Source organism: Pseudomonas sp. WC1, from assembly GCF_050586565.1.
Taxonomy (GTDB): Bacteria; Pseudomonadota; Gammaproteobacteria; order Pseudomonadales; family Pseudomonadaceae; genus Aquipseudomonas.
The window spans coordinates 1-55,815 of record NZ_JBOBDQ010000022.1 but is presented as its reverse complement, the minus strand read 5'-3'; the positions used below and the strand labels follow the sequence as shown (position 1 = coordinate 55,815).

Here is a 55,815-nt window from a genome sequence, read left to right as displayed (position 1 = left end):
AAGTACTCCGACCACATCGCCCTGCCGATCGAGCTGCCCAAGGAGCAGGCCGAGGCCGCCGAAGGCGAGGAAAAACCGGCGCAGGAATGGGAAACCGTCAACCGCGCCAGCGCCCTGTGGACCCGTTCGCGCACCGAGGTGAAGGACGAGGAGTACCAGGAGTTCTACAAGCACATCGGCCATGACTTCGAGAACCCGCTGGCCTGGAGCCACAACAAGGTCGAAGGCAAGCTGGAGTACAACTCGCTGCTGTACGTGCCGGCCCGCGCGCCGTTCGACCTGTACCAGCGCGAAGCGCCACGCGGCCTGAAGCTGTACGTGCAGCGCGTGTTCATCATGGATCAGGCAGAGTCGTTCCTGCCGCTGTACCTGCGCTTCATCAAGGGCGTGGTCGACTCCAACGACCTGTCGCTGAACGTTTCCCGCGAGATTCTGCAGAAAGACCCGATCATCGACTCGATGAAGACCGCGCTGACCAAGCGCGTGCTGGACATGCTGGAGAAACTGGCGAAGAACGAGCCCGAGCAGTACAAGGGCTTCTGGAAGAACTTCGGCCAGGTGCTGAAGGAAGGCCCGGCCGAAGACTTCGCCAACAAGGAGAAGATCGCCAGCCTGCTGCGCTTCGCCTCCACCCATGACGACAGCGGCGAACAGAGCGTCGCCCTGGCCGACTACCTGGCCCGCGCCAAGGAAGGCCAGGACAAGATCTACTTCCTGACCGGCGAATCCTACGCCCAGGTCAAGAACAGCCCGCACCTGGAAGTCTTCCGCAAGAAAGGCATCGAAGTGCTGCTGCTGACCGACCGCATCGACGAGTGGCTGATGAGCTACCTCAACGAGTTCGACGGCAAGGCCTTCGTCGACGTCGCCCGCGGCGACCTGGACCTGGGCAAGCTGGACTCCGAAGAGGACAAGAAGGCCCAGGAAGAAGTCGCCAAGGACAAGGAAGGCCTGGTCGAGCGTCTCAAGGGCGCGCTGGGTGACAGCGTTGCCGAGGTGCGTGTCTCGCACCGCCTGACCGACTCGCCGGCGATCCTCGCCATCGGCGAACAGGACCTGGGCCTGCAGATGCGCCAGATCCTCGAGGCCAGCGGGCAGAAGGTGCCGGAGTCCAAGCCGATCTTCGAGTTCAACCCGAGCCACCCGCTGATCGAGAAGCTCGATGGCGAGCAGAGCGAAGACCGCTTCGCCGAGCTTTCGCACATCCTGTTCGACCAGGCGGCCCTGGCGGCCGGTGACAGCTTGAAGGATCCGGCGGCCTACGTGCGTCGCCTGAACAAGCTGCTGGTCGAGCTGTCGGCTTGACCTGAGGCAAGAAAAGCCCGCTTCGGCGGGCTTTTTCATGTCTGCTGATCCCACGAATACATCTATCCTGTCCTGACCCGTGAACGCCCAAGGAGAGCTGAATGAGCAAGGTCATCGTCGAGTCGTTGGTCTATCACCTGTCAGGAAAGGCTTACGAAAGCCGCCTGGTCTACGCCCCGGGCGCGCTGCCGCAGCCGGGCCTGGTGATGGCGCCGAACTGGATGGGTATCGGCGAGGGCGCCGAACGTATCGCCAAGGAAGTGGCCGAGCAAGGTTATGTGGTGCTGATTGCCGACTTGTATGGCCAGTCGGTGCGGCCGTCCAATGCTGACGAAGCCGGTACGGCGATGATGCCGCTGAAGAACGACCGCGCCGAACTGCGCAAGCGCATGCAGGAAGCGCTGGCGCAGTTGGTGGGGCAATCGAAGGCCTTGTTGGAGCCTGGCAAGGTGGCCACCTTCGGCTTCTGCTTCGGCGGCTGCTGTGCCCTGGAGCTTGCCCGCACCGGCGCCGATCTGAGGGCGGCGGTGTCGTTCCACGGCACGCTGGATACTCCGAACCCCGAGGATGCCAAGCGCATCAAGGGTTCGGTGCTGGTGCTGCATGGTGCCTCCGATCCACTGGTGCCACGGGAGCAGGTGCCAGCCTTCGAAGAAGAGATGAATGCTGCCAAGGTTGACTGGCAGTTGCTCAGCTATGGCGGAGCAGTGCACTCGTTCACCGACCCGAACGCCAATGTGCCGGGCAAGATGCAGTATGACCGGCGCACCTCGGAGCGGGCATTCCGTTCGATGCATAACTTGCTCAAGGAAGTGTTCGCAGGCTGAGCGCTCAAGGGCCTGCTGCGCAGGCCCATCGCCGGCAAGCCGGCTCCCACAGAAGCAATGCAAATCCCTGTGGGAGCCGGCTTGCCGGCGATGGGTCGCGAAGCGGCCCCCGTTAACGCGGCAATTCGATCCGTTCGCTTTCTCCCGGCACCATTGGCCAATCCCCGGCCGCCCAGCGCGCCCGGGCTTGTTCTATCAATCCCGGGTCACTGGCCACGAAGTTCCAGTTCATCCGCCGCGGCCCATCCAGCGGCGCGCCGCCGATCAGCACCAGCTGGCTCGTTTCTTCGGCATGCAACACCACCTCTTCGCCCTCGGGCAGCACGATAAGGCTGCATGGCTCGACCTCCTCGTCATCCAGCATCAACTCGCCTTCGAGCAGATACAGCGCGCGCTGTGCGTGTTCCGTCGGCACGATCAGGGTGGTGGCCGCCTGCATGTGCACATGAGCGTAGAGCGTGGGGGAGAGCACCGGTACCGGTGAGGCCAGGCAGAAACCTGTGCCGGCGATCATGCGGATCCGTACGCCGAGGCTGTCACTGGCCGGCAGGCTGTCGGCCGGATGATGGCTGTAGCTTGCCGGGCCCTGCTCATCGGACTTCGGCGAGGCCAGCCAGACCTGCAGCCCATGCAGTCGCGAGCCGCGCTCGAATACCTCGGCCGGCGTGCGCTCGACATGCGCCACGCCCGCTCCGGCGGTCATCCAGCTGACGTCTCCCGGGCGCACGCGCTGGTCCGAGCCGAGGCTGTCCTTGTGCTGGATTTCACCCTCGAACAGGTAGGTGAGGGTGGAAAGGCCAATATGCGGGTGCTGACGAATGTCCATGCCATGACCCGGTGCATAGTCGGTTTCCAGCATATGGTCGAAGAACACGAAAGGCCCTACGCTGCGGCACTGCGCCGAGGGCAGCGGACGCAGGATCGGCTGGCCCTCGACCGATTCGGCGCGTGGGCGGATGACCAGGGGGCTGCTCATGGCGACACTCCTTGAGGGATGCCTGCAAGCATAGCGTTTTGCCGTCCGTGGCTGAACCGTCGCGCGCGCTGCCCGGTCTACTCTTGCGGTACCGGCAAAGGAGCCTGAGATGATTGCCCGCACATTGGCCTGCCTGCTGTTGAGCGCAAGCCTGTTCGACACTGCGCAAGCCCGCGACTACCGCTACAGCGACGCCCATCTGCACTATGTGGATTTCTTCCAGGAAACCGAGGGCATGCCGGCTTTACTCAAGGCCATGGACGAGGCCGGGGTGGAACAGTCGATGATCTCCGGCATTCCGGTGGCGAAGAAATGGCACGAGGACGAGCCCAAGCGTCCGCGCTACTACGCAGGCGACGATGCCGATGCCTACTGGTACAGCGCCACCGACCTGTACGTCGCCGCCGCGCTGGAGAAACTGCCTGCCGAGCAGCGCAGGCGCTTTCATCCGTTCCTTACCGGCTTCAACCCGGTGGACAAGAATGCGGTCAACCATATCGAGCGCATGCTCGAGCTTTATCCGGGGCTGTGGCAGGGCATCGGCGAGGTGTTCACCCGTCATGACGATCTCACCGCCCTGACCAGCGGCGATACGCCGCGGGCCAACAACGAGGCCATGACCCGTATCTACCACCTCGCGGCCGAGCGCGACCTGCCGGTGCTGCTGCATTCGAACATCACCTCCAAGCGCGAGCGCAACCCGCTGTACCTGGCGGAAATCGAAGAGCCGTTGCGCAACCATCCGCATACCCGCTTCATCTGGGCTCATGCTGGCAGCAGCATGGAGATCCACCGACACCAGGAACGCATGGACTTTCTCCTGCCGGTGCTCACACGATTGCTAGAGGATTATCCCAACCTATACGTGGACCTGTCCTGGAGCGTGCTCGAGCCCTACCTGCTGGATGAGAAGGGCGTGCCACGCAAGGCCTGGGTCGAGTTGGTCCAACGCTTTCCCCAGCGCTTCATGCTCGGTTCCGATGTGGTGGGGCGCTTCGGCAGCATCGGCGAACAGATGCACGCTTTCGATCCATTCCTCGATGCGTTGCCAGAAGCGGTGGCAGAGCGGGTGAGCCGCAGGAATTTTGTCGATTTGCTGCCAAAAAGCGCGAAATAACGAGTTTCATGCGCAGATAGCGATTTGATATCGCCTTTTCGTCTTACGCAATTTCCAGGCGGCCCGATACCTTTTTTAAGCAACGGAATATCACGCTTGGGAGGGATCCTGGAAATGAGCCTGAGACGCTTGAATATCGCGCCGCGCGCCGGCCTTGGCTTTGGCATCATGGCGCTGCTGGTAGTGGCGCTGGGCGGCTTCGCGCTGCAACAGATGACCAACATGCGCCAGCAGTCCGAGCAGGTGGACAACAACTGGTTGCCGAGCGTGATCTCGGTGGGCCGCATGACTCAGGACATGCTACGCATCCGCGCCTTGACCTTGCGCCTGCTGGTCAACACTGACCCGGTCGCCCAGCAGCAGAACCGTGCCCGCATCGACGAGGTCAAAGGCGGCCTGAGCAAGGCTCAGAGTCACTACGATGCCTTGATCGTGCTTCCTGAGGAGCGCACGTTGTTCGACCGCTACCAGGGCCTTGAGCGTCAATACATGACCTTGCAGGGGCAGGTGGTGCAACTGGCCACCGATGGGCATGTCCAGGCAGCGGCGGCGCTGGTCAACGGCGAGATGAACCAGTTGGCCGACCAGATGACGACGACCCTCAACGAGCTGATCGAGCTGAACAACCATCAGGCCAACTCAGCCACCGACCTGGCCGAGGCCGTGTACAACGGTGCGAAGGTATGGGTCGGCGTGTTGCTGGTGATCGCCCTGAGCCTCACCGTGGTGCTCGCCCTGGCCTTGACCCGTAGCATCGTGCGACCGCTCGGCCAGTCGCTGAAGGTCGCCGAGACGGTCGCCACGGGCGACCTGACCCCGCAGATCACCGTACAGGGCGACGATGAGCCAGCGCGCCTGCTGGCGGCCCTCAAGAGCATGCAGCAGAGCCTGCGCGAGACCATCGGGCGGATTTCCGACTCGGCCAGCCAGCTGGCCTCGGCCTCCGAAGAGCTGAGTGCGGTCACCGAAGACGCCACCCGTGGCCTGCAGCAACAGAGCATGGAAATCGAGCAGGCCGCCACGGCGGTCAATCAGATGACGGCGGCGGTGGAGGAGGTGGCGAGCAACGCGGTGGCTACCTCCGAGGCTTCGCGTGAGTCAGACCAGATCGCCCGCCGTGGGCGCGAGCAGGTGCAGGCCACGGTCACCGCCATCGAGGCATTGGCCAGTGGCGTGGCGGGCAACGCCGAGGAGGTCGGGCAACTGGCCCAGCAGGTGCACGACATCAGCAAGGTGCTGGATGTGATCGGTTCGATCGCCGAGCAAACCAACCTGCTGGCGCTCAACGCGGCCATCGAGGCGGCGCGGGCCGGCGAAGCCGGACGCGGGTTCGCCGTGGTCGCCGACGAGGTGCGGGCGCTGGCTCACCGTACGCAGAGTTCGACCCAGGAGATCGAACAGATGATCGTGGCCATCCGCAGCGGCGCCGAACGGGCCGTGCAGGGCATGCAGCACAGCGACGCCCAGGCCCGTTCGACCCTGGACGGCGCCCATGCTGCCGGTCAGGCGTTGGAGGCGATCGCCGCAGCCATCGGCCAGATCAACGAACGCAACCTGGTGATCGCCAGTGCGTCGGAGCAGCAGGCCCAGGTGGCGCGCGAGGTGGACCGCAACCTCACCACCATCCGCGACTTGGCGCACCAGTCCTCGGCCGGGGCCGAGGAGACGTCGGCCGCGAGCCAGGCGCTGTCGCGGCTGGCGGTGGACCTCAATACCCTGGTGCAGCGGTTTTCGGTGTAAGGACCATCACGGGGGCACAAACAAAAACGCCCGGACCAAGGTCCGGGCGTTCTCGTTCAGCGGATCAGCCGATCACTTGCCAGTCCAGCGCTTGAGCACCAGGGTGGCGTTGGTGCCACCGAAGCCGAAGCTGTTGCTCATGACCGTGTCGATCTTGGCGTTCTCTTCGGTCTTGCGCAGTACCGGCAGGTCGGCGACCTCCGGGTCCAACTCGTCGATGTTGGCCGAGCCGGCGATGAAGTTGTTCTCCATCATCAGCAGGCAGTAGATCGCCTCGTGCACGCCCGCGGCGCCCAGCGAGTGACCCGACAGGCTCTTGGTCGAGCTGATTTTCGGTGCCTTGTCGCCGAACACTTCACGCACGCCTTTCATCTCGGCGACGTCGCCGACCGGGGTGGAGGTGCCGTGGGTGTTCAGGTAGTCGATCGGGGTGTCGACGGTGGACAGCGCCTGCTGCATGCAGCGGATCGCGCCTTCGCCGCTTGGGGCGACCATGTCGTAGCCGTCCGAAGTTGCGCCGTAGCCAACGATTTCGGCGTAGATCTTGGCGCCACGGGCCAGGGCGTGCTCGAGTTCTTCGACCACGACCATGCCGCCGCCGCCGGCGATGACGAAACCGTCACGGTCAGCGTCGTAGGCGCGCGAGGCCAGCTCGGGGGTTTCGTTGCGCTTGGTCGACAGGGCGCCCATGGCGTCGAACAGGAACGACTGGCTCCAGTGCTCTTCTTCACCGCCGCCGGCGAAGACGATGTCCTGCTTGCCCCACTGGATCTGCTCCATGGCGGTGCCGATGCAGTGTGCGGAGGTGGCGCAGGCCGATGAGATCGAGTAGTTGATGCCCTTGATCTTGAACGGGGTGGCCAGGCACGCCGACACGGTGCTGCCCATGGTGCGGGTGACACGGTAGGGGCCGACGCGCTTGACGCCTTTCTCGCGAAGGGTGTCCAGGGCTTCCATCTGGTTCAGGGTGGAGGCGCCGCCGGAACCGGCAACCAGGCCGGTGCGAGGGCTGGAAACCTGCTCTTCGGTCAGGCCGGCGTCCTTGATCGCGTCCTGCATGGCGAGGTACGCATAGGCGGCGGCGTGGCCGACGAAGCGATAGACCTTGCGGTCGATCAGCTCTTCGAGGTTCAGGTCGATGGAACCGGAAACCTGGCTACGCAGCCCCATTTCCTTGTATTCCGGGTTGTAACGGATACCCGGACGGCTGTTGCGCAGGTTTTCGGTGACGGTCTCTTTGTCATTGCCCAGGCACGATACGATGCCCAGACCAGTGATAACGACGCGGCGCATGCGAATAACCCTTAGAAATTGTCAGTGGAGGTGAACACGCCGACCCGCAGGCCTTCGGCGGTGTAGATCTCGCGCCCGTCGACGCTGACCGAGCCATCGGCGATGGCCATGTTCAGCTTGCCCTTGAGGACGCGCTTGATGTGAATGTTGTAGGTGACTTTCTTGGCGGTGGGTAGTACCTGGCCGAAGAATTTCACTTCGCCCGAACCCAGCGCACGGCCACGGCCTGGCAGGCCCTGCCAACCGAGGAAGAAGCCGACCAGTTGCCACATGGCATCGAGGCCCAGGCAGCCTGGCATCACCGGGTCGCCTTCGAAGTGGCAGGCGAAGAACCACAGGTCCGGATTGATATCCAGCTCGGCGACCAATTCACCTTTGCCGAACTTGCCGCCTTCCTCGCTGATATGAGTGATGCGATCGACCATCAGCATGTTCGGGGCGGGCAGTTGCGCATTACCGGGGCCGAACAGCTCACCGCGACTGCAGCGCAGCAGGTCTTCCCGAGTAAAGGCGTGTTGTTTGGTCATGCGAGCTCCTCAATAACCCCCTGCGGCAGGGGACGAATCTTCCCGGCCGGCCCGAAGCGCGTTGCATTCGAGGCGGCAGCCTACAGGTAGACTATTGCGTTGTGGTGAAAGTCACAGCGCACCTGGCAAAAGAAGTACAGGTGTGCACTGAAATGTTATTTTCCGGCCCTGGGGCGGTCCTGTCCAGTCTTTAAGACTGCCGCACTTTAGCATTTATCGCCAGTCGCAACTGCCTGACCGGGCAACCAGCGGCGCAGGATGCGCTGCAGATCGGTACGTTTGAACGGCTTGCTCAGGTAATCGTTCATTCCGGCGGCCAGGCAGCGTTCGCGGTCGCCCTGCAGCGCGCTGGCGGTCAGGGCGATGATTGGCAGTCCTTCGCCGTGGGGCAGCAGGCGGATGCGACGGGTAGCCTCGTATCCGTCCACCTGGGGCAGGCGGCAATCCATCAGCACCGCGGCGAAGCGTTGCTGGTCGACCAGATCGATCGCCTGGGTGCCGTCCATGGCCAGGCTGACCTCGAAGCCCAGGCTGCGCAGCATGGCCTCGATGACGCTCTGGTTGACCGGATTGTCCTCCACCAGCAGGATCCGCCCGCCGCCCTCAGCCGTCGCCTGGTCTTGTGTGGCGACACCGGGCAGGGCGCTGGGTGTGCTGGCCAGTGCCAGTGGCATTTCCAGGGTGAAGGTCGAGCCCAGGCCTTCGCGGCTCTCGCCGCGCAGCTGGCCACCCATGCGTTCCGCCAGGGTGCGGGCGATCGACAGGCCCAGGCCGGTACCGCCGTAGCGGCGGGAGATGGTGTTGTCGGCTTGCTGGAAGGCCACGAACATCATCTCCAGGCGGTTGCTGTCGATGCCGATGCCGGTGTCGCGCACGGTGCAGGTCAGCCAGATCAGCTGGCGGTCGAGCACTTGCCAGCGCGCCTCGATCGCCACTTCGCCACGCTCGGTGAATTTCAGGGCGTTGCCCACCAGGTTGAGCAGGATCTGGCGGATCCGCGTCGGGTCGCCCACCACCTGCAGTTGGTGCATGCCGGGGGGCAGTTGCAGGCGCAGGTCGAGGTTGCGCTGCTGGGCGGTGTGCTGGAACGACTGCACGCTGCTGGTGATGAGCTCGCCGAGGTTGAAATCGATGAGCTCCAGTTCGAGGGTGGTGCGCTCGATCCGCGAGAAATCGAGGATGTCGTTGATCACCTTGAGCAGGTGCCCGGTGGATTCGCTGGCCACCGCGGTGTATTCGGCCTGCTCGCCGGTCAGTTCGGTGGTCTCGAGCAACTGCAGCATGCCCAGCACACCGTTCATGGGTGTGCGCAGCTCGTGGCTCATCATCGCCAGGAAGTCCGACTTGGCGCGGTTGGCCTGCTCGGCCTCTTCGCGAGCCTGGATCAGTTGGCCCATGGCCTGTTGTTGTTCATGAGCGGCCTGGTCCAGGGCGCTGGCCAGGTTGTTGATGTGCCGGGCCAGGTGGCCCAGTTCGCTGTCGTCGACTACCGGCAGGGGCGCGTTGAAGTCGCCTTGCTGGATGGCGCGGACCGCATGGCCCATTTCGCTGATCGGCCTGGACAGGCTGGTGGCCAGGCGCCGGGCGAGCAGGAAAGTGAACAGCAGGGCGAACAGTGCGAGGATTGCGGCCTTGATCACGATCTCCTGTTGGCGCTGGCTGAAGGCATCGTCGGACATGCCGACGATCACCCGCCCCAGGTAGTCGTCGCCGATGTTTGGCGGCGGGCTCTTGCCTTGCAGGAAGTCGTTGTCCAGGCGGATCTGCTGCAGGCGGATCGGCGCCTGGAACACCTCGACCCGCTGGGCGCGGCTGAGGCTTTCATCGGGCTGCTCGACGTACACCAGGATATGGTTGCGGCTGTCCTGCACCTCGAGGAAACGCACGTGGGGAATGCTCAAGGTGGCGCGCATCAGGCTTTCGAGCACTTCGTTGTTGCCCGAGATCACCCCGTACTCGGACGCCGGCGCCAGCTGGTTGGCGATCAGCTGCCCGGTGTGGTTGAGCTCCTGGCGCAAGTCCTGGATGCGTACGAAGGTGAAGAAACTGATCAGCAGCAGGGTCAGCAACAGCGCGGGGCCCAGGCTGATGATCTGAGTGCGGGTGTGGATGTCCCAGCTCAGGCGCTTGCTCATGGGGTGGGGGTTCCTTCGGCAAGGGCCAGGGCGGCGGCTTCCGGGTCGATCGCTTCCAGGCCCAGGGCCCGGGCCACCTGCTGGTTGCCGCTGACACCAAAGTGCGTGGGGTAGAGGCTACGCGGCCAGCGGGCCGGTGGCTGGTCGAGCAACTGCTCGAGCACCGCCAGCCAATCGTCCTGGTCGCTGTAGGTGCTGGCCAGGGCGCCGGCGCGGACGAAGCCGACGTTCGGGCCGATCAGCGCCATTTGCCGGCCATAGCTGCTGAGCAGCACGTTCTTGGCCGACTTGGAGTTGTACAGCTCGGGGTCGTCCAGCCCCAGCAGCACATCACTGTTGTTCAGCAACTGCTGCAAGGGGCGGCTGTCGCGCACGTCGGGCCAGTCCTGGGCGACGATCTCCAAGCCCAGCGGGCGGGCTGCCTGGCGCAGCTCGTCGAGCAGGAAGCGGCTGTGTTCGCCATACAGCACGCCGATGCGCCGCGCCTGCGGCAGCAGGTAGCGGGCCAGGCGCAGTTGCCGGGCCAGGGGCGGGTCGCTCCACAGCAGGGTGAGGTAGGCGGGGCGCGACACCCCCAGGCGTTGCTCGGCCTGGACCCGGCTGATGCGCAGCGCCAGTGCCAATGGCCCGGTTGCCTCCGTCAGTCGCCACTCCAAGGCCGGGATGTCGAGCAGCACCAGGCGGGTGTCGGCCTTGAGCTTGCCCGGGGCAGGCAGCTGCTCGACGGTCTGGAACCGCACCTGGTCATGGGGCCTGCGCTTTTCCAGGGCTGCGACGAAGCCGCGGATGCCGGGCTGGTCTTCGCCGCCCACCAGCAGGATCTCGCTGGCCGACAGTGATCCCAAGGGCCATAGGCACAGCAGCAGCAGGCGCAGCAGGCGCAGCATCAGAATTCCAGCTCCGCGCTGACACTCAGGCGGTGGCGGCTGTCATAACGGTTCTGTTCGAGAGTGACCGGTTCGTCATCCAGGCGCTGCTGCCACAGCGCGGCCAGTTCCAGATTGCTGCCCTGGATCTTGAAGCGCTTGGCCACGCGCAGGTCGACCCGCTCGTAGCGGTACCGGTTGAGGGCATCGTCGCCGTAATAGAAGAGGGCGCTGGACCAGCCCTCGCCCCAATCGCGTAGCCAGCCGGCCGAGCCGCTGTTGCGGGCACTCAGGCGGCGATCGGCCGAGTTGCTGGCCCAGGCGTCGACATAGGCATAGGTCAGGCGCAGGCGGTCGCGCTGGGTGGCGCGCCAGTCGAACTGCGCCTCGCTGCCGCTGAAACGGGCTTTGTTGGCATTGCTGGCGATGAACTGGTTGTTCTTCAACGGCTCGCTGATCATGCCGGTGATTTCGTCGTAGAACAGTTTCACGTCGACATTCAGGTCGATGTCGCTGAAGGCGCCGTTGTAGCCGAGCTCTCGTGAACGCATGCGCTCCTGGTCGAGGTTGCCGGGGCCGCTGGTCTTGACGAAATACTCGCCGTTCTGCAAGCCGTACAGGTTGGGCGAGAGGCCCTTGACCGTGTAGCTCCAGTTGACGTTGTTCTCGAACATGTCCGGCGAGCGAATGGCCTCGGAATACACCGCGCGCAGGCCGTGGCGAGGGGTGATCAGGTAGTTCACCGCCATGCGCGGGGTGAGCGAATTGCCCGACAATTGCGAATGTTCGTACATCGCGCCGCCCTGGACGATCCAGTGCTCGTCGGCGCGCCATTCGAGCTGGCCGAACAGGCGCCAGGTCTGGTCGTCGATGCTGCCGTTGAAGTAGGTCTGCGAATCGGCGCGATCGTAGCGGTAGTTCATGCCGCTGACCAGGCGCAGGCTGTCGGTGAGGCTCAGGGTGTCCTGGATTTCCAGGTCATAGCGGGTTTCACGGGTGCTCTGGTCGACGTCGCCGCAGATCGTGTTGCTGCCACCGCTGGCCCATTGGTTCTGCACCTGGCCCGTCAGCGAACCGAGCACGGGGTCGCTGGTGCTGGGCAGGTTGCCGGTGTACAGGTTGCGCGCGACCTTCTCGGCGAAGTTCGGGTCGAGCTGCCACAGGCGTGTCAGCTCGGGGCTGAAGGCAATTGCCGCATCGCAGGCGCGCCATACCTGCTGGCGGTCGAAGCGCTGCGCCGAACCCTGCACGTACAGGCTGTGCTCGGGGTTGAGGTCGAGGTTCCAGCGCACCGAGCCTGCGTAGTCCTTGGCGTTGACGTCGGCGTTGTCGCCGGCCCGGTAATTGCCGAACACTGGCTGGTAGGTATAAGGCCGCTGGTTGCTGCCTTCCTTGGCCGCCAGTTGCCATTCCAGCGTCTGGTTCGGCGCCAGGGTGTGGCTGGCACTGATGTTGATGCGGTTTAGCCGGCGGCTGTCGCGGTAGTCGCGGCCGAACTGGTCCTGGTCGAAGCCGTCGTCCTGCTGGCCGGAGAGCGACAGGCGCAGGTCACCGGTGTCCCAGCCGAAGCCTTGGCTGGCGTAGTAGTCGTTGATGCCATCCTGGCCGCGGGTCAGCTTGACCCGCGTGCCATGGCTGTCGGCCGGGTTGCGGGTGAGGATGTTGACCACCGCCATCAGTGCGTTGGCGCCGTAGCTGACGGTGTTCGGGCCGCGGAACACCTCGATGCGCTCGATATCCTCGATGGCCACGGGGATGTCGCTCCAGTCCACCGTGGCCAGGCCGGCGCGGTACACCGAGCGGCCATCGATCAGCACCTGCATGCGCCGGGCGTCGCTGACGTTGCTGCCATGGTAGTTGACCGTCGGCTGGTTGCCGGCGCCGTAGCCGATCATCATGCCCGGCACCAGGCGCAGCAGCTCGGGGATGTCGCGGGCACCGCTGGCACGGATCAGCTCGTTGTCGAGCACGGTCATGCTGCCCGGAACCGCCGCCGGGGATTGTTTCAGGCGCGTGGCGGTCAGAACCTGCGGCAGGTCCTGGTTGTCGATGAACAGGTCATCGGCCACGGCCGGGCCGCCCAGCAGGGCAGTCAGCAACAGCAGGCGAGGGTACGGGGGCGTGCCAGGGAACACGAAACGGCCTTGTTTCAGAGATCAATCAGGCATGTTAACCGACCGTGCGGCTTTTGCCAGTGACCGCGACACCATGACAGGCCTGCCCTGCGAAAGGGCGGGTACTGCCACTGGCTCTGGCGCATGCGCGCCGTATAATGCGCACGTCGCCACTTACTTTATTGGTTAACGGATTGGATATGACTGAACAGCAACCTGTTGCAGTTCTTGGAGGCGGCAGCTTCGGCACCGCCGTGGCGAACCTCTTGGCACAGAACGGCCATCCGGTACGGCAGTGGATGCGCGACCCGGCGCAAGCCGAGGCAATGCGTGTCGACCGCGAGAATCCGCGTTACCTCAAGGGCATCCGCCTGCATGATGGCGTCGAACCGGTCAACGACCTGCTCGCCACCCTGCAGGGCAGCGCGCTGATCTTCGTCGCCTTGCCCTCCAGCGCCTTGCGCAGCGTGCTGGCACCCCACGCCGAGCTGCTGCGCGGCAAGGGCCTGGTCAGCCTGACCAAGGGTATCGAGGCGAACACCTTCAAGCTGATGAGCCAGATCCTCGAAGAGATCGCCCCCCAGGCACGCATCGGCGTGCTGTCAGGCCCCAACCTGGCCCGCGAGATCGCCGAGCACGCGTTGACCGCCACCGTGGTCGCCAGCGAGGACGAAGCGCTGTGCCAGCAGGTGCAGGCCGTGCTGCATGGCCGCACGTTCCGTGTCTACGCCAGCAGCGATCGCTTCGGCGTCGAGCTGGGCGGCGCGTTGAAGAACGTCTACGCCATCATCGCCGGCATGGCCGTGGCCTTGGGGATGGGCGAGAACACCAAGAGCATGCTGATTACCCGGGCCCTGGCCGAGATGACCCGCTTCGCCGTGAGCCAGGGCGCCAACCCCATGACCTTCCTCGGCCTGGCCGGGGTTGGCGACCTGATCGTCACCTGTTCCTCGCCCAAGAGCCGCAACTACCAGGTTGGCCATGCGCTTGGCCAGGGCCTGAGCCTCGAGCAGGCGGTCAGCCGCCTGGGCGAGGTGGCCGAAGGCGTCAACACCCTCAAGGTGCTCAAGGCCAAGGCCCAGGAAGTGGGCGTGTACATGCCGCTGGTGGCGGGGCTGCACGCGATCCTGTTCGAAGGCCGCACGCTCAACCAGGTGATCGAGCACCTGATGCGCGCCGAGCCCAAGACCGATGTCGATTTCATTTCCACCAGCGGTTTCAACTGAGGGAGAAACGTATGAACGATACCCCGGAGCGCGCCCAGCGCGAGTCGATCATCCTGCGCGTGCTGTGGATGCTGGTGTTCCTGGTGGCCTGGCAACTGGCCGAGCTGCTGCTTGGCGGCCTGGTGCTGGTGCAACTGATCTACCGCCTGATCTACGGCGCGCCCAGCGCCAGCCTGATGAACTTCGGTGACAGCCTGAGCCAGTACCTGGCACAGATCGGCCGTTTCGGCACTTTCCATAGCGACCAGAAACCCTGGCCGTTCGCCGACTGGCCGACCCCGCGCACCCCGGAAGGCGAAGCGCCCCACGCCGTCGCCCCGGCGCCACAACCGGTGCGTGACGAGGAGCCCAAGCTGTGAAGCTCTGGGTGCTGCGTCACGGCGAGGCCGAGCCAAGGGCCAACAGCGACGCCGAGCGGCGCCTGACCGCCCACGGTCGCGAGCAGGTGCTGCGCAGCGCCGCGCACCTGTTGGGCCAGCCGTTGCAGGCAATCATCGCCAGCCCCTATGTGCGTGCCCAGCAGACCGCCGCCCTGGTGCACGGCGCCCTCGGTTTTTCTGAGCCGGTGCGTACCGTGCCGTGGCTGACGCCAGAGAGCGACGTGCAGCAGGTGATCGGCGAGATCGAGCGCCTGGGGCTCGAGCATGTCCTGCTGGTCAGCCACCAACCCCTGGTGGGCAACCTGGTTGGTCAGCTTGAGCACGGCCATGGCCAGCAACCTGCACCGTTGAGCACGGCCAGCCTGGCCGAGCTGGAGGGCGACTGGCCACTGGCCGGCCTGATGACCCTGCGCAGCCTCAACCACGCTGGCTGACACCTGGCAACTGGCATTTATGCCAGTTGCCGTTCGGGTGGTGCGGGCCTTAGCGTGGCGGCGTGCATGATCGCAACGCCGCGCAAGGAATCATGGATGAGCAGGCAACGCCTGGAGCTGGTGCGCTCCGTCAATCCCCAGAGCGTGATCGACAAGCTGGACAGCCCCGCTGCGCTGGACTTCGCCGAGTACTGCCTGTTGCGCGACTGTGCCGATGCCAAGCTTGACCAGCTGCTGCGCCGCTTCGAAGGCCAGTACGAGCTCGAGCAACTGCGCCAGTCCGGCATCCGCATGGCGCACCTGCTGCAATCCAGTTGCCTGGCGCTGCGCCGGCTGGTGGAAACCCAGCAGGACCGCCAGCTGGCCCGCGAAGCCCTCGAGTGGCAACTGGCCTACATGCGTGCCTGCCTGCACCGTTCGATGGCCAGCTTCTAGTCGTGATGACCTGATCGTCACTGGCGATGACCGTTCAGGACGTTGCCGCCAGCCGATCGCTTGCCGACAATGGGCCATCCATCCCCGTGCAGAGCAGGCGGCCATGTCGCAGCAGATCTTCTTCGCCCACGCCAACGGCTTCCCTTCGGCCACCTACGGCAAGCTGTTTGCCGCGCTGGCGCCGGACTACCAGGTGCATCACCTGGACCAGCACGCCCACGATCCGCGCTTTCCGGTCAACGACAACTGGCAGAACCTGGTGGACGAGCTGCTGCATCACCTTGAGCAGCAGGATGCGCCGGTCTGGGGCGTCGGCCACTCCCTGGGCGGCGTGCTGCACCTGCATGCGGCGCTGCGTTGCCCGGAGTTCTACCGCGGGGTGGTGATGCTCGATTCTCCGGTGCTGACCCGCGCCGACGAATGGCTGATCCAGGCCGCCAAGCGCCTGGGCTTCATCGACCGCATCACTCCGGCCGGGCGTACCCTGGGCCGGCGCGAGGCTTTTCCCGACCGCGACAGTGCCCGCCGTTACTTTACCGGCAAGACCCTGTTCCGCCACTTCGACCCGGAGTGCCTTGAAGCCTACCTGGAGCATGGCCTGGCGCAGGACGAGGACGGTCTGCGCCTGCGCTTCGACCCGGCCACCGAAATCAGCATTTACCGCAGCATTCCGCATGTCAGCCCAGCCAGGCCTCGCCAGTTGCAGGTGCCCTTGGCGATGGTGCGTGGCGCCCAGAGCCGGGTGATCCGCAAACACCACGCCCTGGCCGTGCGCGGCATGGCCATGGGCGAGTATCACAGCCTGCCGGGCGGGCACATGTTCCCGCTGGAGCGGCCCACCGACACCGCCAGCCTGATCAAGGGCCTGTTCGAGCGCTGGAGCCAGGCATGAGCGCCCAGGTCGAGGAGATCCGCCTGACGCTGGGCCATATCGAACTGGCCGCGCACCTGTTCGGCCCGGCCGACGGCCTGCCGGTGATCGCCCTGCATGGCTGGCTGGACAACGCCAACAGCTTCGCGCGCCTGGCGCCGCAGCTGCAGGGGCTGCGCATCGTCGCCCTGGACCTGGCCGGGCACGGCTATTCCGGGCATCGACCGGTCGGTGCCGGCTACGCCCTGGCCGACTATGCCCATGACGTGTTGCGGGTTGCCGAACAGCTCGGCTGGGAGCGCTTTGGCCTGCTCGGCCATTCGCTGGGCGCGATTATTTCGGTGCAACTAGCCGGGGCCTTGCCCGAACGAGTCAGCCATCTGGCATTGATCGACGGGGTGATCCCGCCAACGCTCAGCGAACAGGATGCCGCCGAGCGGCTGGGGCAGGCCTTGCAGTCGCAAATGCGCCTGGAGGGCAAGCGCAAGTCGGTGTACGCGACCCTGGAGGAGGGCGTCGAAGCGCGCATGAAGGGCATGGTCGCGGTCAGTCGCGAAGCCGCCGAGCTGCTGGCCCAGCGCGGCCTGATGCCGGTGCCCGGCGGCTACAGCTGGCGCAGCGACAGTCGCCTCACCTTGCCTTCGCCCATCCGGCTGAACCACGACCAGGCCATGGCCTTCGTCAAGCGTATCGCCTGCCCGGCCTGCCTGGTGGTGGCCGCCGACGGCATGCTGGCGCGCCACACGGATCTGCTGGAGCAGCTACCCTTCGGGCAGGTGATCCTGCCGGGCGGGCACCATCTGCACCTGAACGACGCCGAGGGCGCGGCCCTTGTCGCAGACTGTTTCAATCGCTTCTTTGGCATTCCTTGACTTGCACCGGACAAGTGTCGAGGCTTGGCGGGTTGAAAGGGAGACAACCATGTACATGCCAGACATCCACGCACCTTGCCCCGCCACCTGCGAGGGCGGTCGATGAGCGCACCTGTTTTCGTTCGCGGCGCCGTCGCCGCCTGCCTCGCCATCGCCAGCCCCTTGCTCTGGGCCGGCAGCCTGCCGGTACCGCCCGACGCCAAGGTGGTCGACCAACGCCCGGCAGTGGAACAGGAGCGTGTCTACCCCATGGGTCCGCTGCGCAAGATCAGCGGCCGGCTACGGGTCGAGGACAAAGTCGAAAGTCGCGGCCAGGTGAGTTCCGTGACCTACGAGCTGCCGGTTGAGCGCAGCGCCCGCGAAGCCTTCACCAGTGCCCGTGAGGCGTTGCAGCAGGACGGTGGCTACCCGTTGTTCTGGTGCCAGGGCCGCGATTGCGGCGAGGCCAGCCTGTGGGCCAACGACGTGTTCGCCAACGCCCGCCTCAATGGTGGTGACGAACAGCAGGCATTCATCCTGTTGCGCCGCTCCGCCGAAGAAGCCGACACCCTGGTGGCGCTGTACAGCGTGACGCGCGGCAACCGCCGCGCCTACCTGCATGTCGAGGAGTTCGTCGCCGGCAACCCGCTGGGCGAGCTGCTGCCCACCGCCGCCACGGTGCTGCGCGAACTGCGCGACACCGGCAAGCTCGACTACCCTGACCTGGCCGAGCCCCAGGCCGCCTGGGCGACGCTGCTGGCCCGCAGCCTGAACCTCGACAGCACCCTGCGCGCCAGCCTCAGTGGCAAGGGCGCCGAAGCCTGGCGCGAGCAACTGGTCAAGGCCGGCGTGCGCAGCGCCCGGCTGGAGGTGGGCGATGCTCCGACCGAAGGCCTGCACCTGGAACTGATCCGTTGAGTGAGGGCCACCATGGCCAACAATGACCGCCTGTTGATCCAGATCCTGCTGCTCACCTTGCTGGGCGCCGCGCTGTGGGTGATGGCGCCGTTCATCTCGGCGCTGCTGTGGGGCGCCATCCTGGCCTTCGCCAGCTGGCCGCTGATGCGCCTGTTGACCCGCGTGCTGGGCGGCCGGGAAACCCTTGCCGCGAGTCTGCTGACCACGGTGTGGATCCTGCTGGTGGCCATGCCGCTGGTGTGGCTGGGTTTCAACCTGGCCGACCATGTGCGTGATGCCACCGCGTTCATTCGCGATGTGCAGGTCGATGGCCTGCCGGACGCGCCCGCCTGGGTGGCCGGTATCCCATTCGTGGGCGAGCGCCTGGTTGGTTGGTGGGAGTCCTTCGACCAGCAAGGGGCGGCCTTGCTGGCCTCGGCCAAGCCGTACCTTGGGCAGGTCGGCAACTGGTTGCTGGCCCGCAGCGCGCAGATCGGCGGTGGGGTGCTCGAGCTGACCCTGAGCCTGGTGTTCGTGTTCTTCTTCTACCGCGACGGGCCACGCCTGGCGGCGTTCGTGCACCGCCTGCTGCAACGGCTGGTGGGCGAGCGCGCCGAGTACTACGTCGACCTGGTCGCCGGCACCGTGCAGCGGGTGGTCAATGGTGTGATCGGTACTGCGGCGGCTCAGGCCCTGCTGGCGCTGATCGGCTTCCTGATCGCCGGCGTGCCGGGAGCCATTGTGCTGGGCCTGGTGACTTTCATGCTCAGCCTGATTCCCATGGGCCCACCACTGGCATGGATACCGGCCACCGCCTGGCTGGTCTGGAAGGGCGACTACGGCATGGCGGTGTTCCTGGGCATCTGGGGCACCTTCATCATCAGTGGCGTGGACAACGTGCTCAAGCCATACCTGATCAGCCGCGGCGGTAACCTGCCGCTGGTCATCGTGCTGCTCGGGGTGTTCGGTGGCCTGATCGCGTTCGGCTTCATCGGGCTGTTCATCGGGCCGACCTTGCTGGCAGTGGGGTACAGCCTGCTGCTGGACTGGAGCCGCAATACCGCGCAGCACACGCCGCAGCGTTGATCTCCATCGCGGGCTTGCCCCGCGATACATCAGCGATCTTTACGCTTTCTTTATGTCCTGACCCGCCCCCCCATCTCGCCCCTTTACGCCCCTCCCTCGGACAATTTCCCCAAAGCGGCCTTCACGCCGCAACTAGGGGAGATTGCACATGTACATGCTCGACGGGCTGTCACTGCTTCTGGCGGTGGCGTTGGCGGTTTACCTGCTGGTGGCGCTGCTGCGCGCCGATCGCGGCTAAGGGGCGACCATGCACAGTTACGATTACCTGCTGCTGCTGGCGTTCTTCGCCATCGTGCTGCTGCCGGCACCCTGGCTTGGGCGCTTCTACTTCAAGGTCATGGAGGGCCAGCGTACCTGGCTGTCGCCGCTCCTGGGCCCGGTGGAGCGGGGCTGTTACCGTGTGGCCGGCGTGCGCGCCGACCAGGAGCAGAGCTGGAAGCAGTACACCCTGGCCCTGCTGGCCTTCAACCTGGCCGGTTTTTCGATGGTGTTCGGCGTCCTGCAACTGCAGGGCAGCCTGCCGCTCAACCCGCAGCACTTGCCGGGCCAGGAATGGTCCCTGGCGTTCAACACCGCGGTCAGCTTCATGACCAACACCAACTGGCAGGCCTACAGCGGTGAAGCCTCGGTCAGCTACCTGAGCCAGATGATCGGCCTTACCGTGCAGAACTTCGTCAGCGCCGCCACGGGCCTTGCCGTGCTGGTTGCCCTGTGCCGGGGCATCGCCCGCCGTTCGGCCAGCACCCTGGGCAACTTCTGGGTCGACCTGACCCGCGCCACCCTCTACGGCCTGCTGCCGCTTTGCCTGGTGCTGGCGCTGCTGCTGGTGTGGCAGGGCGTGCCGCAAACCTTCGCCGACTACGTCCACGCCGTGACCCTGCAAGGCGTTGACCAGACCATCCCGCTGGGCCCAGCCGCCAGCCAGATCGCCATCAAGCAGTTGGGCACCAACGGCGGTGGTTTCTTCGGCGTCAACTCGGCTCACCCGTTCGAGAACCCCACGGCCTGGAGCAACCTGTTCGAAGTGGCTTCGATCATCCTGATCCCGGTGGCTCTGGTATTCACCTTTGGCCACTACGTGAAGGACCTGCGCCAGAGCCGCGCGATCATCGCCTGCATGCTCGCGCTGTTCCTGATCGGCGGCAGCACCGCGCTGTGGTCGGAGCACCAGCCCAACCCGGCCCTGGAAAGCGCCCAGGTGCAGCAGAGCGCGCCACTCGAAGGCAAGGAGAGCCGTTTCGGCACTACCGGCTCCGTACTGTGGACGGTGACCACCACCTCGGCCTCCAACGGTTCGGTCAACGCCATGCACGACAGCCTCAACCCGCTGACCGGCATGGTGGCGATGGTCAACATGATGCTTGGCGAGGTGATCTTCGGCGGCGTCGGCGCCGGCCTCTACGGCATGCTGCTGTTCGTGCTGATCGCCGTGTTCCTGGCGGGCCTGATGATCGGCCGCACGCCGGAGTACCTGGGCAAGAAGCTGCAGGCCCGTGAAGTACAGCTGTTGGTGGCGACCCTGCTGGTGATGCCGGTGGGCGTGCTGGTACTCGGCGCCATCGCCGCCAGCCTGCCCGGGCCTGCCGGCGCGGTGACCAACCCCGGGGCCCATGGCTTCAGCCAACTGTTGTACGCCTATACCTCCGGTACCGCCAACAATGGCTCGGCCTTCGCCGGCTTCGGCGCCAACACGCCGTTCCACAACGTGATGATTGGCCTGGCCATGTTGATTGGCCGCTTCGGCTACATCCTGCCGGTGCTGGCCCTGGCCGGCAGCCTGGCCGCCAAGAAGAGCGCGCCGCAAGGCCTGAACAGCTTCCCCACCCACGGCCCGCTGTTCACCACGCTGCTGCTGGTGACCATCCTGCTGGTGGGTGGCCTGACCTTCCTGCCGACCCTGGCCCTGGGGCCGATTGCCGAACACCTGAGCCTGGGTTTCTGAGGAACACACCATGAACATGCCCATTCCCGAAGTGAAGGCGCGTCATAGCGCCAAGGACCAGACCCGTTTCGCCGCCCTGTGGCGCCCGGCGCTGGTGCAGGCCTTCGTCAAGCTCGACCCGCGTCAGCTCAAACGCGCCCCGGTGATGCTGGTGGTGGCCCTCACTGCCATGCTGACCACCGTGCTTTGCTTCGCCCCTGAAAGTGGCGTGAGCACTTCAGTGGCCGTGCAGATCACCGTATGGCTATGGTTCACCGTGCTGTTCGCCAACTTCGCCGAAGCCCTTGCCGAAGGCCGTGGCAAGGCCCGCGCCGACAGCCTCAAGGCCGGCAGCCAGGGCCTGGCCGCCAAGCGCCGCAAGAGTGACGGTACGTTCGAGACCGTCGCCGCCACCCAGTTGCGCAAGGACGACGTGGTGCGCGTGGTGGCCGGTGAGCTGATCCCCGGCGACGGCGAGGTGCTCGAGGGTATCGCCGCGGTCAACGAGGCGGCCATCACCGGCGAGTCCGCGCCGGTGATCCGCGAGTCCGGCGGCGATCGTTCGGCCGTTACCGGCAACACCCGGCTGGTCTCCGACTGGCTGCTGATCCGCATCACCAGCAACCCCGGTGAATCGACCCTGGACCGCATGATCGCCCTGGTCGAAGGCGCCAAGCGGCAGAAGACCCCCAACGAGATCGCCCTCGACATCCTATTGATCGGCCTGACCCTGATCTTCCTGATCGTGGTGGTGACCCTGCAGCCGTTCGCCCGCTTCGCCGGCGGCGAGCTGCCGCTGATCTTCCTCGCCGCGCTGCTGGTGACGCTGATCCCCACCACCATCGGCGGCTTGTTGTCGGCCATCGGCATTGCCGGCATGGATCGCCTGGTACGTCTGAACGTGATCGCCCGCTCCGGCCGCGCCGTTGAAGCGGCAGGCGACGTGCACACGCTGATGCTCGACAAGACCGGCACCATCACCTTCGGCAACCGTCGCTGCAGCGCACTGCACGCAGCCTCCGGCGTGACCGCCAAGGAGCTGGGGGAGGGCGCCTTGCTCGCCTCGCTGGCCGATGACACTGCCGAAGGCAAGTCGATCGTCGAGTACCTGCGCCAGTTGCACGACTTCGCGGAACCGGCGAGCAACCAGTACGAAGCCATCGCCTTCAGCGCCGAGACGCGCCTGTCGGGTATCGACTTCCAGCAGCGCCGCTACCGCAAGGGCGCCGTCGACGCGGTACTGGCCTTCTGCGGCCTGCAACGCCTGGAGCTGCCCACCGCGCTGGCCCGTGAAGTGGAGCGCATCGCCCAGAGCGGCGGCACCCCGCTGCTGGTGTGCGTCGACAAGCACCTGCTCGGCGTAATCCACCTCAAGGACGTGGTCAAGCCCGGTATCCGCGAGCGTTTCGCCGAACTGCGCAAGCTCGGTATCCGCACCGTGATGGTCACCGGCGACAACCCGCTGACCGCCGCCGCCATTGCTGCCGAGGCGGGTGTGGACGACGTGCTCGCCGAAGCCACCCCGGAGAAGAAGCTGGCGCGCATCCGCCAGGAGCAGAACGACGGCCGCCTGGTGGCCATGTGCGGTGACGGTGCCAACGACGCCCCAGCCCTGGCCCAGGCCGACGTGGGCATGGCCATGAACGATGGCACCCAGGCGGCCCGCGAGGCGGCCAACATGGTCGACCTGGACAGCGACCCGACCAAGCTGCTGGACGTGGTACAGGTGGGCAAGGAGCTGCTGGTCACCCGTGGCGCGCTGACCACCTTCTCCATTGCCAACGACGTGGCTAAGTACTTCGCCATCCTGCCGGCGCTGTTCGCCGCCATCTACCCACAGTTGGGCGTGCTCAACCTGATGCACCTGGCCAGCCCGCAAAGCGCGATCCTCTCGGCCATTGTGTTCAACGCGCTGATCATCATCGTGCTGATCCCCCTGGCGCTGCGCGGGGTGCGGGTGCAGGCCGCCAGCGCCGCCCATTTGCTGCGGCGCAACCTGCTGATCTACGGCCTGGGCGGCATTGTCGTGCCGTTCGCCGGGATCAAGCTGATTGACATGCTGCTCACTGCGTTGCACCTGGTCTGAGGAGAGACTGACATGACCGCTTATGTACGCCCGGCCCTGAGCCTGATCCTGCTGATGACCGTGGTCACCGGCGCGCTGTATCCCCTGGCGGTGACCGGCATCGCCCAGGTCGCCTTCCCTGAGCAGGCCAACGGTAGCCTGTTGCGCGATGATCGGGGCGAGGTGCGCGGTTCGGCGTTGATCGCCCAGGAATTCAAGGGTGACGCTTGGTTCCAGTCGCGGCCTTCGGCGGGGGCCTATGCCACCGTGGCCAGCGGCGCCAGCAACCTGGCGCCGAGCAACCCGGCGCTGGTCGAGCGGGTCAAGACCGATGCCGCTGCGCAGTACCAGGCGCAGCAGGGGCCGGTGCCCCAGGCGCTGCTGACCACCTCGGGCAGCGGGCTGGACCCGCACCTGCCGCCCGAGGCGATCGCCTACCAGCTGCCGCGCGTGGCGGCGGCGCGGCAGGTCTCTGAGGAGCGCTTGCAAGTGCTGGTGAATGACGCCACCCTGCGTCCACTGATCGGGCCACCGGTGGTGAATGTGTTGGCATTGAACCAGGCGCTTGAGCGGTTGGCGCCGCTAGCCGCGCGCTGACGGTGGGATTTGTTCGCCGGCAAGCCGGCTCCTACGGGATTTGTGCCGTCCTGGCATGTGTCTGTAGGAGCCGGCTTGCCGGCGAACAGCTGATCCTTGAACAACCAAAGGATGAAACATGAGTGACTCCGCCCGCGCCGACGCGCTGTTGGCGGGCCTGCCCCGGGAAGGCCGGGGCAGGCTCAAGGTATTTCTCGGCGCCGCGCCCGGGGTCGGCAAGACTTTCTCCATGCTGCAGGCCGCCCACGCCCAGCAACGCCAGGGCGTGCGCGTGGTGGCCGGGGTGGTCGAGACCCACGGCCGGGCCGAGACCGAGGCCTTGCTCGGCGGCCTGACCCAGCAACCCCTGCTGCGCAGCGAGTACCGTGGCGTGATGCTCGAGGAAATGGATCTCGACGGCCTGCTCAAGGCCACGCCGCCGCTGGTGCTGGTCGACGAACTGGCCCACACCAACGCCCCTGGTAGCCGCCACGCCAAACGCTGGCAAGACGTGCAGGATCTGCTCGCCGCCGGCATCGACGTATACACCACGGTCAACGTCCAGCACCTGGAAAGCCTCAACGACAAGGTCCGCGACATCACCGGCGTGCAGGTGCGCGAGACGCTGCCCGACTGGGTGTTGCAGGAAGCCTTCGAACTGGTGCTGATCGACCTGCCGCCGCGTGAACTGCTCGAGCGCTTGCGCGAGGGCAAGGTTTACGTACCCGAACAGGCACGGGCGGCCATCGAGGCCTATTTCTCCCAGACCAACCTCACCGCCCTGCGCGAACTGGCCATGCAGACCGCCGCCGCCCAGGTGGACGCGGACCTGGCCAGCGGCTATCGCCAGCGCGGTCAGGAAGCCCCGGCCCTGCGCGGCCGGCTGCTGGTGGGCATCGATGGCGACGAGCAGGCCGAACGCCTGGTGCGCCATGCCTGTCGCGTCGCCCAGCGTCGCCATCTGCCATGGAGCGTGGTCCACGTCGACAACGGCCGCCTGCGTGACGAGACGGCCCGCCATCGCTTGCAGGCTGCCCAGCAACTGGCCGAGCGCCTCGGCGGCGAAGTGGTGCTGCTGCGCGCCGGCGAAGTGGCGCGCACGTTGATCCAGCACGCCGCCGAGCGCCGCGCCAGCCTGGTGCTGGTGGGCCAGTCCCGTGATCTGTTGCGTCGGCGCCTGTTCGGCGCCGGTGTGGCGGCCCGCCTGCTGCGTGAGAGCCACGGCCTGGAGATCAACGTGCTCGACCGCGACGCCCAGCCGCCAGCGGCGCGTACGGCGGTAAAGCGCGTATGGGTGTGGCGCCACTACCTGCTCGCGCTACTCGCCACCGCGCTGGCGGCGGGCTTGTCCTGGGCGGTTTCGAGCGTGCTGGCGCTGCCCAACATCTCCCTGGTGTTCCTCGCCGCCGTGCTGCTGGTGGCAGTGCGCAGCAGCCTGGGGCCGGCCCTGGCGTGCGCGGCGCTGTCGTTCCTCACCTACGACTTCCTGTTCATCCCGCCGAACTTCTCCTTCGCCATCCAGCGCGAAGAGGACGTGCTGACCCTGGTGTTCTTCCTGCTGATGGCCGCGCTCACCGGCAACCTCGCCGCTCGCCAGCGTCGCCAACTGCAGGCCTTGCGCGAAACCCAGGCGCAGACCAACCAGCTGCTCGACCTGTCGCGCCGCCTGACCGTTGCCACCGACCGCCAAGCGGTGTTCAGCGCTGCCGGCCAGCATATGGATGGCTGGCAGGGCGTGCAGGTGTGTCTGCTCGAACGCAGCGCCGAGGGCCTGTTGCAGGTGGCCAGCGGTGGCGCTCCCGCCTTCACCGACAATGAACGCGCCGCCGCCGAATGGGCCTGGCAACATGGCCAGGCCGCGGGCTTCGGCAGTGACACATTGCCCCACGGCCGCTGGTGGTGGTGGCCGCTGGCCGTGGAGGAACAGCCCCTGGCACTGCTCGGCATACGCCCACGCGACGGCGAGCCCTTGAGCGACCAGCGCCGTCGGCTGTTGATGGCCCTGGCGCAACCCCTGGCCCAGGCCCTGGCCCGTGCCCGCCTGGGCGAGCAACTGGAAGCCGCCCGCCTGCACGGCGAAACAGAGCAACTGCGCAGCGCCTTGCTCGCCTCGGTGTCCCACGACCTGCGCACTCCGCTGACGTCGATGCGCGGCAGTATCGACAGCCTGCTGGCGCTGGGCGACGCCATCCCCCCGGATGACCGCCGCGAACTGCTCGAAGGCACCCGAAACGAAGCCGAGCGTCTGGACCGCTACATCCAGAACCTGCTGGACATGACCCGCCTGGGCCATGGCACGCTCAAGCTGGCCCGCGACTGGGTTGCCCCGGCCGATATCGTCGGCAGCGCCCTCAACCGCCTGCGCGTGGTACTGGCCCCCCTGCGCGTGCACACCGAAGTCCCGCCGGAACTGCCGCTGCTGTTCGTGCACGCGGCGTTGATCGAGCAGGCGCTGATCAACGTGCTGGAAAACGCCGCGCGTTTCTCTCCAACGCAAGGCCGCCTGGAACTTCAGGTCTCGGTGCGCGATGAGCAACTGTGCTTCGCCGTGGCCGATGAAGGCCCCGGCATCCCCCAGGATGAACGCGAGAAGATCTTCGACATGTTCTACACCGCCGCCCGCGGCGATCGGGGCGGGCAGGGCACCGGCCTGGGCCTGGCGATCTGCCAGGGCATGATCGGTGCCCATGGTGGGCGGATCCTGGTCGACGACGGCATCGATGGTCACGGCACCCGCATCACTCTATGCTTGCCGCTGCCGACCCAACCCGATACTGAAAGTGAAGCCCCATGAGCCAAGCCGCCACCCTGCTGGTGATCGACGACGAGCCGCAAATCCGCAAGTTCCTGCGCATCAGCCTGGCGTCCCAGGGCTACAAGGTGATCGAGGCCGGCACCGGCAGCGACGGCCTGGCCCAGGCCGCCTTGAACAAGCCCGACCTGGTGGTACTCGACCTCGGTCTGCCGGACATGGACGGCCAGCAGGTGCTGCGCGAGCTGCGTGAATGGAGCACGGTGCCGGTGATGGTGCTGTCGGTGCGTGCCAGCGAAGTGCAGAAGGTCGATGCCCTCGACGGCGGGGCCAACGACTACGTGACCAAGCCGTTCGGTATCCAGGAATTCCTCGCCCGGGTGCGGGCATTGCTGCGCCAGGCGCCCCAGGTGGGCAACCTCGCCTCGGCGGCGAGTTTCGGGCCGCTGGTGGTGGACTTCGCCTTTCGCAAGGTTACCCTGGATGGCATAGAGATAGCCTTGACGCGCAAGGAGTACGCGCTGCTGGCGCAGTTGGCCGGGCACCCCGGACGGGTGATCACCCAGCAGCAATTGCTCAAGGACATCTGGGGGCCGACCCATGTCGACGACACCCACTACCTGCGCATCGTGGTGGGGCACCTGCGCCAGAAACTGGGCGACGACCCCACCGCGCCGCGGTTCATCGTCACCGAGGCGGGCGTGGGATACCGGCTGGTGGCGCCGTCCGACCCGTGAACAGGCCGGGCGATGGGATCATGATTGGGCAACTGCCGATAGTTCTTTTTCCGTTACTACCCGATTGCGCCCCTGCGCCTTGGCTTGATAGAGCAACCGGTCCGATCTTTCCAGCGTGTCCGACATCGATTCGCCGGCTCTCCACAGGGCAACCCCCAGCGATATCGTGATATGCCCGACGGTATCGAGTTCCGCGGCTTCGATCACGGTTCGAAGCCGCTCGGCAACCTCCGCGCCAGTAGCAATTGAACCGTTGGGCAGCAGCAGCAGGAATTCCTCGCCGCCCACCCTGCAGACCAAATCGTCTGGGCGCGAGGCCTGCCTCATCAACTGGGCCACGGTGCGCAGGGCTTCATCGCCGACGGCATGGCCGTAGGTATCGTTGACCCGTTTGAAATGGTCGATGTCCACTGCGATCGCAGCGAAGGTTTTCAGTGTTTGCTGCCACAACACCAAGGTTTCTTCCATCGCCCGGCGATTCGCCAGTCCGGTCAACGGGTCACTGTGTGCCTGTTGATTGAGCCGCCCGATCTTTTCTTGCAGAAGGTTGGCCCCCAGCAGCAGAGCGCGGCGGATCTGCCAGCTTTCAAAATAATCCGCAGGTACCGCGAGGATGCGCTCGTAGCTTTCAGGTGCATCCAGACGCTTGGCGCTCTCCGCCAGACGAGAGAGCGGGACGGAAATTTTCACGCCCAGCCACCAGATCAACAGCAGGCCGAACACACCGAGTGGGACGATGCCTTTGGCAACTTTGATCGTCGTCGCCTCCAGCGTTGCCTCAATGTTCGACAGCGGCCGCTGTGAAATCACGCTCCAACGGCTGCTGGGGATACTGGCGAACCCGGCGAGCATCTCGTTGCCACTGCTGTTTATCGCTCGCATCGAGCCGTGACTGTGCTGGAGCGCCGCCTCGACGATAGGGTCGGTTGCCAGGATCGTACCGATGCGCTCCGGGTCGGGGTGGTACAGCACTTGCCGATGGCTATCGACCAAATAGACATGCGCGCCATCTTCGCGGATGTTCAGGTCCATGAGCGTCTGCAACGTGTTTTTCTGCTCCAGGCGGATGCTCCCGCCCACAAGCCCAAGGTATTCACCATTGCGGCTGAAAATGGGATGGGAAACGAACACGACCAGGTTGCCGGCAAGGGACTTGAATGCGTCGCTGATCATCGGCTCTCGCCTCGTCAGCGGCGAGCGACGTTGCAGCACCTGGCCGTCCAGTTGCAGGCTGCTGGGGGCCGAAGCAATGATTTTTCCTTCGGCGTTGGCTATCAGTACCGAGTTGAAGCTGTGGTCCTGGCTCAGGAGGCGGTGCGCCTCATCGTGCAGGGCAGATGGGTCTGTGAAGGTGCGACCGATGACGGTGGATGCAAAACCCAGGCGATCGAGCTCGGAGCTCAATACCCCCTCCACACTGGTAGCGATTCGGGCAGCATAGGCTTCGTTGGTCTGGAGGGCGTTCTCCACCAGCTCGGCTTTCTGGGTGGTGAACATCACCACGAACGTATTGGCCAGGGTTGCGATGGCACAGATCAGCGCGAATGCCAGCAGCAGCGTGCGCAGGGTGAGTTTGGGGCGTGGCCGTGTGGGCATGTGGCGCATCCGGATGCTGAAGGCATGCGATTTGGTGAAGTAGCGTCGCCGTGGGGTTGCAAACGCGCTCCTTGCGCCTTGTGGCGTATCCTGTGTGGCCTTCTGCATCAAAACGCGATAGTTCGGGCTGAGTATCTCACATCTGTTTTTGAGCCACCATTTTGACATTTATTCGACGGCGCATCGCCTTTCGGCGACCCGCCGCGAACAATCGCTTGCCCTTGCCGGCTAGTCCATTCGCTCGAGCTGCAACAATTCCTCTACCGTCTGCCTGCGGCGAATCATGCGCAATCCACCCTGATCGAGCAGGAACTCAGGCAACAATGGCCGGCTGTTGTAGTTCGACGACATGGACGCGCCATACGCCCCCGCATCGTGAATCACCAGCAGGTCACCGACCTTGGCCTGGGGCAGGTCCTGGGGGGTCAGCTCTTCGTCGTCCTGGGTGAACACATCTCCCGACTCGCACAGCGGCCCCGCCACCACGGTCGGTTGCAGCGGGCGGCTCACTGGTCGGCCCACGGCATCGAACAGGCTCATGCGGTGGTAGGCGCCGTACATGGCTGGGCGCATCAGGTCGTTGAAACCGGCGTCGACCAAGATGTAGTGGCGCTCGCCCATCTGCTTGACTGCGCGCACCTCGGCCACCAGGTAGCCGGACTCGGCCACCAGGAAGCGCCCCGGCTCGATCTCCATGCGCACGGAGTGGCCGAGCATCGCCTCGATTTCCGAGCGGGCCACCGCCCAGGTGTGGGCGTAGCGCTGCAGGTCCACCGGTTGGTCGCCGTCGCGGTAGGGGGTGGACAGGCCGCCACCGATGGAGAAGGCCTCGATATCCATGCCCAGGCGGCCGATCAGCCCGACCATGGCTCCGGCCACCTGTTCCAGATGTGCGTAGTCCACCCCCGAGCCGATGTGCATGTGCACGCCCACCAGGTGCAGGCCGTGCTGCTTCACGCAGGCCAGCGCCTCGGGCAATTGCTCATGCCAGATGCCGTGCTTGCTGTTCTCGCCGCCGGTGTTGGTCTTGCGGCTGTGGCCATGACCGAAGCCGGGGTTGATGCGCAGCCACACCCGGTGGCCGGGGGAGCGCTCGCCGAGCTGGCGGAGCATGTCGATGGAGCCGGCGTTGACCTCGATACCGGTCTCCACCACCCGCGCCAGGGTCGGCTGGTCCAGCACGTCGCAAGTCAGCACCACGCCAGCCGGCTCGCCGCCCACCGATGCGCCAGCGGCGAAGGCGCGTTCCATTTCCCCCAGGGACACCGCGTCGAGCACCAGGCCGCGTTCGCGGATCAGGCGCAGCACGTGCAGGTTGGGGTTGGCCTTCTGCGCGAAGCGCACGGTGTCGAAGTGCTGCTTGAGCTGGTCGATGCGCTGATGGATGGTCTGGGCGTCGTAGGCCCACAGCGGCGAGCCGTGCTGGCGGACGGCATCGGCCAGGAGGGTGGTGGTCATGGTGGCGTTCCTTGTTTTGGATACGCCGATGGTGAGGCAGTTTTGGTAATTCAGAAAAATAGCTATTGTTCTGAAGGCAATTCATATCTGATATGTAGCAACCCCTCCAGATTTCTGGTTACGCACAGGTCTTGTTGCAGCCATGCGACTTTCCATTCGTCATATCGAAGTTTTCCGCGCCATCATGGCCGCCGGCAGTGTCACTGGCGCCGCGCGCCTGCTGTTCACCTCACAGCCCACGGTCAGCCGCGAGCTGGCGCGCATGGAGCAGGTCACCGGCCTGAGTTTGTTCGAGCGCGAAGGCGGGCGCCTGGTGCCCAGTGCCCAGGCCTTGTTGCTGATCGAGGAAGTCGAGCGTGCCTTCGTCGGCCTCGAGCGCATCGACCGCTTCGCCCAGGCCATCCGCAATTTCGAGCAGGGCCGGCTGGCCGTCACCTGCCTGCCGTTGTTCTCGCAAACCCTGCTGCCGAAGGCCTGCAAGGCGTTTCACCAGCATCATCCTGGGGTCAGCCTGAGCATCACCGCCCAGGAGTCGCCGTTGTTGGAGGAGTCGCTGGTCGCCCAGCAGCACGACCTCGGCCTGACCGAGACCGCGCAAGTGCCGCGGGGTGCGGTCGGCGAGCTGTTGTTCAACGCCGACATGGTCTGTGTGCTGCCCGCGCAGCACCCCTTGCTGGCCAAGCCGGTACTCCAGTTGCAGGACTTCCATGAGGTCGATTTCATCAACCTTGCCAGCTTGGACAGCTACCGCCAGCAACTCGACCGGCATTTCCGCGAGGCCGGCGTGAACCGGCGCACGATCATCGAGACCACCAGCGCCGCCTCGGTGTGCGCCATGGTCCGCCAGGGGCTGGGGGTGGCGATCATCAACCCGCTGAGCGGGCTGGAAGCGGGGCAGGCTGGGCTGGCGATCCGCCGCCTGAGCCTGTCGGTGCCGTACCAGGTGATGCTGATCCGGCCAGAGCTGCGGCCGGCGTCAGTGGTGCTGGAGCCGTTCTGCCAGGCGCTGCGGGTGCAGGCCAGGGCAATGGAGGCGGCCTTGGCGCAAGGCGCCTGAGCGGTCGGGCGACCGATTGGAACGTTCTCAGCCACGCCAGGGTCAACCCCATCAGCAGTGATCGAAAATGCTCCACAGCATGAGGAATCGCCATGAGTACGCTGACGATCGAAGGCTGGTTCAAAGCTGAGGGTGATCGCAGGTCCACCCCGGTGGGCGATATCCACTTCGACATCCAGGGTGTGAACCACCGCAAGTTGGAGCAGGCCGAGGAGCGCCTGCAACAGAGCCACGAGCCCGAGGCGATGGTGGATGTCGACATGGAGAGCCTGAACCTGGTGTTGCCCGAGGGCTACGGCCCGTTGTCGGACTGCCGCCTGCGCGTCTACCTGAGCGACGACGAGCGTGGCCAGTTCCACCTGGTCGGGCATCGGGCCAGCGATGGCAGCCTGATCTACACCAATGCGGTGTTGATCGCTCAGCTGAGCTGAATACCGGCTGCGCTGTCGCCGATTTCCAGGCGTGCCGCCACTGACGTTGCCACTTCGATGAAAGCCCGCGCTGCCGCGCTCTGATAGGCGCCCCTGCGCTGCATCAAGACTGCGGTGCGCTGCAGGCGCAGAGGGTCCAGGGCAATGGCGGTCAGGTCATCATGGGCCAGGGCGAGGTTGGCGGGCAGCAAGGTCGACAGTGTCGTGCGGCGTACCACTTCGATCACCGCGCCAATGGCGTTGGCCTCCATCCGCACCCGTGGGCGTATACCGTGCTGGCGGAAATAGCGCTCGATCTGCTCGCGCGTGGCGAACTCGGCGCTGAGCAATATCAGCGACTCGTCGTTGAGCGCCTGCGGGCCAATGCTGCGGGCAGTGGCCAGCGGATGTGCGCGACCGACCACCAGCGCCAGGGTTTCCACCAGCAGCGGGCGGCTGTCGATGTCCTGGCTGTGGACCTCATCGAAGGCGATGCCGACATCCAGCTCATCGGCCTGCAACAGCTCCTCCATGCGCTCTTGGGCGATTTCGCGCAGGTTCAGGGTGATGTTGGGGTAACGCGCATGGAAGGCCTCGACCAGCGGGCCGATCAGGTAGCTGGTGAAGGTCGGCGTTACCGCCACCCGCAGCGATCCTCGGCTCAGGTCGCCCACGTCATGGATGGCGCGCCTGGCCTCCAGCAGTTCCTGTTCCGCCCGCTTGGCATAGCGCAGGTAGACATCCCCGGCATCGGTCAGCCGCGTGCTGCGCCCGGAACGGTCGAACAACTGCGCGCCAAGGCTTTCCTCCAGTTGCCTGACCTGTTGTGACAGCGCCGGCTGGGAGACATGCAGCGCCGCTGCGGCGCGGGTGAAACTGTGGTGTTGCGCCACTGCGAGAAAGTACTGGAGGTGCCGGGCAAGCATGACTGTTTCCATAAGATAATCTGATGCGCTTCATCATAAATGAGACTTTTACCTTATGTAATGCGCTGCGTAACCTTTGCCTCAACACACCGCGACATTGAGGCAAGCAGCCATGAAAGACATCATCGACGGTTTTCTGAAGTTCCAGCGCGACGCCTTCCCCGAGCGGGTCAAGCTGTTCAAGGACCTGGCCACCCAGCAAAGCCCCCGGGCGCTGTTCATCTCCTGCTCCGACAGCCGCCTGGTGCCCGAGCTGGTCACCCAGCGCGAGCCGGGCGACCTGTTCGTCATCCGCAACGCCGGCAACATCGTGCCTTCCTACGGCCCTGAGCCCGGCGGCGTATCGGCCTCGGTCGAATATGCCGTCGCCGCCCTGCAAGTGGCCGACATCGTCATCTGCGGCCACTCCGACTGCGGCGCCATGACCGCCATCGCCACCTGCAAGTGCCTGGACCACATGCCTGCCGTGGCCGGCTGGCTGCGCTATGCCGACTCCGCCCGGGTGGTCAACGAGGCGCGCCAGCATCACAGCCCGCAAGCCAAGGTCGAGGCCATGGTGCGCGAGAACGTGATCGCCCAGCTGGCCAACATCCAGACCCACCCCTCGGTGCGCCTGGCCCTGGAAGAGGGCCGCGTGCGCCTGCATGGCTGGATCTACGACATCGAAAGCGGCCGCATCGATGCCTTCGATGGGCGCACCGGCCAGTTCGTGGCCCTGGCGCAGAACCCTGACGTCAACGCCGTTTCCCACCCCTCCAGGCACGTTGCCTGAACCTCTTTCAAACCCAAGGAGATACACCATGATCCAGTCGCAAATCAGCCAGAACGCCCGCCTTGCCCTGAGCGAAGTCATCCTCCTGGCCAAGGCCCGCAAGGACCTGTCGTTCGCCCAGATCACCGACGGCACCGGGCTGTCCGAAGCCTTCGTCACTGCCGCGCTGCTGGGCCAGCACCCGCTGCCGGCCAGCGCTGCCCAGGTGGTGGGTGACAAGCTCGGCCTGGACGCCGATGGCATTGCCCTGCTGCAGACCGTGCCACTGCGCGGCAGCATCCAAGGCGGCGTGCCGACCGACCCGACCATCTACCGCTTCTACGAGATGCTGCAGGTGTACGGCACCACCCTCAAGGCACTGGTCCACGAGAAGTTCGGCGACGGCATCATCAGCGCCATCAACTTCAAGCTCGACGTGAAGAAGGTTGACGACCCCGAAGGTGGCTCCCGCGCGGTGATCACCCTGGATGGCAAGTATCTGCCGACCAAGCCGTTCTGATTCGCCCTTAGTGGAATGGCCCGACCGCAGCAAGACGGCCGGGCCATTTCCACGCTCGCTAATGATCCCCTATCAGGAGTGACGGCATGGACCTGATCTTCAGAAATGTCCGCATCGACGACGCAAAACCCTTGATGGATGTGGCCGTGCGCAATGGCAAGATCACTGATATCGCCCAGACGATCACGGCAACGGCAAACCAGGAAATCCAGGGCAACGGCAATGTCCTGGTCCCCGGCTTCGTCGAAGCCCACCTGCACCTGGAAAAAGCCAACGTCATGCAGCGCAAGGCCAACCGCTCCGGCACCTTGAAGGAAGCGATCGCCGTCACCGCCGCTCTCAAGCCCACCCTGACCCGCGACGATATTCGCGAGCGTTCTGTGCAGGTGTTGCGCGCCCTGGTGCAGGCCGGCACCACCCATGTGCGCGCCCACGCCGAGTTCGATCCGGCCCAGGGTTTTACCGGCCTGGACGTGGTCCTGGAGCTGCGCGAAACCTTGCGTGATGTTATCGATATCCAGGTGGTGGCGTTTCCCCAGGAAGGCATCCTGAAACTGCCCGGCATGAAAGAGATGATGGTCGAGGCCATGGAGAGGGGCGCCGATGTGGTCGGCGGCATTCCCTACAACGACGTATCGCCCCTGGAGCACATCGATTTCGTCTTCGACCTGGCCCAGCGCTACGGCAAGGACATCGACCTGCACCAGGACTTCGCCGACGACGCCGAGCACATGACCATCGAGTACGTCGCCCGCCGGACCCTCGCCGCGGGCTACCAAGGGCGCGTCAGTGTCGGCCACCTGACCAGCCTGGCGGCCGTGGAGCCAGCGCGCCAGGCGCGCATCATAGCGCTGCTGCGCGAAGCCGGCATCAGCGTGATGTGCCTGCCTGCCACCGACCTGCACCTGGGCGCCCGCGGCGACAGCCACAATGTGCGCCGCACCTTGACGCCGGTGCGGGCGTTGCGCGATGGCGGGGTGAACGTGTGCCTGGCCACCAACAACATCCGCAATGCCTTCACCCCCTACGGTACCGGCGACCTGCTGCACATCGCGCAACTGGCCATTCCCGCCTGCCACCTGGGCGGGGCGGACGACCAGGCCACGGTGCTGCCGATGCTCACCAGCAACCCTGCCAAGGCCCTGGGGTTGCAGAACCATGGCCTGGCGGTGGGCAACGACGCTGACCTGGTGCTGATGGATACCCACCGTGTCAGCGACGTGATCCTCGACCTGCCTGCGCGGCTGATGGTGCTCAAGCGTGGGAGGGTGGTGGCGACGGCCGAGCATCGCCGCTCGGTGGTGTTCTGAGCGGTTGTTACGGTAACTGCGTCAGGTGGGGTTGCAGCGTGTTGTCAGCCCTGAGCCGCCACGGCAGCTTGATCGTTGAAGCCCTGCTCCAGTTCGATCCCGTATTGAAACATCGCCATGTCCATGATCCGCGCGGTGGGGTATTGCAGCCCAAGGCGTCCGGTGCGCAGGGGCAGGGCAGGGACGGCGAGTTCCTCGACCAGTTCCGCCAATGCCGCCAGGCCTTTGCCACTGGCATTGGTGATTGAGGAGCGGCGGGGGAACAGATCGCGGCATGCAGCAATATAGAAACGATCGAGCGCTGGGCACTCACCCCAGACGCCCATCAGGATCTTGGTCTTGAGGGTATTCGTCCAGGAGACGTTGGTCGCCAGGGACTCCATGGAGCCCAGCACGGAATCCAGCAATTTCTGATGGCGGGCCCGGTTGCTGTTGTCAGGTCCGAAGTCCTCCAGCGAGAGCTCAAGCAACTCGGCACCCTGACCTTCGAAGAGCAGTTTGGCCAAGGCCTTCATCAGGTCCAGATTGCTGTTCTGCAGGAGCCCCGAGGAACCTCGGAACATCCCCCAGTTCGCCAGGTAGAAACCGATGTGCAGCGCGGTCGTCTCTAGCTGCGTCTTGGATGTCAGGTCGGACCAGTGGGTACGGGAATCGTCCCAGATGTACTCGTACAGGAACTCCCAGGCCTTGAGCCTTGGGTAAAGATTGCCTGGCGCCGGCTGGATGTTGCCGTAGTAGGTCTTGGCGTAGTGATGCACATCGAAAGTCATGGGGCAACGTCCTGTCGAGATGGGGTGGCATTCTAGTGGCGCATGATCCGCCAGTCGACCATGACGGATGTTCTGCCAACCCGTGTTCATAGGTCGTGCTCATGATCCGCCACGTGTCGCTGTCGGTGGGTAGCAGGTGCTCGATCCGCAGCGAAGCCGCCGCTTTCGCAAGGGAATGTCTCACTAAGGGTTTGGCTATCGCCCGGTATCAACGCGATCGATGTTGGCAGACGCGCCGCGTTCTCTCCCTCTAGTTTGCGCAGGGCGTGCTGGAACCCCGAACAACAATAACGAGGGACCCCGACCATGCCCACCGCCCCCCAAGCGTCCAACGCCTGGCGCATCCTGTTCCTGCTGTTCCTGGCCAACCTGTTCAACTTCTTCGACCGCACCATCCCCGCCATCGTCATCGAGCCGATCCGCCTGGAGTGGCACCTGAGCGACTTCCAGATCGGCATCATCGGCACCGCCTTCACCCTGGTCTACGCCATCGCCGGCCTGCCGCTGGCACGTATCGCCGACACCGGCTCGCGCAGCAAGCTCATGGGCTGGGGCCTGCTGGCGTGGAGCGGGCTGACGGCGGTAAACGGCATGGTCGGCAGTTTCTGGAGCTTCCTGCTGGTGCGCATGGGCGTGGGCATCGGCGAGGCGAGCTATGCGCCCGCCGCCAACTCGCTGATCGGCGACCTGTTTCCCGCCGGGCGGCGGGCAAGGGCGATGGGCATCTTCATGCTTGGCCTGCCGTTGGGCCTGTTGCTGGCGTTCTTCAGCATCGGCGCGATGGTCGAGGCCTTCGCTACCTGGCGCGCACCGTTCTTCATTGCCGCCGTGCCTGGCGTGCTGCTGGCGCTGTTCATCTTCATGATCCGCGAACCCGCGCGCGGTGCGGCGGAGACTGTGGCAATCGCCCAGACCCCGCTCGACCGCCCGCTGCGCCGGGTGCTCAGCGTGCCCACCTTCGCCTGGCTGGTGTTGGCGGGGCTGACCTTCAATTTCGCCACCTATGCCTGCAACTCATTCATGGTGCCGATGCTGCAGCGTTACTTTGCGCTAACGCTGCACGACGCCGCAGTGGCCACCGGGCTGATCGTCGGCCTCAGCGGCCTGGTGGGCCTGACCCTCGGCGGCTGGGTGGCCGACAAGGTGCACCAGCGCTTCGCCAATGGCCGCCTGGTGTTTGCCGCGTTGAGCATGCTGGTAGCCAGCCTGTGCACCGCCTGGGCGCTGCATGCCGGGCGCATCGAGCTGGGGGTGTTCGTGGCGGTCTTTGGTATTGGCTGGCTGTTCTCGTACAACTTCTACACCTGCGTGTACACCGCCATCCAGGACGTGGTGCAACCGCGCTTGCGGGCCACGGCCATGGCCCTGTTCTTCGCCGGGCTGTACCTGCTGGGCGGCGGGCTAGGGCCGGTGGTGGTCGGCGGGCTGTCGGACCACTTCGCCGTGGCGGCCATGACGGCGGCGGGTGAGGGTCTGATGAGCGAGGCGTTCAAGGCACAGGGGCTGCATGATGCGATGTACTTGATCCCCGTGGCGCTGATGTTGACCATGTTGTTCCTGCTGGCGGCTTCAAGGTGTTTCAGCCGGGATGCGCAGCGGATGCGCGAGGGCATGGTGCTGGAGGGTGGGGCGGTGGCGGGGCAGGCGGCACAGGCTTGAGTCCGTGCTTACCGGCCTGGACGCTAGCACTTGCTGGCATGTCCGCTGGCTTTCTCGCAGACTACCCTTCTTTGCGCAAGAGCAGGGGAGCAGCAGTCAATGCGCGTTGTGGTGGATACCCGGACAGACGAAATACTTAGACTGGAGCATTTGTTGGAGGGGGGAAACTATACGCTCTGGTTGAACAGTTACGGTCCCTTTCCCCTGGACAGGTCACTCGAAGCGCAGTTGCGTCATTCGGTGGGCAAAGGTTGTACCGTTGGTGGTGATTCATCGACCTGTGCAAGCGCCGCTCGCGGCGAAGTCATCGAGTCCCTGCTGCACTCAGGGGACGGCGGCTACGGGCCGTTGGAGCTACCTGCCAAGCGTTCGGAAGTGCTCAGGTTGGCAGAGGTGCTGCTCGGCCAGGTTCATCTTGACCGGGCCGACATTATCCGCAGGTTCTGGCTTGTCGAGGGGCACCCGGCATATCCCGTGTGGTGGGATTTTGCCTTCGACATTCAAGCCCAGGGGCAGCGCTGGATACTGATGGGCAGCGCGAGTGATTAAGCGGATCGCTTGGGTTATCAGTAATTGCTTGTAGTCGAGAAGGTTGGCACTGAGGTCATCGAGACCTGGCGCCGCGAATATTACTCAAATCTCGGCGTTGCGGATCACCCGTTGATACGCCGCCGTCATGGCTTGCCATGTTTCGCTGTCGGCGGGCACCAGGTGCTCGATACGCAGCGACGCCACCGTGATGTCCTGCGGCATGCCGAAGGTGGTGAAGGTGGACAGGAAGCGCAGCTCACCCTCGGCAGTGCGCACCCGGGTCAGCACCAGCGCAGACACAGGCGTATCCGCCGCCAACGCGGGTGGCACGGGCAAGTCTTGCAGCAGTCTGGCCAGGTCAGGATTGCTCACCGCCTCCCTGGCCGCCCGCTGCCAGGCAATCGCCCGTATCTCGTCTGCATTGATCAGATGATCCCCCAGCCCGCCCGGGCGCAGCAGTGTGTCCAGCAGGTTGAGCCCCGAGGTGCTGCTGGCCAGTACGCCGGCCATTGCGAACAACAGTCCGGCACTGGCATTGGCCGCCGTGATGTCCCAGTTGCTGGCGATGACGATGGCCGGGGCGGGGTTGTTGGCCTGCAGGATGTGCTCCACGGCGTCGTGCACCATCTTCATGGCCGGGGCGTCCGCTGCAGAGGCCATGTAGCGCGGTGCATAGCCCGCCGCGAGGAACACTTCGTTGCAGTGCTCAAGCGGCACCTGCAGCGCGCTGAGCAGGGCATGCAGGGTGCCGGGGCTGGCCTTGGCGCGGCCGGTTTCCACGCAGCTCAGGTGGCGTTGCGAAACACCGGCGAGCAACGCCAGGTTGAGCTGGCTGAGGCCGGCCTGGCGCCGCAGGCGGCGCAGATGCGCGCCCGCGTCGGTGGCGGTGGGCGGGTGCGGGGTGTGGAAGGGAAGAGGGCTCATGCTGCGACTCTGGCTGTCCTTGGCTGAAGCGTTCATGACCTGTGAGGTCATTGCTGCGCAGGCGACTGTATCACTACCGTGAGGCCAACTTCGCCCGCCAGATCGACAGGTATGGAATTCGACCATGAGAGCTGAATGGATCGCGCTGCCGCTGTTGCTGTTGTTTGCCCTTTACACCGGTTGGACCATGGTGATTGCGGAGCAATCACTGATTGCCTTTGGCCTGGAGCTGATGTCCCGGCCGGACACCGCGCAGGTGGTTATCGACCTGTACATGATGGCCGGGCTGGGCTGCGTCTGGATGGTCAGCGACCACCGCAAGCGCGGCGGTTCGCTGCTTGGCGTCATGCCCTATGTGCTGCTGACGCTGGTGTTCGTCTGCATGGGGCCGCTGCTGTACATCGTGGTCAAGGGTGGCATGCCGAGGTACGGGCAATGAACGTCGCCCTGTCGGTCTATGCCTGTTGCGTGGTGGTGCTGTTCATCAAGATGCTGGCGATTTCCTGCTACCAGGGTTACTTCCGTCTGCGTTTCCTGGCCTTCACCAACAGCGAGGATGCGGCAGTGTTCAGACGCTCGGCTTCTCCCTCTGAACTACCGCAAGTCACGCGCGCCGCGCAGGCTTGGCGCAATGACCTGGAGAATATTCCGATGTTCATAGCCTTGGCCGGGCTTGCGGTTGCGCTCGACGCGCCTGCAGCCAGCACCGCTTGGCTCAGTGGCATGTTCACCGTGGCGCGGGTGCTGCATACGGTGACCTACCTGGCGCGGCTCCAGCCCTGGCGGACGCTGAGCTATGGCGTGGGCGTACTGTGCCTGATCGGGTTGGCCACGTTGCTCGTCATACCAGTGTACTCAGCCGTGGCTTTACATTGAATTATTCCAGGCCAATAATTATTGCCATGGAATAATTGCGGATAAACCCATGGCTGACATCTTCCTGCGACCTGAACTGGCGGCCGACATGGCCCGGCAACTGCTCGAGCCGTCCGCGCTGGATATCGGCCTGCGTTCCGGATTGTTCCTGTCTGGCCTGCGGCGCACCGGCAAGACCACCTTCCTCAGGAACGATCTGATCCCGGCGCTGGAGGCCAAGGGCGCGCTGGTGATCTACGTCGACCTGTGGAGCGACACCCAGACCAGCCCGGTGCATCTGGTGCTCGCCGCCGTGCGCAAGGCCCTGCGCGAGCTGCAGATGCCGGCGTCGTCGTTCATGCAGCGGCTCAGGGCCCTGCGCGGCGCCGAGGTGGAGCTGGCCGGGTTCAAGTTCGGCTTCAACCTCGACACCCTGGGCGAGGCGGGCGGCGTGACCTTGGCCCAGGCCCTGGGCGAGGTGGTCGACCAGGCCAAGGCCAATGTGGTGTTGATCGTCGACGAAGTGCAGCACGCCATCACCACCGAAGACGGGCAGCAGATGATGCTGGCGCTGAAGGCCGCGCGTGACGCCATCAACCCACGCCCAGCCCCGGCTGGGCATTTCCTGTTCATCGGCACCGGCTCGCACCGGGCGATGGTCAACGAGCTGACCGCCCGGCGTAACCAGGCCTTCGCCGGCGCCACCAACGTGGCCTATCCGGTACTGGGCGAGGACTATGTGGCGTTCTGGCTTGAACGGCTCGCAGCCGATGGCCTCGACAACCTGCCTTCGCTGGCGGTGGCGACCGAGGCGTTCCAGACGCTGGGCAGCCGCCCCGAAGAGTTCATCCGCGCCCTGCGCCAGTTGATTCATTCGCCCAGCCTGACTTCTGGAGCGGATGTGGTGCTGCCGGTGATCGCCGCCACGCTGCGTTCGGCGGCGGCGGACCTGGAGCTGATGAAGGTCGAGGAGCTGGGCGTGCTGGCCCAGGCCATCTTCGCCCGCATCGCCTCGGTGGACGGCGAGACACGCGGGGTGTTCTCCGCCGAGGCGGCGGCGCAGTACTCGAAGGTCGTCGGGCGTGAAGTGCGGGTGGAGGAAGTGCAGCCCGTGGCCAACGACCTGCTGGCGGCCAATCTGATCATCCGTCGCGGGCATGGGTTGTATGGGGTGACGGATCCGTTCGTGCAGGAGATCTGGCGGGAGCGCCAGGCGATGTTGGGCAAGCGCTGAGTCGGCTGCGGTCGGCGATGCTCAAATGACAAGGATGTTGGTGTGAGTGATACCCCTTCGATATTCAAAAAACTGGCTGTACGGCTGCTGGGCTTGTGCGTGGTACTTCCCGTGTTGTTGGTTACGGGATACTGGGGCCTGTTCGCCGTGGTCTTGTTCCCAGGGATGATCTACAACGGCTTCGATGACCCTTGGGATTACCAACTGACCCGTATGGGGTTGGTCATCGTAACGGCGATGGGCTTGTGGGGCGTATATACAGGGCTGCGGCTTTATCGGCACTTCCTGCAAAGCACGCGCCCACCAGCGTGGGCCCGCTCTGCCTGGGCGGGGCTGGCATGCGGCACGGTGGCGAATCTGGCGATCCTCGCCTGGTTGCCGGAGTCGTTGCTGTTACTGGGGTGGCCTTTGATCGGCAGTGCAGCCTTTGCCTTGCTGTTGCTGCACAGCGCCAGGTTTAGCCCGCGCTACCGATGCAGCCCTTGATCAGCCGTTTGTGCTCGGTCAGTGCCTGGTTGAAATCAATGAGTGCGAAGCTCATCGGCTTGCTGTTTGGGTAACAGTGCGTGGAGGCACCCACTTACGGGAAACGCTTGACGATGCCAATGTCAGGTCTCGCTGTCGTAACCCATTTTCAAAGCCTGAGCTTGATCTGCCAGTTCATCCATCGCGGCACGGCTGATTTTGTCGTGCCTAACCTTGTAGGCAATCAGGTCGGCGAACGCGATACCTCGTTCACCGTCGGCGCAGGTATGAGGGATTGCCCCCTCATCCAGCTGCTTCGCCAGATACTTGCAAGAAACGTTTAGCGCTTGCGCCGCTTCCGAAATGGTCAGCGTGGACTTTTCCATGACGATGGTGCGTTCTGCACCATGGAATTCATCACGAAGTTTCTGATACCCCAGCCGCGCGTAGAAGCCTTGGGCTGTGATGGATGAAGGAACGCGCAATGCTGTGACGCCAGCCCTGATCGCCGCTGTGTGGATGGCCTTCATCAATTGTTTGCCAATACCTGTCCCATGATGGATCGGTGCGACAAACACTGTCCTGACGACCTCACCCTCGAGACTTGCCGTCCCCAGCAGATCGTTCTGCTTGACCGCCACGAACACCACCCGGCTATCGAGCAAGGCACTGACCGCCGTAGGTGAAAAACTCTGTTCTACCTGGGCGATGACCTCTGCCGGGTAGTCCTGCGAGTTGGATTCGCGCAGTGCCGCGATCACGATGCGGCTGATGGCTTGTGCATCATCGCGCTGTGCGCGGCGGATATGACATTCCATGGACGTATCCCGAACTGATGTCCCCAAAGCCTAACCCGTTTCGAGCGGCCTTGTATTACGAAAGGGCCGCAAAGCGGCCCTGTGCACCTGTGATCTCAGTGCTTCATCCCAAGCTCCGCATCATCCATCAGCGCCTTGGCCAGCGCGCTCAGGTAATACGATGCCCAGATCAGCTGAGGTTTTTCCTCCATGATCCCGGTGATGGTCAGGTCGCACACGCAGCCCATCAACTCCGAAGCCTGTTCCCGTGCGTGCTGGCAAGGGATGCCGGGTTCGATGCAGAACAGCGGGTCGGTATGCTTTTCACCCTGGTAGAACCGGGTCTTGCCCACGGTGGTGTGGGGCGTGGTGTCGTCTGTGCTCATTGCTCAATCTCCCTGAAATGATCGGTGCCTGGGCGAGCTCTCGCAGTTAGATCCGCTATCAGCTACACAGCATCTGCCGCGCAGCCACGCCGATCCCCTGTGGGAGCCGGCTTGCCGGCGATGAGGCCAGCCCAGGCAACCCCTGGCTAACGGCCTAGTGCAGTGTGCGAGGCTCCACCTGCGGCATCTGCACCTGATTCAACGCTGATTCGAGCAGCACCCGCAGCGCCTCCATTTCATGCATCGCGGCCAGGACCAGAATCGACACGGGCGACTTGGGATGCAGCAGAACAGCCTGATGCGCCACGGTCTGCGCGCAGAGGGCGTACTCCGTGGCCTGGATGATGGTGTCTTCGAGGGAGTGGTGGTTGTGGGGTGGGTCGGGGACGATCTTTAACATAACAATTTCCCTTTGGCGGTGCCGCCACCTGCCTGCTGTCAAACAGTAGGGTGGCAGCTGTACGTGGGTTGACAGACCGGCGGAAATTGCAAAGTTCCGGCGCACGCAAGCGTGCCCGCACGTACAGCTGCCATAAAGGTTGAGCTGCGTGCAATTTGCCGTCACAGCCTGTCAAAGCTGTATCGTTGATGTGCAACGATAGGCCGAGACTAGAGCCCCAATAGGGAGACCGCAACGGAAAAAAGACGGTGGCAGGATATTTGGGAAATGGACTACAAGGAAGAGGTTAAATCTGATTTTAAAGAGGCGAGTCGGAAGCGGTCCTTCTGCCTCAGGGTGAAAGTAAGTTGGCAGGATTCATCGGTTTCTGTTGTTTGAGCTAGACGGGTAAGGCGCCTTGATTTACTAGAGGTTTTGGTTGGGTTGTGGCTATGCGCCGAAGAATCTGGTGCTGTTTTGATATGTCTAAAGGGAAATTTTTGCTGCAAATTTTTTGTAGATCCAACCTTCGAATGGAAGGCCGTCTATGTGTGTTTCTATTCGAATCCAATCACTATCGATTTTCGATTCTAGAATTGTGATCCTGTTAGGCGTGCTGAGTTTGGTAATGGTTTTGTATTTTGTTCCTGGGCCATTTCTTAGATTTATGTTTTCCTTTTTTATTATCCATATTTCACTTGGGTTGCTATTCGTTGTGCTGGTGCTGGCTTGAATTTTACAAATAGTTGATCCAGTTGCATTTGTCTCCCCTCTAGATAGCTGCTTGCAAATTATACCTATAAATGTGTCTATGTCAGCGATGTGGCCAATCGTGCTGAGAATGGCGTATAGCAATACCGCAAGGAAAGGCTTGGAGCTTTCGCTAATTGCTTCGTCTTTAAGAGCGTTAAGTATTTTCTTCTTTAGTTTCTTGTTGGGTGTCGAGCTGTCTAGATTTAAGAATATGGACTCTAGTTTTTTGCGGTTTGAGGCATTGTATTCGGTTAGGATCTCGTTGAGCTGTAATGTGGATGTTAGGAATCTGAAGTGGGTTGAGCCTTTGAAGTCGTCGAAGGTTTTATATAGGTATGTGAGATCTTTCCACGGGTTGAATACCTCAGGGTGAAAAAAGATGTACTTGGTGCCGTCAATGAGGTCGCGCCATTTGGTGGTTGCACTCTTCATTAGCTTGCTCGATGCGAGTTTTTTCCACTGTTCATCGTCAAGCGACATCGCTTGGAGCGTTGCGCCAAGTTGGCTAAGTGGGATAGATTCCATTACTTTGCGTAGAGGTGCCCTTGTGTCAATTGGGAGCGCTGGACGTGGACGTTCGGGACCTACGAAGTCCATGTTGAAGGCTTTTCTTATCCATGATGTGTCTGGTCCTTCGTTCTCTGTCATTTTAGTCTCGGTTAAGAGTGGGTGCCTCTTTATCGCCCAAAGCCAGTAGGGACTGTAGGGTATATTCTGCTTTTACTCTAAAAACGCCGCCTCCAACAACTGCCTCGTATACCCATGTCGCGGCTCATGAAATATAGCCCCCGCATCCCCCTGTTCCACCACCTGCCCATGCTTGATCACCATCAACTGATGACTCAACGCCTTGACCACCGCCAGGTCATGACTGATAAACAGATAAGTCAGGTTGTACTTAACCTGCAAATTCCGCAAAAGCTCAACCACCTGCCGCTGCACCGTCCGATCCAGCGCCGAGGTCGGCTCATCCAGCAAAATCAACGCCGGCTTCAACACGAGCGCCCGAGCAATAGCAATCCGCTGCCGCTGCCCGCCGGAAAACTCATGGGGATACCGATGCCGTGTCCGCGGATCCAGCCCCACTTCCTCCAACGCCGCGATAATCGCCGCTTCCTGCTCGGCCGGCGTGCCGATCTTGTGAATCCGTAACCCTTCGCCAACGATATCCGCCACGCACATGCGTGGGCTCAGGCTGCCAAAGGGGTCCTGAAACACCACCTGCATTTCCCGCCGCAGCGGCCGCACTTCCTTCTGGTTCAGCCCTTCCAGATTCTGCCCATGAAAGCGAATCCCGCCCTGGCTGGATATCAACCGCAAGATGGCCAGCCCCAAGGTGGACTTGCCCGAACCACTCTCGCCAACGATGCCCAGCGTCTGCCCCTGAGGCAGGCTGAAGTTCACCCCGTCCACGGCCTTCACATGGTCCACGGTGCGGCGCAGCAGCCCCTTCTTGATCGGGAACCACACCTTCAGGTCCTTCACCTCAAGCAACGGCGCGCCTTCGGCATTCGCAGCCGGTGCGCCGCTGGGCTCGGCATTGATCAGCATCTGCGTATACGGATGCTGCGGTTTGTTGAACAGCGTGGCGCAGTCGGCCTGCTCGACGATCTTGCCGCACTGCATCACGCACACGCGGTGGGCGATGCGGCGTACCAGGTTGAGGTCGTGGCTGATCAGCAGCAGGGCCATGCCGAGGCGCGCCTGCAACGACTTGAGCAGGTCGAGGATCTTCAACTGCACGGTCACGTCGAGCGCCGTGGTGGGCTCGTCGGCGATCAGCAGTTCGGGTTCGTTGGCCAGGGCCATGGCGATCATCACCCGTTGGCGCTGGCCACCGGACAGCTCGTGGGGCAGGGCTTTCAGGCGCTTCTGCGGCTCGGGAATGCCGACCAGTTCCAGCAGCTCCAGGGTGCGCGCCGTGGCGGCCTTGCCGGTGAGGCCCTTGTGCAGCAAGAGGATCTCGTTGATCTGCTTCTCGATGCTGTGCAGCGGGTTCAGCGAGGTCATCGGCTCCTGGAAGATCATCGCAATGCGGTTGCCGCGAATGCGCTGCATGGGTTTCTCGCCCAGGTGCAGCAGGTCCTTGCCTTGGTAATGGATGGTGCCAGAAGGATGCCGCGCCAGCGGGTAGGGCAGCAGGCGCAGGATCGAATGCGCGGTCACCGACTTGCCCGAGCCGCTTTCGCCGACCAGGGCCAGGGTCTCGCCCTTGCGGATGTCGAAGCTGATGCCGTCGACCACGCGGTTGACCTGCTCGCCAGTGACGAACTCCACCGCCAGGTCGCGGACTTCGATCAGGGTGTCTTGGCTCATGTCATTTCCTCGGGTCGAAGGCGTCGCGGGCGGATTCGCCGATGAATACCAGCAGGCTCAGCATCACCGCCAGCACGGCGAAGGCGCTGATGCCCAGCCACGGGGCTTGCAGGTTGGACTTGCCCTGGGCCACCAGTTCGCCCAGCGAGGGGGAGCCGGCGGGCAGGCCGAAGCCGAGGAAGTCCAGGGCGGTGAGGGTGCCGATGGCGCCAGTGAGGATGAACGGCATGAAGGTCATGGTCGAGATCATCGCGTTGGGCAGGATATGCCGGTACATGATCGCGCCGTTGCGCATGCCCAGGGCGCGGGCGGCGCGCACGTATTCCAGGTTGCGCCCGCGCAGGAACTCGGCGCGCACCACGTCCACCAGGCTCATCCACGAGAACAGCAGCATGATGCCCAGCAACCACCAGAAGTTGGGCTGCACGAAACTGGCAAGGATGATCAGCAGGTACAGTACCGGCAGGCCGGACCAGATCTCCAAAAAGCGCTGGCCGGCGAGGTCCACCCAACCGCCATAGAAGCCCTGCAGGGCGCCGGCGATCACGCCGATGATCGAGCTGGCGATGGTCAGCGTCAGGGCGAACAGCACCGAGATGCGGAAGCCGTAGATCACCCGGGCCAGCACATCGCGGCCCTGGTCGTCGGTGCCCAGCAGGTTGTCGGTGGAGGGCGGCGCGGGGGCGGGCACTTTCAGGTCGTAGTTGATGCTCTGGTAGCTGTAGGGGATCGGCGCCCACAGCACGAAGGCGTCTTTCTTGGCCAGCAACTCGCGGATATACGGGCTCTTGTAGTTGGCCTCCAGCGGGAACTCGCCGCCGAAGGTGGTTTCCGGGTAGCGCTTGAAGGCCGGGAAGTACCATTCGCCGTCGTAGCGCACGGCGATGGGCTTGTCGTTGGCGATGAACTCGGCGCCCAGGCTGAGCACGAACAGCACCAGGAAGATCCACAGCGACCACCAGCCGCGGCGGTTGGCCTTGAAGCGCTCGAAGCGCCGGCGGTTTAGAGGGGAGAGGGCCATGTCAGTGCTCCCGGCTGGCGAAGTCGATGCGTGGATCGACCAGGGTGTAGGTGAGGTCGCCGATCAGCTTCACCACCAGACCGAGCAGGGTGAAGATGAACAAGGTGCCGAACACCACCGGGTAGTCGCGGTTGATCGCCGCTTCGAAACTCATCAGGCCCAGGCCGTCGAGGCTGAATATCACCTCGATCAGCAGGGACCCTGTGAAGAAGATGCCGATGAACGCCGAGGGGAAGCCGGCGATCACCAGCAGCATGGCGTTGCGGAACACATGGCCGTAGAGCACGCGGGTGCGGCTCAGGCCCTTGGCCTTGGCGGTGACCACGTACTGCTTGTTGATCTCGTCGAGGAAGCTGTTCTTGGTCAACAGGGTCATGGTGGCGAAGTTGCCGATCACCAGGGCGGTGATGGGCAGCACCAGGTGCCAGAAGTAGTCGAGCACCTTGCCGGTGGTGCTGAGCTCGTCGAAGTTGTTGGAGGTCAGCCCGCGCAACGGGAACCAGTCGAAGTAGCTGCCGCCGGCGAATAGCACGATCAGCAGGATGGCGAACAGGAACGCCGGGATGGCGTAGCCGACGATGATCGCCGAGCTGGTCCACACGTCGAAGTGGCTACCGTGGCGCACCGCCTTGGCAATCCCCAGCGGGATCGACACCATGTACATGATCAGTGTGCTCCATAGCCCCAGCGAGATGGACACGGGCATCTTCTCGGCGATCAGGTCGATGACCTTGGCGTCGCGGAAGAAGCTGTTGCCAAAATCCAGCTGGGCGTAGTTCTTGACCATGATCCACAGCCGCTCGGGCGCGGATTTGTCGAAGCCGTACATGCGCTCGATCTCGGCGATCAGCGCCGGGTCCAGGCCTTGCGCGCCACGGTAGTTGGAGCCGGCCACCGAGACTTCGGCGCCGCCGCCGGCGATGCGGCTGGTGGCGCCGTCGAAGCCTTCGAGCTTGGCGATCATCTGTTCCACCGGGCCGCCGGGGGCGGCCTGGACGATGATGAAGTTGATGATGAGGATGCCGAACAGGGTGGGGATGATCAGCAGCAGGCGCCGCAGGATATAAGCCAGCATGTCAGTTGGCCTCATCCGGAACGGTGGCTTCGCTTACCGCGGGCGTGACGTCGGGTTTGATCCACCAGGTGTCGATACCGATGTCGTACTTGGGTGATACGGCGGGGTGGCCGATATGGTTCCAGTAGGCCACGCGCCAGGTCTTGATGTGCCAGTTGGGGATCACGTAGTAACCCCATTGCAGCACGCGGTCCAGGGCGCGGCAGTGTTCGATAAGGCTCTGCCGGGAGTCGGCGTTGATCAACTGCTCCACCAGCTGGTCGATGCCAGGGTCGCGCAGGCCGATGAAGTTGCGGCTGCCGGGGTTGTCGGCGGCGGCGCTGTTCCAGTATTCGCGTTGCTCGTTGCCGGGCGAGTTGGATTGCGCGAAGCCGCCGACGATCATGTCGTAGTCACGCGAGCGCAGGCGGGTGATGTACTGCGAAACGTCCACGCGGCGGATCTCGAGGTTGATGCCAAGGTCCGCGAGGTTGCGCTTGAACGGCAGCAGCACGCGCTCGAACTGGGTCTGGGCCAGCAGGAACTCGATGGTCATGGGCTTGCCGTCTTTATCGACCATCTTGTCGTCGACGACCTTCCAGCCGGCCTCCTGCAGCAGCTTGTAGGCCTGGCGCTGCTGGTCGCGGATCATGCCGCTGCCGTCGGTGACCGGGTTGTGGAAGGCGCCGTTGAACACCTCGTCCGGCACCTTGCCGCGCAGCGGCTCGAGGATCTTCAGCTCGGCGGGGCTGGGCAGGCCGCTGGCGGCCATTTCGGAGTTCTCGAAGTAGCTGCCGGTGCGGGTGTAGGCGCCGTTGAACAGCTGCTTGTTGGTCCACTCGAAGTCCAGCAGCAGGCTGATGGCGTGGCGCACGCGGATGTCCTGGAACATCGGCTTGCGCAGGTTGAAGATGAAGCCCTGCATGCCGACGGGGTTGCCGTTGGGCAGCTCTTCCTTGATCAGCCGGCCGTCGCGCACGGCGGGCACGTCGTAGGCGGTGGCCCAGTTCTTCGCGCTCACCTCCAGGCCGTAGTCGAACTGGCCGGCCTTGAGGGCTTCGAGGGCGACGGTGTTGTCGCGGTAGGAGTCGAAGGTCATCACATCGAAATTGTAGAAGCCGCGGTTGATCGGCAGGTCCTTGGCCCAGTAGTCCTTGACCCGCTCGTAGCGGATCGAGCGGCCGGCCTTCACCTCGGCGACCTTGTACGGGCCGCTGCCGAGCGGGATCTCCAGGTTGCCGCGGTCGAAGTCGCGGCCTTGGTACCAGTGCTTGGGCAGCACCGGCAGCTGGCCGAGGATCAGCGGCAGCTCGCGGTTGTTGTTGTGCTTGAACTTGAACAGCACCGTGAGCGGCGCTTCGGCGACTACTTCTGCGACGTCGGCGTAGTACTGGCGGTACAGCGGCGCGCCGTCCTTGATCAGGGCGTTGAAGGTGAATACCACGTCCTCGGCGCGCATCGGGTGGCCGTCGTGGAAGCGTGCCTCGGGGCGCAGGTAGAAGCGCACCCAGCTGTTGTCGGGGGCCTTTTCGATGTTGCCGGCCACCAGGCCGTACTCGGTGAAGGGCTCGTCCAGGCTCTGGCGCATCAGGGTGTCGTAGATGGCGCCGACGTTGTCGGCGGGCACGCCCTTGTTGATGAACGGGTTGAGGCTGTCGAAGCCGCCGAAGCTGGACTGGCGGAAGGTGCCGCCCTTCGGTGCGTCGGGGTTGACGTACTCGAAGTGCTTGAAGTTGGCCGGGTATTTCGGTGCCTCGTCGTACAGGGTCAGGGCGTGTTGCGGGGCGGCCACGGCCGGGAGCGTGAGGCAGGCCAGCAGCAGGCTGGCGGCCAGGCGGCGCAGGGTCGGCGTCATTTGGCTTTCTCCGAAGGCTTCTTGATCCACCAGCTGTTCAGCCCGAGGGTGTAGGGCGGCGTGGTGACGAAGGCGAACCGGTTGCGGTAGGCCAGGCGGTGATTGTCGAGGTACCAGTTGGGGATCATGTAGTACTGCCATGAGAGCACGCGGTCCAGGGCGCGCGCGGCGGCAATCTGGTCATCGCGGCTGCGGGCGGCGAGCAAGGTGTCGAGCAGGTGGTCGACCACCGGGTCCTTCACGCCAGCATAGTTCTTGCTGCCCTTGGTGGCGGCCTGGCTTGAGTGGAAATACAGCCACTGTTCAAGGCCCGGGCTCAGGGTCTGGTTCAGGGTCATCAGGATCATGTCGAAATCGAACTGGTCGAGCCGTTGTTTGTACTGGGCGCGGTCCACGGTGCGCAAGCGCGCATCGATGCCGATGCTGGCCAGATTTTCGACATAAGGTTGCAGGATGCGTTCGAGGTTGGGGTTCACCAGCAGCAGCTCCAGCCTGAACGGTTGGCCTTTGCTGTCGACCAGGCGCTGGCCGTTGAGCTTCCAGCCGGCCTGGGCGAACAGGGCCAGGGCCTGGCGCAGGGCGGGGCGGCTGATGCCGCTGCCGTCGGTGTGGCTGACCTGGTAGGGCTCGGTGAACAGCTTGTCCGGCAACTGGTCGCGGAATGGCTTGAGCAGCAGCCATTCCTTGCCGGTGGGCAGGCCGCTGGCGGTGAAGTCGCTGTTCGGGTAATAGCTGGTCGAGCGGCGGTAGGCGCTGCTGAACAGGGCGCGGTTGGTCCACTCGAAGTCGAGCATCAGGCCTAGCGCCTGGCGCACCCGTGGATCGCTGAACGCGGCGCGGCGACTGTTCATGAACAGGCCTTGGGTTTGCGTGGGGATCTTGTGCGGAATCTGCGCCTTGATCACCTCGCCACGGCGTACGGCGGGGAAGTTGTAGCCGTTGGCCCAGTTCTTCGCCTGGTGCTCGATGTAGATGTCGAATTCACCGGCCTTGAACGCTTCGAAGGCCACGGTGGCGTCGCGGTAGAACTCGTATTCGACGCGCTTGAAGTTGTATTTGCCGCGGTTAACCGCCAGGTCCTTGCCCCAGTAGTTCTTCACCCGTTCGAACACCAGGCGCCGGCCCGGCTGCACCTCGGTGATGCGGTACGGGCCGCTACCCAGTGGTGGTTCGAAGGTGGTGGCCTTGAAGTCGCGCTTGGCCCAGTAGTGCTTGGGCAGCACCGGCATCTCGCCCAGGCGCAGGATCAGCAGCGGGTTGCCAGCGCGCTTGAACACGAAGCGGATGCGCAGCGGGCCGAGGATATCGACCCGGGCCACTTCCTGCAGGTTGGTGCGGTAGATCGGGTGGCCGTCCTTAAGCAGCGTGCGGTAGGAAAACGCCACGTCCTGCGCGGTGATCGGCACGCCATCGTGGAAGCGCGCCTCGGGGCGCAGGTTGAACACCACCCAGCTGCGGTCCTCGCTGTACTCGACCGAGCGGGCGATCAGGCCGTAGCTGGAGGTGGGTTCGTCGCCGGACGGGTCGTACATGCCGGTGCCGACCATCAGCGGCTCGTTCAGCTCGTTGATGCCGTACTGCAGGAAGTTGGGCGTGGTGACCGGGCTCGAGCCCTTGAAGGTGTAAGGGTTGAGCGTGTCGAAGGTGCCGAAGGCCATGGCCCGCAACGTGCCGCCTTTGGGGGCTTGCGGGTTGACCCAGTCAAAGTGGGTAAAGCTGGCCGGGTACTTGAGCGTGCCGAACTGCGCGTATCCGTGGCTTTCGCTCACCATCGCGACGGCGGGGAAGCTCAAGGCCAGGCTGAGTGACAGCAGGAGGGGACGTATCAAGTCGGCATCCGATCCAGAGGGCGTTGGGCTTGGTTCGGGGTACAGTAACAGCTTGTCTGGAATGGAAAAAGGGTAGGGCGCGGGGCTTTGCTTCAGCCTTCAAAGCATCGTGGGGCCAGCCCGCTCCCACGCCGATCGTGACTGGCGTGGGAGGGGGGCTGGCCCCGCTATCGAGGTATCAGCGCGCGAGGTAGACGGTCAGGGTCTGGCCTGGCTTGAGCGCATGCCCGGTACGTGGGTTCCAGCGCTTGAGGTGCTTCATCTCGACGTTGAAGCGCTTGGCCACCAGGTAGTACGAGTCGCCCTTACGCACCTTGTACTGGGTGGAGCGTTGCTTGGAGTCGGCCACGCGGTTGGCTGCCGCGCTCGGCGCGCTGCCGCCACGCAGGGCCAGGACCTGGCCGACCTTGAGGCTGTTGCCGCGGATGCGGTTCCAGCTTTGCAGCTGCTTGACCGACACCCGGTTGGCCTTGGCGATGCTGCCCAGGTTGTCGCCACGCTTGACCCGGTAGCTGCGCGCCGCAGGCGCCTTGGCCTCGGCCAGGGCGGCCTGGAACACGGCCTTGTTCGGTTGCAGGCTGACCAGTTCCTCGGGCTTGAGGTTGGACATGCGGTCGCTGAGCAGTTGCGCCTTGGCGGTCGGCACCAGCAGTTGTTGTGGGCCGTCCACGGTCATGCGCTTCTTGAAGGCAGGGTTGAGCTGGATCAGTTCGTCTTCGTCGATGTCGGCGAAGGCGGCCACGCGGGACAGGTCGAGGCGGTCGTTGATGGCGACGGCTTCGAAGTACGGCTCGTTGGCAATGGGGTTCAGGTTGACCCCGTAGGCGGCCGGGGTGTTGACCACCTGCGACAGGGCCAGCAGCTTGGGCACGTAGTCGCGGGTTTCCTGCGGCAGCGGCAGGTTCCAGTAGTCGGTCGGCAGGCCCAGGCGCTCGTTGCGCTCGATGGCGCGGCTGACGGTGCCTTCACCGGCGTTGTAGGCCGCCAGGGCCAGCAGCCAGTCGCCGTTGAACATGTCATGCAGGCGGTTCAGGTAATCCAGCGCGGCGTTGGTCGAGGCGGTGACGTCGCGACGGCCATCGTAGAAGTTGGTCTGGCGCAGGTTGAAGTGGCGCCCGGTGGACGGGATGAACTGCCACATGCCGGCGGCATGCGCCCGGGAGTAGGCCATCGGGTTGTAGGCGCTCTCGATGGCCGGCAGCAGGGCCAGTTCCAGCGGCATGTCGCGTTCTTCGAGGCGCTCGACGATGTAGTGCAGGTAGAGGCTGCCGCGCTCGCCGGCGTTCTCGAGGAACGACGGGTTGCTGGCGAACCACAGGCGCTGCTGTTCGATGCGCGGGTTGACGTCCATGCCGTCCTGCAGGGCGAAGCCCTGGCGCATGCGCTCCCAGACGTCCTGCGGCGGTGCCTGCTCCTTGGGCTTGACCACCAGCGGCGCCGGTTTGTGCTTGATCCGCGCCTGATAGTTGTGCGCGCGAACGCTGTCGGCTTCGTCGAGCTGACGGGTGCTCTGGCAGCCGACCAGGGTGGCGGCCAGCGCCAGTGCACTGATCTGGGCCAGTCGCGTCAGGGCGACCGAATGAGAGGTTCTGCGGCTACGGGAAGACATCGGCTGGGACGGTTATCCGGGCGAAAAAGTTGGGCGATTCTAGAAACCGCTCCCCGCCGGGTCAACCATCGGGCCTATGATGCGATATATCTTGGGGTTATCAGAACACGTCCTTCCAAGACCTCAAGGCAGCAAAAACAGTGGCTTGGCTGGGGTTGGAATGTCCCTTCCATTCGTCTGCTTTTTGTTTAACGAATGTTTCAGCGGTGCGCAAAAACGGGTTGGTCAGGCGCTCCAGGCCAATGTTGGAGGGCAAGGTGATGCGATTGTCGGCGCGTAACCGGGTAACGTCCTCGAACCGTTGGCGAACGTGTTCATTGTCGGGTTCCACGGCACGGGCGAATCGCAGGTTGCTCAGGGTGTATTCGTGGGCGCAGTACACTTCGGTCGCGGCGGGCAGGGCGGCCAGGCGTTGCAGCGAATGGTGCATCTGCTCGGGTGTGCCTTCGAACAAGCGGCCGCAGCCGGCGGCGAACAGGGTATCGCCACTGAACAGTAGCGGTGTGGGCGATTGCGCAGTGTAATAGGCGATGTGCCCCAGGGTGTGGCCGGGCATGGCCAGGACCTCGAAGGTCAGGCCCAGCACCTCGATGCGTGCGCCGTCTTCCAGGGCGATATCGCGGCCCGGGATAGCTTCGCTGGCAGGGCCGTACACCTGGGCGCCGGTGGCCTGTTTCAACGCTTCGACGCCGCCGACGTGGTCATGGTGGTGGTGGGTGACGAGGATTGCCTGCAATGCCCAGTCCGGGTGCTGCTCCAGCCACGCGCGCACCGGCCCGGCGTCACCGGGGTCGACCACTGCGCAGCGGCGATTGGCAGTATCCTGTAACAACCAGATGTAGTTGTCGTTGAAAGCGGGTAGGGCATCGATCTGTATCATGTGCGGATCCGTATCGCCAAGCCTGGATATTGAGGGCATCTTAGCCGCGATGGCGCGAGCGGAGAACCTTCGAGGGAGAACGCAATGACCGACCAAGCCTTCGCCCAGGCCGACCCCGACTGGGTCGAGCTGATCCGCCTGGCCCGCGACTGGTTCGATGGGCCTCTTGGGCAGTTGATGCTCAAGGAGGAGGAAAAGTTGCTCGAAGAAGAGCTGCGGCGCTTCTTCGGTGGCTACCTTGTGCACTACGGCCCCTGCGCCGAACCTCCGCCCAATGCCCCGCAGGTGCAGCGCAACGTGCGCCTGGGCGCGCCGCTGCCGGGGGTGGAGATCGTCTGCGAAGAGCAGGCCTGGCCGCTGTCGGAGCACGCCGCCGACGTGGTGGTGCTGCAGCATGGCCTGGACTTCAGCCTGTCTCCCCACGGGCTGCTGCGTGAGGCCGCCAGTTCCGTGCGCCCGGGGGGGCACCTGCTGATCATCGGGATCAACCCCTGGAGCAGTTGGGGCGTGCGCCATTTCTTCAGCCACGGGGCCTTGCGCAAGGCCCGTTGCATCTCGCCGTCGCGGGTTGGCGACTGGCTCAACCTGCTGGGCTTCGCGCTGGAGAAACGCCGCTTCGGGTGTTATCGTCCGCCGCTTGCCTCGCCGGCCTGGCAACAGCGCCTGGCTGGCTGGGAGCGCGTGGCCGGGGGCTGGCAAACTGCCGGCGGCGGTGTCTACCTGCTGGTGGCGCGCAAGATGGTGGTGGGCCTGCGGCCGTTGCGTCTGGAGCGCCGCGAGCCGATGGGCAAACTGCTGCCGCTGCCGCTGGCCAAGGTCAACCGCAGCGCCACCCATCCCGAATCCGAAAAGCACTGAACATGAGTGGTACATGAGCGATAGCGTCGAGATCTACACCGATGGTGCCTGCAAGGGCAACCCTGGCCCGGGCGGCTGGGGTGTGCTGATTGTCTACAAGGGCGTCGAGAAGGAATTGTGGGGCGGCGAGCGCGAGACCACCAACAACCGCATGGAGCTGATGGCGGCGATCGAGGGCCTCAAGGCGCTCAAGCGCGAGTGCGAGGTGCTGCTGACCACCGACTCGCAATACGTCATGAAGGGCATCAACGAGTGGATGGTCAACTGGAAGAAGCGCGGTTGGAAGACCGCCGCGAAAGAGCCGGTGAAGAACGCCGACCTGTGGGTGCAGCTCGATGAGCAGGTCAACCGGCACAAGGTGACCTGGAAGTGGGTCCGTGGGCATATCGGCCATCCGGGCAACGAGCGGGCCGACCAACTGGCCAATCGTGGGGTTGATGAGGTTCGCGCTCAGCGTTGATCCGATTGGGGCTGCTGTGCA

At 64.3% G+C, this 55,815-nt stretch carries 52 protein-coding genes and 2 pseudogenes (1 of these 54 only partly in view); 32 read left to right on the top strand and 22 right to left on the bottom strand.

Annotated features, from left to right (window positions below):
* A protein-coding gene (gene htpG, locus ACQ4OD_RS12570; protein WP_102684712.1) for a molecular chaperone HtpG crosses the window boundary here: on the top strand, window positions 1–1,305 show its 3' portion. 603 nt of this gene lie to the left of the window's left edge; only the last 1,305 of its 1,908 coding nucleotides appear in the window; the start codon falls outside the window, past its left edge; it ends in the stop codon at window positions 1,303–1,305.
* 101 nt (window positions 1,306–1,406) lie between these two features.
* Window positions 1,407–2,132, top strand: coding sequence for a dienelactone hydrolase family protein (locus tag ACQ4OD_RS12565; protein ID WP_430944381.1), 726 nt, complete (start codon window positions 1,407–1,409; stop codon window positions 2,130–2,132).
* A gap of 112 nt (window positions 2,133–2,244) precedes the next feature.
* Here the strand turns inward: ACQ4OD_RS12565 and ACQ4OD_RS12560 are convergent, their stop codons facing one another.
* Complete coding sequence (locus ACQ4OD_RS12560; protein WP_430944380.1) at window positions 2,245–3,108, bottom strand: pirin family protein; 864 nt, start codon at window positions 3,106–3,108, stop codon at window positions 2,245–2,247.
* A gap of 109 nt (window positions 3,109–3,217) precedes the next feature.
* On the opposite strand from ACQ4OD_RS12560, the gene ACQ4OD_RS12555 reads away from it, so the two are divergent.
* From ACQ4OD_RS12555 to ACQ4OD_RS12545, 3 genes and pseudogenes are all read left to right on the top strand, one after another.
* Window positions 3,218–4,225: an amidohydrolase family protein gene (locus ACQ4OD_RS12555; RefSeq protein WP_198755269.1), complete on the top strand. Its 1,008-nt coding sequence runs from the start codon at window positions 3,218–3,220 to the stop codon at window positions 4,223–4,225.
* Between the two features lie 114 nt (window positions 4,226–4,339).
* Window positions 4,340–5,110 (top strand): annotated as a pseudogene (locus ACQ4OD_RS12550) (MCP four helix bundle domain-containing protein); the annotation flags it as partial.
* The gene (locus ACQ4OD_RS12545; RefSeq protein WP_430944384.1) at window positions 5,102–5,965 is read left to right on the top strand and encodes a methyl-accepting chemotaxis protein; all 864 of its coding nucleotides are present in this window, start codon (window positions 5,102–5,104) and stop codon (window positions 5,963–5,965) included. The pseudogene ACQ4OD_RS12550 and the gene ACQ4OD_RS12545, both read left to right, overlap by 9 nt.
* Before the next feature lie 72 nt (window positions 5,966–6,037).
* On the opposite strand, the gene fabB is transcribed toward ACQ4OD_RS12545, so the two are convergent.
* From fabB to ACQ4OD_RS12520, 5 genes are all read right to left on the bottom strand, one after another.
* Window positions 6,038–7,258 carry a beta-ketoacyl-ACP synthase I gene (gene fabB / locus ACQ4OD_RS12540; RefSeq protein WP_139669737.1) on the bottom strand — a complete coding sequence of 407 codons (1,221 nt, stop codon included), beginning with the start codon at window positions 7,256–7,258 and terminating at the stop codon, window positions 6,038–6,040.
* Between the two features lie 11 nt (window positions 7,259–7,269).
* Window positions 7,270–7,785: a 3-hydroxyacyl-[acyl-carrier-protein] dehydratase FabA gene (gene fabA / locus ACQ4OD_RS12535; RefSeq protein WP_102684717.1), complete on the bottom strand. Its 516-nt coding sequence runs from the start codon at window positions 7,783–7,785 to the stop codon at window positions 7,270–7,272.
* 206 nt (window positions 7,786–7,991) lie between these two features.
* The gene (locus ACQ4OD_RS12530) at window positions 7,992–9,920 is read right to left on the bottom strand and encodes a response regulator (protein WP_430944379.1); all 1,929 of its coding nucleotides are present in this window, start codon (window positions 9,918–9,920) and stop codon (window positions 7,992–7,994) included.
* Window positions 9,917–10,807: an ABC transporter substrate-binding protein gene (locus ACQ4OD_RS12525; protein WP_139669740.1), complete on the bottom strand. Its 891-nt coding sequence runs from the start codon at window positions 10,805–10,807 to the stop codon at window positions 9,917–9,919. Before ACQ4OD_RS12525 ends, ACQ4OD_RS12530 begins: the two co-directional genes overlap by 4 nt.
* Entirely contained in the window at window positions 10,807–12,921 is a 2,115-nt protein-coding gene (locus ACQ4OD_RS12520; RefSeq protein ID WP_139669742.1) for a TonB-dependent receptor plug domain-containing protein, read from the bottom strand. The genes ACQ4OD_RS12525 and ACQ4OD_RS12520 overlap by 1 nt, the downstream gene beginning before the upstream one ends.
* A gap of 179 nt (window positions 12,922–13,100) precedes the next feature.
* On the opposite strand from ACQ4OD_RS12520, the gene ACQ4OD_RS12515 reads away from it, so the two are divergent.
* From ACQ4OD_RS12515 to ACQ4OD_RS12450, 14 genes are all read left to right on the top strand, one after another.
* The gene (locus ACQ4OD_RS12515) at window positions 13,101–14,126 is read left to right on the top strand and encodes an NAD(P)H-dependent glycerol-3-phosphate dehydrogenase (RefSeq protein WP_038706499.1); all 1,026 of its coding nucleotides are present in this window, start codon (window positions 13,101–13,103) and stop codon (window positions 14,124–14,126) included.
* A gap of 11 nt (window positions 14,127–14,137) precedes the next feature.
* Window positions 14,138–14,485 carry a DUF4389 domain-containing protein gene (locus ACQ4OD_RS12510; RefSeq protein WP_430944378.1) on the top strand — a complete coding sequence of 116 codons (348 nt, stop codon included), beginning with the start codon at window positions 14,138–14,140 and terminating at the stop codon, window positions 14,483–14,485.
* Window positions 14,482–14,940 carry a phosphohistidine phosphatase SixA gene (gene sixA / locus ACQ4OD_RS12505; RefSeq protein ID WP_198755273.1) on the top strand — a complete coding sequence of 153 codons (459 nt, stop codon included), beginning with the start codon at window positions 14,482–14,484 and terminating at the stop codon, window positions 14,938–14,940. Before ACQ4OD_RS12510 ends, sixA begins: the two co-directional genes overlap by 4 nt.
* A 96-nt stretch (window positions 14,941–15,036) precedes the next feature.
* Window positions 15,037–15,375: a hypothetical protein gene (locus ACQ4OD_RS12500; protein ID WP_258701438.1), complete on the top strand. Its 339-nt coding sequence runs from the start codon at window positions 15,037–15,039 to the stop codon at window positions 15,373–15,375.
* A gap of 103 nt (window positions 15,376–15,478) precedes the next feature.
* The gene (locus tag ACQ4OD_RS12495; RefSeq protein ID WP_198755275.1) at window positions 15,479–16,267 is read left to right on the top strand and encodes an alpha/beta fold hydrolase; all 789 of its coding nucleotides are present in this window, start codon (window positions 15,479–15,481) and stop codon (window positions 16,265–16,267) included.
* A complete protein-coding gene (locus tag ACQ4OD_RS12490) occupies window positions 16,264–17,118 on the top strand; it encodes an alpha/beta hydrolase (RefSeq protein ID WP_430944377.1) in 855 nt (284 codons plus the stop codon). The genes ACQ4OD_RS12495 and ACQ4OD_RS12490 overlap by 4 nt, the downstream gene beginning before the upstream one ends.
* Window positions 17,119–17,220: 102 nt before the next feature.
* Window positions 17,221–18,015 (top strand): DUF4892 domain-containing protein, encoded by a 795-nt coding sequence (locus ACQ4OD_RS12485; RefSeq protein WP_102684724.1) that lies wholly within the window; start codon window positions 17,221–17,223, stop codon window positions 18,013–18,015.
* 12 nt (window positions 18,016–18,027) lie between these two features.
* Complete coding sequence (locus ACQ4OD_RS12480) at window positions 18,028–19,080, top strand: AI-2E family transporter (protein WP_110704424.1); 1,053 nt, start codon at window positions 18,028–18,030, stop codon at window positions 19,078–19,080.
* Window positions 19,081–19,228: 148 nt separating this feature from the next.
* Complete coding sequence (gene kdpF, locus ACQ4OD_RS12475; protein ID WP_011534724.1) at window positions 19,229–19,318, top strand: K(+)-transporting ATPase subunit F; 90 nt, start codon at window positions 19,229–19,231, stop codon at window positions 19,316–19,318.
* 9 nt (window positions 19,319–19,327) lie between these two features.
* Window positions 19,328–21,022, top strand: a complete 1,695-nt coding sequence (kdpA, locus tag ACQ4OD_RS12470) for a potassium-transporting ATPase subunit KdpA (RefSeq protein WP_258701440.1) — start codon at window positions 19,328–19,330, stop codon at window positions 21,020–21,022.
* Between the two features lie 10 nt (window positions 21,023–21,032).
* Window positions 21,033–23,087: a potassium-transporting ATPase subunit KdpB gene (gene kdpB / locus ACQ4OD_RS12465; protein ID WP_214500378.1), complete on the top strand. Its 2,055-nt coding sequence runs from the start codon at window positions 21,033–21,035 to the stop codon at window positions 23,085–23,087.
* 12 nt (window positions 23,088–23,099) lie between these two features.
* The gene (gene kdpC, locus ACQ4OD_RS12460) at window positions 23,100–23,663 is read left to right on the top strand and encodes a potassium-transporting ATPase subunit KdpC (RefSeq protein ID WP_102683718.1); all 564 of its coding nucleotides are present in this window, start codon (window positions 23,100–23,102) and stop codon (window positions 23,661–23,663) included.
* A 118-nt stretch (window positions 23,664–23,781) separates the two neighbouring features.
* Window positions 23,782–26,436, top strand: coding sequence for a sensor histidine kinase (locus tag ACQ4OD_RS12455; RefSeq protein ID WP_198755280.1), 2,655 nt, complete (start codon window positions 23,782–23,784; stop codon window positions 26,434–26,436).
* Window positions 26,433–27,131, top strand: a complete 699-nt coding sequence (locus ACQ4OD_RS12450) for a response regulator (RefSeq protein WP_110703485.1) — start codon at window positions 26,433–26,435, stop codon at window positions 27,129–27,131. The genes ACQ4OD_RS12455 and ACQ4OD_RS12450 overlap by 4 nt, the downstream gene beginning before the upstream one ends.
* 18 nt (window positions 27,132–27,149) lie before the next feature.
* Here the strand turns inward: ACQ4OD_RS12450 and ACQ4OD_RS12445 are convergent, their stop codons facing one another.
* Entirely contained in the window at window positions 27,150–28,835 is a 1,686-nt protein-coding gene (locus ACQ4OD_RS12445; RefSeq protein WP_430944376.1) for a sensor domain-containing diguanylate cyclase, read from the bottom strand.
* 120 nt (window positions 28,836–28,955) lie between these two features.
* A complete protein-coding gene (gene lysA, locus ACQ4OD_RS12440) occupies window positions 28,956–30,185 on the bottom strand; it encodes a diaminopimelate decarboxylase (RefSeq protein ID WP_430944375.1) in 1,230 nt (409 codons plus the stop codon).
* 142 nt (window positions 30,186–30,327) lie between these two features.
* On the opposite strand from lysA, the gene ACQ4OD_RS12435 reads away from it, so the two are divergent.
* Together ACQ4OD_RS12435 and ACQ4OD_RS12430 are read left to right on the top strand one after the other, a co-directional pair.
* Complete coding sequence (locus tag ACQ4OD_RS12435; RefSeq protein ID WP_198755283.1) at window positions 30,328–31,242, top strand: LysR family transcriptional regulator; 915 nt, start codon at window positions 30,328–30,330, stop codon at window positions 31,240–31,242.
* Window positions 31,243–31,334: 92 nt separating this feature from the next.
* A complete protein-coding gene (locus ACQ4OD_RS12430) occupies window positions 31,335–31,673 on the top strand; it encodes a hypothetical protein (RefSeq protein ID WP_198755284.1) in 339 nt (112 codons plus the stop codon).
* Here the strand turns inward: ACQ4OD_RS12430 and cynR are convergent.
* On the bottom strand, window positions 31,661–32,578 hold the full coding sequence (gene cynR, locus ACQ4OD_RS12425; protein ID WP_139669763.1) for a transcriptional regulator CynR: 918 nt from the start codon (window positions 32,576–32,578) through the stop codon (window positions 31,661–31,663). The genes ACQ4OD_RS12430 and cynR overlap by 13 nt on opposite strands.
* 112 nt (window positions 32,579–32,690) lie before the next feature.
* On the opposite strand from cynR, the gene ACQ4OD_RS12420 reads away from it, so the two are divergent.
* From ACQ4OD_RS12420 to ACQ4OD_RS12410, 3 genes are all read left to right on the top strand, one after another.
* Entirely contained in the window at window positions 32,691–33,350 is a 660-nt protein-coding gene (locus tag ACQ4OD_RS12420; RefSeq protein WP_046854796.1) for a carbonic anhydrase, read from the top strand.
* A gap of 28 nt (window positions 33,351–33,378) precedes the next feature.
* The gene (gene cynS / locus ACQ4OD_RS12415; RefSeq protein ID WP_038706489.1) at window positions 33,379–33,849 is read left to right on the top strand and encodes a cyanase; all 471 of its coding nucleotides are present in this window, start codon (window positions 33,379–33,381) and stop codon (window positions 33,847–33,849) included.
* An 86-nt stretch (window positions 33,850–33,935) separates the two neighbouring features.
* A complete protein-coding gene (locus ACQ4OD_RS12410) occupies window positions 33,936–35,159 on the top strand; it encodes an amidohydrolase family protein (protein ID WP_198755287.1) in 1,224 nt (407 codons plus the stop codon).
* A gap of 44 nt (window positions 35,160–35,203) precedes the next feature.
* On the opposite strand, the gene ACQ4OD_RS12405 is transcribed toward ACQ4OD_RS12410, so the two are convergent.
* Window positions 35,204–35,929 (bottom strand): hypothetical protein, encoded by a 726-nt coding sequence (locus ACQ4OD_RS12405; RefSeq protein ID WP_139669767.1) that lies wholly within the window; start codon window positions 35,927–35,929, stop codon window positions 35,204–35,206.
* A 306-nt stretch (window positions 35,930–36,235) separates the two neighbouring features.
* Between ACQ4OD_RS12405 and ACQ4OD_RS12400 the strand changes: the two genes are divergently transcribed.
* Window positions 36,236–37,588: a spinster family MFS transporter gene (locus ACQ4OD_RS12400; RefSeq protein WP_430944374.1), complete on the top strand. Its 1,353-nt coding sequence runs from the start codon at window positions 36,236–36,238 to the stop codon at window positions 37,586–37,588.
* Window positions 37,589–37,687: 99 nt separating this feature from the next.
* A complete protein-coding gene (locus tag ACQ4OD_RS12395; RefSeq protein ID WP_430944373.1) occupies window positions 37,688–38,137 on the top strand; it encodes a hypothetical protein in 450 nt (149 codons plus the stop codon).
* Window positions 38,138–38,221: 84 nt separating this feature from the next.
* On the opposite strand, the gene ACQ4OD_RS12390 is transcribed toward ACQ4OD_RS12395, so the two are convergent.
* The gene (locus tag ACQ4OD_RS12390) at window positions 38,222–39,043 is read right to left on the bottom strand and encodes a helix-turn-helix domain-containing protein (protein WP_430944372.1); all 822 of its coding nucleotides are present in this window, start codon (window positions 39,041–39,043) and stop codon (window positions 38,222–38,224) included.
* A gap of 124 nt (window positions 39,044–39,167) precedes the next feature.
* Between ACQ4OD_RS12390 and ACQ4OD_RS12385 the strand changes: the two genes are divergently transcribed.
* Genes ACQ4OD_RS12385 through ACQ4OD_RS12370 form a run of 4 tightly spaced genes read left to right on the top strand, consistent with a single transcriptional unit; the run spans window position 39,168 to window position 41,618 of the window.
* Entirely contained in the window at window positions 39,168–39,482 is a 315-nt protein-coding gene (locus ACQ4OD_RS12385; protein ID WP_198755291.1) for a DUF2834 domain-containing protein, read from the top strand.
* The gene (locus tag ACQ4OD_RS12380) at window positions 39,479–39,919 is read left to right on the top strand and encodes an MAPEG family protein (RefSeq protein WP_139669775.1); all 441 of its coding nucleotides are present in this window, start codon (window positions 39,479–39,481) and stop codon (window positions 39,917–39,919) included. Before ACQ4OD_RS12385 ends, ACQ4OD_RS12380 begins: the two co-directional genes overlap by 4 nt.
* A gap of 49 nt (window positions 39,920–39,968) precedes the next feature.
* Complete coding sequence (locus ACQ4OD_RS12375; RefSeq protein ID WP_430944371.1) at window positions 39,969–41,132, top strand: AAA family ATPase; 1,164 nt, start codon at window positions 39,969–39,971, stop codon at window positions 41,130–41,132.
* A 42-nt stretch (window positions 41,133–41,174) separates the two neighbouring features.
* The gene (locus ACQ4OD_RS12370; protein WP_430944370.1) at window positions 41,175–41,618 is read left to right on the top strand and encodes a hypothetical protein; all 444 of its coding nucleotides are present in this window, start codon (window positions 41,175–41,177) and stop codon (window positions 41,616–41,618) included.
* Window positions 41,619–41,974: 356 nt separating this feature from the next.
* Here ACQ4OD_RS12370 and ACQ4OD_RS12365 read toward each other — a convergent pair.
* The 11 genes and pseudogenes from ACQ4OD_RS12365 to gloB form a co-directional block, all read right to left on the bottom strand.
* A pseudogene (locus ACQ4OD_RS12365) lies at window positions 41,975–42,415 on the bottom strand (GNAT family N-acetyltransferase); the annotation flags it as partial.
* Between the two features lie 95 nt (window positions 42,416–42,510).
* Complete coding sequence (locus tag ACQ4OD_RS12360; RefSeq protein WP_430944369.1) at window positions 42,511–42,780, bottom strand: DUF3077 domain-containing protein; 270 nt, start codon at window positions 42,778–42,780, stop codon at window positions 42,511–42,513.
* A gap of 154 nt (window positions 42,781–42,934) precedes the next feature.
* The gene (locus ACQ4OD_RS12355) at window positions 42,935–43,180 is read right to left on the bottom strand and encodes a hypothetical protein (RefSeq protein WP_430944368.1); all 246 of its coding nucleotides are present in this window, start codon (window positions 43,178–43,180) and stop codon (window positions 42,935–42,937) included.
* 465 nt (window positions 43,181–43,645) lie between these two features.
* On the bottom strand, window positions 43,646–44,560 hold the full coding sequence (locus ACQ4OD_RS12350) for an SH3 domain-containing protein (protein WP_430944367.1): 915 nt from the start codon (window positions 44,558–44,560) through the stop codon (window positions 43,646–43,648).
* Window positions 44,561–44,632: 72 nt separating this feature from the next.
* Window positions 44,633–46,228, bottom strand: coding sequence for an ABC transporter ATP-binding protein (locus ACQ4OD_RS12345; protein WP_430944366.1), 1,596 nt, complete (start codon window positions 46,226–46,228; stop codon window positions 44,633–44,635).
* A gap of 1 nt (window position 46,229) precedes the next feature.
* Window positions 46,230–47,249, bottom strand: a complete 1,020-nt coding sequence (locus tag ACQ4OD_RS12340) for an ABC transporter permease (protein ID WP_102683696.1) — start codon at window positions 47,247–47,249, stop codon at window positions 46,230–46,232.
* A 1-nt stretch (window position 47,250) separates the two neighbouring features.
* Entirely contained in the window at window positions 47,251–48,324 is a 1,074-nt protein-coding gene (locus ACQ4OD_RS12335; protein WP_430944365.1) for a microcin C ABC transporter permease YejB, read from the bottom strand.
* 1 nt (window position 48,325) lies between these two features.
* The gene (locus ACQ4OD_RS12330; protein WP_430944364.1) at window positions 48,326–50,158 is read right to left on the bottom strand and encodes an extracellular solute-binding protein; all 1,833 of its coding nucleotides are present in this window, start codon (window positions 50,156–50,158) and stop codon (window positions 48,326–48,328) included.
* On the bottom strand, window positions 50,155–51,987 hold the full coding sequence (locus ACQ4OD_RS12325; RefSeq protein ID WP_198755301.1) for an extracellular solute-binding protein: 1,833 nt from the start codon (window positions 51,985–51,987) through the stop codon (window positions 50,155–50,157). Before ACQ4OD_RS12325 ends, ACQ4OD_RS12330 begins: the two co-directional genes overlap by 4 nt.
* A gap of 178 nt (window positions 51,988–52,165) precedes the next feature.
* Complete coding sequence (locus ACQ4OD_RS12320; RefSeq protein WP_102683694.1) at window positions 52,166–53,596, bottom strand: lytic transglycosylase domain-containing protein; 1,431 nt, start codon at window positions 53,594–53,596, stop codon at window positions 52,166–52,168.
* A 100-nt stretch (window positions 53,597–53,696) separates the two neighbouring features.
* Entirely contained in the window at window positions 53,697–54,476 is a 780-nt protein-coding gene (gene gloB / locus ACQ4OD_RS12315) for a hydroxyacylglutathione hydrolase (RefSeq protein WP_198755303.1), read from the bottom strand.
* A gap of 84 nt (window positions 54,477–54,560) precedes the next feature.
* Between gloB and ACQ4OD_RS12310 the strand changes: the two genes are divergently transcribed.
* Together ACQ4OD_RS12310 and rnhA are read left to right on the top strand one after the other, a co-directional pair.
* Window positions 54,561–55,334: a methyltransferase domain-containing protein gene (locus ACQ4OD_RS12310; RefSeq protein WP_038706475.1), complete on the top strand. Its 774-nt coding sequence runs from the start codon at window positions 54,561–54,563 to the stop codon at window positions 55,332–55,334.
* 13 nt (window positions 55,335–55,347) lie between these two features.
* A complete protein-coding gene (rnhA, locus tag ACQ4OD_RS12305) occupies window positions 55,348–55,794 on the top strand; it encodes a ribonuclease HI (RefSeq protein WP_023629443.1) in 447 nt (148 codons plus the stop codon).
* Window positions 55,795–55,815: the final 21 nt, after the last annotated feature.

Coding starts and splice junctions, on each gene's coding strand:
- ACQ4OD_RS12565 (WP_430944381.1), top strand. CDS start 1,407: ATGAGCAAGGTCATCGTCGAGTCGTTGGTCTATCACCTGTCAGGAAAG.
- ACQ4OD_RS12560 (WP_430944380.1), bottom strand. CDS start 3,108: ATGAGCAGCCCCCTGGTCATCCGCCCACGCGCCGAATCGGTCGAGGGC.
- ACQ4OD_RS12555 (WP_198755269.1), top strand. CDS start 3,218: ATGATTGCCCGCACATTGGCCTGCCTGCTGTTGAGCGCAAGCCTGTTC.
- ACQ4OD_RS12545 (WP_430944384.1), top strand. CDS start 5,102: ATGCAGCAGAGCCTGCGCGAGACCATCGGGCGGATTTCCGACTCGGCC.
- fabB (WP_139669737.1), bottom strand. CDS start 7,258: ATGCGCCGCGTCGTTATCACTGGTCTGGGCATCGTATCGTGCCTGGGC.
- fabA (WP_102684717.1), bottom strand. CDS start 7,785: ATGACCAAACAACACGCCTTTACTCGGGAAGACCTGCTGCGCTGCAGT.
- ACQ4OD_RS12530 (WP_430944379.1), bottom strand. CDS start 9,920: ATGAGCAAGCGCCTGAGCTGGGACATCCACACCCGCACTCAGATCATC.
- ACQ4OD_RS12525 (WP_139669740.1), bottom strand. CDS start 10,807: ATGCTGCGCCTGCTGCGCCTGCTGCTGCTGTGCCTATGGCCCTTGGGA.
- ACQ4OD_RS12515 (WP_038706499.1), top strand. CDS start 13,101: ATGACTGAACAGCAACCTGTTGCAGTTCTTGGAGGCGGCAGCTTCGGC.
- ACQ4OD_RS12510 (WP_430944378.1), top strand. CDS start 14,138: ATGAACGATACCCCGGAGCGCGCCCAGCGCGAGTCGATCATCCTGCGC.
- ACQ4OD_RS12500 (WP_258701438.1), top strand. CDS start 15,037: ATGAGCAGGCAACGCCTGGAGCTGGTGCGCTCCGTCAATCCCCAGAGC.
- ACQ4OD_RS12495 (WP_198755275.1), top strand. CDS start 15,479: ATGTCGCAGCAGATCTTCTTCGCCCACGCCAACGGCTTCCCTTCGGCC.
- ACQ4OD_RS12490 (WP_430944377.1), top strand. CDS start 16,264: ATGAGCGCCCAGGTCGAGGAGATCCGCCTGACGCTGGGCCATATCGAA.
- ACQ4OD_RS12485 (WP_102684724.1), top strand. CDS start 17,221: ATGAGCGCACCTGTTTTCGTTCGCGGCGCCGTCGCCGCCTGCCTCGCC.
- ACQ4OD_RS12480 (WP_110704424.1), top strand. CDS start 18,028: ATGGCCAACAATGACCGCCTGTTGATCCAGATCCTGCTGCTCACCTTG.
- kdpF (WP_011534724.1), top strand. CDS start 19,229: ATGTACATGCTCGACGGGCTGTCACTGCTTCTGGCGGTGGCGTTGGCG.
- kdpA (WP_258701440.1), top strand. CDS start 19,328: ATGCACAGTTACGATTACCTGCTGCTGCTGGCGTTCTTCGCCATCGTG.
- kdpB (WP_214500378.1), top strand. CDS start 21,033: ATGAACATGCCCATTCCCGAAGTGAAGGCGCGTCATAGCGCCAAGGAC.
- kdpC (WP_102683718.1), top strand. CDS start 23,100: ATGACCGCTTATGTACGCCCGGCCCTGAGCCTGATCCTGCTGATGACC.
- ACQ4OD_RS12455 (WP_198755280.1), top strand. CDS start 23,782: ATGAGTGACTCCGCCCGCGCCGACGCGCTGTTGGCGGGCCTGCCCCGG.
- ACQ4OD_RS12450 (WP_110703485.1), top strand. CDS start 26,433: ATGAGCCAAGCCGCCACCCTGCTGGTGATCGACGACGAGCCGCAAATC.
- ACQ4OD_RS12445 (WP_430944376.1), bottom strand. CDS start 28,835: ATGCAGAAGGCCACACAGGATACGCCACAAGGCGCAAGGAGCGCGTTT.
- lysA (WP_430944375.1), bottom strand. CDS start 30,185: ATGACCACCACCCTCCTGGCCGATGCCGTCCGCCAGCACGGCTCGCCG.
- ACQ4OD_RS12435 (WP_198755283.1), top strand. CDS start 30,328: ATGCGACTTTCCATTCGTCATATCGAAGTTTTCCGCGCCATCATGGCC.
- ACQ4OD_RS12430 (WP_198755284.1), top strand. CDS start 31,335: ATGAGTACGCTGACGATCGAAGGCTGGTTCAAAGCTGAGGGTGATCGC.
- cynR (WP_139669763.1), bottom strand. CDS start 32,578: ATGCTTGCCCGGCACCTCCAGTACTTTCTCGCAGTGGCGCAACACCAC.
- ACQ4OD_RS12420 (WP_046854796.1), top strand. CDS start 32,691: ATGAAAGACATCATCGACGGTTTTCTGAAGTTCCAGCGCGACGCCTTC.
- cynS (WP_038706489.1), top strand. CDS start 33,379: ATGATCCAGTCGCAAATCAGCCAGAACGCCCGCCTTGCCCTGAGCGAA.
- ACQ4OD_RS12410 (WP_198755287.1), top strand. CDS start 33,936: ATGGACCTGATCTTCAGAAATGTCCGCATCGACGACGCAAAACCCTTG.
- ACQ4OD_RS12405 (WP_139669767.1), bottom strand. CDS start 35,929: ATGACTTTCGATGTGCATCACTACGCCAAGACCTACTACGGCAACATC.
- ACQ4OD_RS12400 (WP_430944374.1), top strand. CDS start 36,236: ATGCCCACCGCCCCCCAAGCGTCCAACGCCTGGCGCATCCTGTTCCTG.
- ACQ4OD_RS12395 (WP_430944373.1), top strand. CDS start 37,688: ATGCGCGTTGTGGTGGATACCCGGACAGACGAAATACTTAGACTGGAG.
- ACQ4OD_RS12390 (WP_430944372.1), bottom strand. CDS start 39,043: ATGAGCCCTCTTCCCTTCCACACCCCGCACCCGCCCACCGCCACCGAC.
- ACQ4OD_RS12385 (WP_198755291.1), top strand. CDS start 39,168: ATGAGAGCTGAATGGATCGCGCTGCCGCTGTTGCTGTTGTTTGCCCTT.
- ACQ4OD_RS12380 (WP_139669775.1), top strand. CDS start 39,479: ATGAACGTCGCCCTGTCGGTCTATGCCTGTTGCGTGGTGGTGCTGTTC.
- ACQ4OD_RS12375 (WP_430944371.1), top strand. CDS start 39,969: ATGGCTGACATCTTCCTGCGACCTGAACTGGCGGCCGACATGGCCCGG.
- ACQ4OD_RS12360 (WP_430944369.1), bottom strand. CDS start 42,780: ATGAGCACAGACGACACCACGCCCCACACCACCGTGGGCAAGACCCGG.
- ACQ4OD_RS12355 (WP_430944368.1), bottom strand. CDS start 43,180: ATGTTAAAGATCGTCCCCGACCCACCCCACAACCACCACTCCCTCGAA.
- ACQ4OD_RS12350 (WP_430944367.1), bottom strand. CDS start 44,560: ATGACAGAGAACGAAGGACCAGACACATCATGGATAAGAAAAGCCTTC.
- ACQ4OD_RS12345 (WP_430944366.1), bottom strand. CDS start 46,228: ATGAGCCAAGACACCCTGATCGAAGTCCGCGACCTGGCGGTGGAGTTC.
- ACQ4OD_RS12340 (WP_102683696.1), bottom strand. CDS start 47,249: ATGGCCCTCTCCCCTCTAAACCGCCGGCGCTTCGAGCGCTTCAAGGCC.
- ACQ4OD_RS12335 (WP_430944365.1), bottom strand. CDS start 48,324: ATGCTGGCTTATATCCTGCGGCGCCTGCTGCTGATCATCCCCACCCTG.
- ACQ4OD_RS12330 (WP_430944364.1), bottom strand. CDS start 50,158: ATGACGCCGACCCTGCGCCGCCTGGCCGCCAGCCTGCTGCTGGCCTGC.
- ACQ4OD_RS12320 (WP_102683694.1), bottom strand. CDS start 53,596: ATGTCTTCCCGTAGCCGCAGAACCTCTCATTCGGTCGCCCTGACGCGA.
- gloB (WP_198755303.1), bottom strand. CDS start 54,476: ATGATACAGATCGATGCCCTACCCGCTTTCAACGACAACTACATCTGG.
- ACQ4OD_RS12310 (WP_038706475.1), top strand. CDS start 54,561: ATGACCGACCAAGCCTTCGCCCAGGCCGACCCCGACTGGGTCGAGCTG.
- rnhA (WP_023629443.1), top strand. CDS start 55,348: ATGAGCGATAGCGTCGAGATCTACACCGATGGTGCCTGCAAGGGCAAC.